Raw genomic sequence first — 50,942 nt, forward strand, 5'->3', positions numbered from 1 at the left:
GTAGAAACACAACTGAATTATTAGAATTGCAATCGAATAATTTTGTATTAAAACAAAAAGCCAGCTTGTAAACTAATAAAATTGAGAAAAGAAAAATCCCTTAAAAACAAATAGTTTTTAAGGGATTTTTTTAATTTCTAGGAATTATACAGATAAAACACTGTTTTCTGCACCAGCAAACTCATTATAAGCATAACTGTCAGCTTCTGGATCATTTAAATAGTTACCATCAACTAAATATTTGAACTCAAAAGAATTGTCTTTTGGCAAATCAAAAGTAGCTTTAAAAGTACCGCTTTTTAATTTTGATAATTCCCCTTCTGCCGGATTCCAATTATTGAAATCACCAACTACTGAAGCTGTATTTGCTTCTTTTGCTTCGATTGAAAAGGTAACTTTTACAACCGGTTTTGTTTTTATAACTTGTTTTTTAATAGCCATAACTAATTCATTTATAGATTACTGAGGCAAAGTAAAGCATTAGTTTAATATGTTTTACACGTATAATCATTTTTAAGAATTTGCTAAAAACTAAGCAAATTTAGAAGAAGATGTATAATTTAAAGTGCTTTTAATTTTGCATCTCTAATTAAGAAAACGTTTTCTTACTGCAATATCATAAAATCATATTTCGCCATTTTAAAAATAAATTTTACCTTTAAGCCACAATTTCGTCTTATGGAAGCAGTACAACACGAATTATATGAATATGCCAGAGATAGAATCAAGCAAAAAAAAGGCTTGTTTTATCATTTTATAATGCTTTGTCTCGGCAGTCTTTTTTTAATCATAGCCAATAAATGGTTAGGGTTATATTCTGATAAAACTTGGTGGACATGGGCTGTTACGGTTTGGGTTTTTGTATTTATCCTTCATGTCATCAAGGTTTTTGTGATTAATAACTTTATGAATAAGCATTGGGAAAGAGAGCAAATTGATAAATTAGTGCTAAGACAAGGCAATAAAATAGAAAAACTAAAAAACGATTTGGAGAATTCAAAATCAACAGCCGAATGATTACACTTATTGCTGCTGTTGCCGAAAACAATGCGCTTGGCAAAGACAACCAACTACTATGGCATTTGCCGGATGATTTCAAACGATTTAAAAATGTAACTTCAGGTCATTACATTATTATGGGACGAAAAACTTTTGAAAGTTTCCCAAAACCATTGCCCAACAGAACACATATTATTATTACACGTCAAAAAAAATATCCTTCTGAAAACTGCATTGTGGTGGATTCGTTGCAAAAAGCGATTGCCATTTGTCCGCCAACCGAAGAACTATTCATCATTGGAGGTGGCGAAATTTACAATCAATCCATTGAGATTGCTGATAAATTGGATATCACGAGAGTGCATAACACCTTTGATGCCGATACTTTTTTCCCTGAAATCGATTTGAATAAATGGAAATTAACATCCGCAGAATTTCATTCAAAAGACGAAAAACACCAATTTGACTTCACTTTTCAGTCATATCTAAAAAAGTAAATTCATTAAACATTTTTTTGATAAACCATTATTAACTCAACTTCTCAGGCACTTAGTTACTCAGGCACTCAGTTACTTTCAAAGATTACTTCTAATTAAAATATTGGCTTATATTTGCCAAAAAAATCAAGCATGTCAAAGATTATAACGCCCTATAAAGATTCGTCATTGGGCAAAAAAGAACAGGTTGCCCAAATGTTTGATAACATTTCGGGAAACTATGATGACTTAAACAGAGTAATATCGCTTGGTATTGATATGAAATGGCGTAAAAAAGTGGTCGCTTTAGTAGCCGAAAAAAAACCGGAAACCATTCTTGACATTGCCACCGGAACTGGCGATTTGGTGATTATGATGTCAAATACTTCTGCCAAAAAGATTATTGGTCTTGATATATCAGCCGGAATGCTTGAAGTTGGAAAGCAAAAAATTGAAGCCAAAAAACTTTCCGAAAAAATAGAAATGGTTTTGGGCGACAGCGAAAACATGCCTTATCCTGATAATTATTTTGACGCGATTACGGTTTCCTTTGGCATCAGAAATTTTGAAACTCTGGAAAAAGGATTAGGCGAAATCTATAGAGTTTTAAAGCCTAATGGAATTTTTGTAATATTAGAAACTTCGGTTCCGACTAAATTCCCTTTCAAACAAGGCTATACATTTTACACTAAATTTATTTTACCTATTATTGGAAAGATTTTCTCGAAAGACAATGATGCTTATGGCTATTTATCCGAATCGGCGGCAAATTTTCCTTTTGGAGAAACTTTAAACAATATATTGCGTAAAATTTCGTTTATAGAATGTAAAGCTATGCCGCAAACATTCGGTGTTGCCACAATTTATACCGCAACCAAAAAATGAAACTGACTTTTCAGTAACAATATGAAAAAAATAGTAGTTCTATTTCTTCTACTTACACTAAACGCCAACGCACAATTGGGCAAAAGTATGTTTACAAAAGATCCGATTATCAATTTGGAGAATTTTGACAAGCAACGTGTGTATTGGGGTTATTTTTTGGGGTTTAGTACTTTTGATTTTAAAACCGATTTTAAAACGAATCCAGCACCGGATCAACTTATAGATGTTAAAGGTCATTCCGGATTTAACGTCGGATTAGTTGGCGTGCTTCGTTTACATGAATATGTAGAGTTACGATTTGAACCGGGATTGTATTACGCCAGCAGAACGCTAACTTATTCGCAATTTACAAACGAAAGAGACGGTCTCAGAGAAATAAAAGCTACCTATATTGATTTTCCAATGATCCTAAAATTTTCTTCGTTGAGAACCGGAAATGTTAGACCGTATCTTCTTGGCGGATTATCATCAACCTTAAATCTTTCGAGCAATTCAAAATCTAAAGATGATAATTTAGAGCAAAAATTTAGAGTAAAACCTTGGACACAGAATTATACTGTGGGTTTTGGTGTTGATTTGTATTTTGAATATTTTAAATTCTCGCCTTCTATTCGTGGTGTTTTTGGATTAAAAGATGAATTAATTCGCGATACTGATCCAAATAGTCCTTGGACGGGAAATATCCAATCGATGAAAACCCGTGCGGTGCTTATCAACTTCACTTTTCATTAAGATTGTGCTTCGCAAATTCGCTAAAGCTCGTGTCTCCTGAACTCACTCAGGAAAATCGCAGTTGCGGTAGCTACATTTAGACTTTCCGTTTTTTGTATATCGCCAAACCTTGGAATGGCAATTCTGTTTTTTATATTTTTTTCTAATTCGACAGAAATTCCGTTGGCTTCGTTTCCGAGAATTAGAATTGCTTCTTTGGGCAGCGCATCTTTATAAAGGCTTTTGCCATCCATAAAAGTACCGAAAACAGGAAGTGAATTTTGCAAAAGATACGCATTCAAATCAACATAATTTATCTTTACCCGAGAAATAGAACCCATTGTTGCCTGAATTACTTTTGGATTATACATATCTACAGTTTCGTGAGAACACAGCAATTGTGTAACCCCAAACCAATCACAAAGTCGAATTATTGTACCTAAATTTCCCGGATCGCGAATGTCATCCAAAGCGACAATTAATCCTTTCGTATCTATTTTGGATGCTGGTGGAATTTTAAAAATTGCCAGACAAGAACTTGCCGAACTCAAAGCTGTAATTCGCTTCATGTCAGCTTCTTTTATTACTGTTTTTTGGGAAATAGATACGTGTTCAAAAATAGCTTCAGTTTCGAATAAATGTTCGAGTACAAAATTTGATGCTAACAATTCCTGTATTACCTTTACGCCTTCGGCAATAAACAATTGATGCTCGATTCTATATTTTTTATGTTGAAGACTTGTAATTAATTTTATTTGGTTTTTACTAACCATAAAATAATGTATTTTTGAATTAAATATTTCGCAGCACTTGAAAAAGAGTATCACAAAAATATCATTATTTATTCTAATTGGGCTAATTATCTTTGGCTGCAACACCACAAAAAGAGTTCCTGACGGTAAAAGTCTCCTAACCAAAAACAATATTGTTGTTGACGGTAAAAAAAACAATGTTGAAGATGTTTTCAATCAGTTGTATCAAAAACAAAATACTTCTATTCTTGGTTATCGTCTGCGATTGAATATTTACAATTTAGCCAAACAAAAAACCGACTCTATTTACAGAGCCAAGTTCGCCAATAATCCTAAAAAATATAACCGAAAAGTTAAATGGCTTTCCAAAAAGCAAGTTAAAAGATTGGGAGAATCTTTTTGGTATTCTGGTGTTCATAATTTCCTGAGAAAAACGGGTGAAGCACCAGTGATTTTAGATACTGTCAGTACTAAAAAATCGCTTAGACGTTTGAATTATTATTATTATACTCGCGGTTATTTTGATGTTGCCGGTAAATATAAAATTGACAGCATTGGTCCGAAAAAAGCAAAACTTCGCTACGACATTGTAAAAGGGAATCCGTATATGATTGATAGTATTAATAGCAATATCACGAGTAAACCACTAGATTCTATTTATCAATTAAGAAAAAGAAACTCCTATATAAAATCGGGGAAACGAGTTGAGTATTCCAATTTCGATGCCGAAAAAGCGAGAATCACAGAAGATTTTAGAAACAATGGAGCATTCCGTTTTCAGCAAAACTATGTGACTTATGTAATTGACACCTTAACCAGTAAACGTATTGCTAATGTAGATTTGAATATTGAAAACGAATCGATTCGAGTGGAAGATAGTTTGTACAGCGTTCCTTTTGAATTGTATAAAATCAGTAAGGTTAACATTTATACCGACCATAGTCCAGCCAATCAAAATCTTCCCATAAAAGACAGCACGGTTTATAAAGGCTTCACTTTATATAGCGTCAACAAATTGAAATACCGTCCAAAAGCAATTACAGATGGAATTTTTGTAACCAAAGGCAATTATTTTTCGGATAATAAAACAACCTTGACTTCAAAATATTTGAGTAATCTTAAAGTTTTCAATTATCCATTGATTCAATATATTGAAGATAAAAATCAAAAGAACGGCTTGATTGCTAATATTTATTTGTCGCCAAGAAAAAAATATACGTTTGGTTTTTCTGCTGATTTTATACATTCCAACATACAGGATTTTGGAATATCAGGAAATACATTTTTGAGTATTCGAAATGTGTTCAATGGTGCTGAAACATTTGAAATTGGAATTAGAGGAAGCATTGGTGCTTCAAAAGATTTTGCCAATCCCAACAATAATTTTTTCAACATTTCAGAAATTGGAGCTGATGCCAAATTAAATTTTCCGCGATTGTTTTTGCCTTTCAAAACAGACAAAATCATTCCTAAAACCATGATTCCTTACACTACAATTAGTGTGGGTTATTCGAAGCAAACCAACATCGGATTAGACAAACAAAACTTTACTAGTTCGCTGGTTTATAATTGGACACCTAGAAAAAATACAACTTTACGTTTCGATTTGTTAAATGTTCAATTTGTAAAAAACATAAATCCGGACAACTATTTTAATGTCTATCGTTCCTCTTATCAAGCTTTAAATCAATTCGCAACTTCTTATGGAGCTGATCCGAGTTATTTTGATACTAATGGCAATTTGATAATTAATGATGGTGTCAATAGCTTTTTGAGCGATGTTAACAATGGCGTAATTTTACCTTCCGCCAATGACACTAAAGCCATCAATAGCATCGTTGAACAAAAAGGAAGATTAACCGAAGACAATTTGATTGTTGCTTCGAGTATTGCCTTTTCAAAAACTTCACAAAAAGATTTAACAGACAACAGTTTTTATGCCATTAAGGCAAAGGTAGAATCGGCCGGAAACTTAATGTCTCTGATAGCCGGAGCTTCTAAACAAACGCAAAGCAATTCAAAAACTGCTTTTGGTGTAGAATTTTCACAATACATTAAAACCGAGTTTGAGTATATTAAGCATTGGGATTTACGACGCAAAAAAATATTGGCAGCCAAAGCATTTTGTGGCGTAGCTATTCCATATGGTAACTCGAATAGTGTTCCATTTTCTCGTAGTTACTTTGCCGGGGGAACAAACGATATTCGGGCATGGCAATCCTATGGTTTAGGTCCAGGGAAAACCGGTTCGATTAATGACTTTAACGAAGCGAACATGAAATTGCTTTTTAGTACAGAGTTTCGTTTTGGCATTTTTCAACAATTAAATGGAGCTTTCTTTATTGATGCCGGAAACATCTGGAATGTAAGTGATATTGCCACCAATAAAGACGCTATTTTTTCAGGTTTAAAATCTTTGGAAAGCATAGCAATTGGTTCGGGTTTCGGATTTAGATATGACTTTAATTTCTTTGTAATCCGTTTGGATTTGGGTTTCAAAACGTATAATCCTGCCAATCCGGAAGGTGAGAAATGGTTAAAAGAAATGCGTTTTGACAAATCCGTTTTAAATATTGGAATAAATTATCCTTTCTAAAATTAGAAATTATTATTTTTGTAGACTTAACTTTAAAACAACACAAACAATGGCTCATAATATAAAACCTGGAGTAGCAACAGGAGATGAAGTTCAGGCAATTTTTGCTTACGCGAAAGAAAAAGGATTTGCACTTCCTGCGGTAAACGTAATTGGTTCAAGTACAATTAACGGAGTAATTGAAACTGCAGCCAAGCTAAACGCTCCGGTCATTATTCAGTTTTCAAATGGTGGCGCACAATTTAATGCTGGAAAAGGACTTTCAAATGCTGGCGAAAAAGCAGCCATTGCAGGTGGAATTGCAGGAGCAAAACACATTCACACTTTAGCAGAAGCTTATGGAGCAACGGTAATTCTTCATACGGATCATTGCGCTAAAAAATTATTACCTTGGATTGATGGTTTATTAGATGCTTCTGAAAAGCATTTCGCTGAAACTGGAAAACCATTGTATTCTTCACACATGATTGATTTATCAGAAGAACCAATTCACGAAAATATCGAAATCTGTAAAACCTATTTGGCAAGAATGAGCAAAATGGGAATGACTTTAGAAATCGAACTTGGAATTACAGGTGGTGAAGAAGATGGCGTTGACAATTCAGATGTTGACAGCTCAAAATTATATACTCAACCTGAAGAAGTAGCTTATGCTTATGAAGAGTTGATGAAAGTTTCGCCAAGATTTACTATCGCAGCTGCTTTCGGAAATGTTCATGGTGTTTACAAACCTGGAAATGTAAAATTAACTCCAAAAATCCTGAAAAATTCTCAGGATTATGTTCAAAATAAATTCAATACAGGACACAATCCGGTTGATTTTGTTTTCCATGGTGGTTCAGGCTCTACGCTTGAAGAAATCAGAGAAGGAATTTCTTATGGTGTAATCAAAATGAATATTGATACCGATTTACAGTTTGCTTTTACCGAAGGAATTCGCGATTATATGGTTAACAATATTGACTATTTAAGAACACAAATCGGAAGTCCGGACGGAGCAGATTCTCCAAACAAAAAACACTACGATCCAAGAAAATGGATACGCGAAGGCGAACTGACTTTTAACAAAAGATTAGAAGAAGCTTTTGCTGACTTGAATAATGTAAACACATTATAAATTATGAGTTATGAATTATGAGTTATAAGTGAATGCTTTTAACTCATAACTTATAACTTTTAACTCATAACTATAAAAATATGGCTTGGTTTAAAAGAACAGAAAAAGGGATTACCACCGCAACCGAAGACAAAAAAGACGTTCCAAAAGGGCTTTGGTATAAATCGCCAACCGGAAAAATTATTGACCAAGACGAATTGGCCAGAAATCTTTGGGTAAGTCCGGAAGATGATTTTCACGTTAGAATTGGTAGTAAAGAATATTTCGAAATCTTATTTGACAACAACGAGTTCAAGGAATTGGATGCCAAGATGACATCAAAAGATCCTTTAGGTTTTGTGGATACCAAAAAATATTCAGACCGTTTGAAAGACGCTATTGAGAAAACAGGATTGAAAGATGCTGTTCGAACCGGTGTTGGAAAATCAAAAGGGAACGATTTAGTAGTTTGCTGTATGGATTTTGCTTTTATTGGTGGTTCGATGGGTGCTGTTGTAGGTGAGAAAATTGCCCGTGGTATTGATTATTCTATCAAAAACAGAGTGCCTTTTGTGATGATTTCAAAATCGGGTGGCGCGCGTATGATGGAAGCTGCGTACTCGTTAATGCAATTAGCAAAAACCTCTGCAAAATTAGCACAATTAGCCGAAGCTAAAATTCCATATATCTCTTTGTGCACCGACCCAACAACAGGTGGGACAACCGCTTCTTACGCAATGCTTGGCGATGTAAATATTTCTGAGCCTGGTGCTTTGATTGGTTTTGCCGGTCCGAGAGTTGTTCGTGACACAACCGGAAAAGATTTACCGGATGGTTTCCAGACTGCTGAGTTTGTTTTAGATCATGGTTTCCTTGATTTTATATCCCCAAGAAAAGAATTGAAAGACAAGATTAATTTATATCTCGATTTGATTTTAAATCAGAATATTAGATAGTTATAGTTTAGTTTCAAAATAAATGGGAAATTACGTAAACAACAATTTAATTAAAGATGAACACGTTGAACTAGAAACAACTTATCACTGGATAATTTTTTGCAATTTAAGAGCTATTCTAACTTTGTTTATAGCCCCAATGATTGACAAATATTCTGATGAGTTTGCAATTACCAATCGACGTTTAATCATAAAGACGGGATTGATAAGCAGAAAGACATTTGAAATGAATCTTTCAAAAATAGAGAGTGTCAATATAGATCAAACAATATTGGGAAGAATCCTTGGTTATGGCACAATCATAATTGTTGGTTCTGGCGGAACAAGAGAAATATTTCCTAGTATAAAAAATCCATTAGAATTCAGAAAAAAATTTCAAGAGTTATCCTAAACAAATCACAGTAAAACAGCCATAGCTATTTACCACAAAGACAAAAAGCGTAAAACTTTGTGTCTTTTATTTTTAGTAATGAAGAATCTCTTGTTTAGATAATCTATGAGAACTGAACACTAACTTCTGAACACTAAACACTTAATTCTAAAACCCACTTCTAATCGCTTCCACTGGGTCTAATCTTGAAGCAGAAATAGCAGGTAGAATTCCGGATAATAAGCCTACTACCATTGATAAACCAAAGCCTATCAAAATATTCCAGAAGCTTAATACAAATTCAAAATCCAATGAATTTGTAAGTAGCATTGCCAAAAGCCAGACTATCACCAAGCCTATAATTCCTCCAATAACACAAAGAATTATCGCTTCAAACAAAAACTGAAAAAGGATAAATTTATTTTTGGCTCCCAACGATTTTTGAATTCCGATTAAATTGGTTCTTTCTTTCACCGAAACAAACATAATATTGGCAATTCCAAAGCCACCAACCAAAAAGGCAAAGAGACTGATGATAATTCCACCGATACGAATTTGGCTTATCACTCCGTCTAACAAATCGGTAAAACCGGAAAGCACACTGATAAAAAAGTTGTCTATATCGCCTTGCTTTACCCCTCTAAAAGTGCGTAATTTTTGAGTGATTTCACCTTTTAATTCTTCAATATCAATGCTTTTTTCAGGTTTTATTATAATCATGGCTGATACTTTTGGGTTATTATCACCATAAATTCTTCTTAGAAAATTAGAAGGTAAAAAAGCAGAAACATCATCACCTCCTCCGAAACCCATCGTGGAATCACCTTTCTTTTTAGTAATGCCAATCACCTTAAACTGTTGTCCATAAATACGAATCGATTTCCCAATTGGGTCAAGCTCTCCAAAAAGCGATTGTGCAATATCATGTCCAATCACCACCACTTGCTTTCCTGAATTGGATTCTGATTCATTAAAAAAACGCCCTTCGGCAAACTCCATTCGTTGGATATATGTAAACTCAGAAGTTACCGGAACCATATTTACATTATCAACCGTATTTGCTTCAAATTTAAGGGTTTGGTTTAAAGTCATATACTGAAAACACACATCTTCAATGTTGTTCAACGAAGATTTTAAATATTGGTATTCTTCATAACTGACTTTTGGAAATTGGTCCCTCTTCCATCTTGGAATATCACTTGGGCCAAAAGACTTGTTAGTCAAATAAATGGTATTTTTATCTAAAGTACTCAAATCAGCCTTGATTTTTCTATCTAAAGAATCAACGGCTGCCAATACCGCAATGATAGAAAATATTCCAATCGTCACACCCAATAAAGAAAGCATGGTTCGCAGCTTGTTGTTGCGTAGCGCATTCATGGCAAAAGCCAAACTTTCTTTGAGCAGTCTTAAGTAAAGTAACATTTAGATTGGTTTATGATATTGTAAATTTCGATTAAAAAAATGAAAATTACCACTATTTTTCAGATTGCACTATTGGTGTCAAAAAATAAAATATTGTTACAAAAAAAGTAAAAATCAGATTGCTTCGTTCCTTGCAAAAACCTACTTTTGTGGCAACTCGAGGGCATATAGCCCGAACTGAGCGAAGCTAAACACACAACTACACAATGAGCACTACAAAAACAATTAAATCGGCGCTGATTTCAGTCTTTTCAAAAGACGGATTAGAGCCGATAGTTCGCAAACTACACGAACAGAACGTAACGATTTATTCCACCGGCGGAACAGAAGAATTCATCAACAATTTAGGAATTCCTGTTGTTCCTGTTGAAGAAGTTACGGCTTTCCCTGAAATTCTTGGCGGAAGAGTAAAAACATTGCACCCAAAAATCTTTGGTGGAATCTTAAACCGTCAAGACAATGAAACCGATATTGCACAAATGAGGGATTTTGAAATTCCACAAATTGATTTGGTGATAGTCGACTTATATCCGTTTGAAAGAACAGTTGCTTCAGGCGCCAGCGAAAGTGATATTATTGAAAAAATTGATATCGGTGGGATTTCTTTAATCCGTGCTGCGGCTAAGAATTTTAATGATACCGTTATTGTAGCTTCGGTAAATGAATATGCAGTTTTATTCGATTTGATTTCAACTCAAAACGGAGATACAACTTTGGAACAAAGAAAATTGTTGGCAACCAAAGCCTTTCATGTTTCTTCCAATTATGACACAGCCATTTTCAATTATTTCAACACAGATGAAACGATATTCAAAGCCAGTATTGATAACGGTCAGATTTTGAGATATGGTGAAAATCCACATCAAAAGGGTTTTTTCTTTGGCGATTTTGATAAAATGTTTACTAAAATTCATGGAAAGGAATTGTCATACAACAATCTGTTAGATGTTGATGCGGCAGTAAATCTGATTTTGGAATTCAAAAATAACGATCCGACATTTGCCATTTTAAAACACAATAACGCTTGCGGATTAGCAACAAGAAGCACTATGGCAGCTGCTTATCTGGCAGCTTTGGCTGGTGATCCAACTTCGGCTTTTGGTGGTGTTTTGATTGCTAATGGAAAAATTGATTTGGGTACAGCCAATGAAATAAACTCACTTTTTTGTGAAGTAGTAATCGCGCCAAGTTATGATGACGATGCGATTGCCGTTTTATTCGAAAAGAAAAATAGAATCATTTTGGTTCAGCATGATGTTGCGCTCCCAAATCGTCAGGTGCGAACTTGTCTAAACGGATTATTAGTTCAAGATAAAAACAATATTACTGATCAAAAAGACCACTTAAAAGTGGTCACAAATTCAGCTCCAACCGAGCAAGAAATTGACGATTTATTATTTGCATCAAAAATTTGTAAAAATACCAAATCAAACACGATTGTATTTGCAAAAAACAGTACATTAGTGGCATCAGGAACAGGTCAAACTTCGAGAGTAGATGCGTTGAAACAAGCGATTGAAAAAGCGACAACTTTTGGCTTTGATTTGAATGGTGCAGTGATGGCAAGTGATGCTTTTTTTCCTTTCCCGGATTGTGTTGAAATTGCTCACAACGCTGGAATTACTGCTGTTATTCAACCTGGTGGTTCGATAAAAGACGAGCTGAGTATTAATTTTTGTAACGAAAATAAAGTTGCAATGGTATTTACCGGAACTCGTCATTTTAAACATTAATTTGTTTAACTTTGTGCGTTAAATTTTTATAACCATTAACCCTACTAAAATCTATGGGATTTTTTGATTTCATGACCGAGGATATTGCAATTGACCTTGGTACCGCAAACACTCTGATAATACACAACGACAAAGTTGTAATTGACAGCCCTTCAATTGTTGCCAGAGACCGAATATCGGGGAAAATTATCGCTGTTGGAAAAGAAGCCAACATGATGCAGGGAAAAACCCATGAAAACATAAAAACCATACGTCCTTTGAAAGATGGGGTTATCGCCGATTTTGATGCGTCTGAAAAAATGATCAGTATGTTCATCAAAAGCATACCCGCGTTGAAGAAAAAAATGTTTACTCCGGCACTTAGAATGGTGGTTTGTATTCCATCCGGAATTACCGAAGTGGAAATGCGAGCGGTAAAAGAAAGTTGCGAACGTGTAAACGGAAAAGAAGTATACTTAATCCACGAACCCATGGCTGCAGCTATTGGTATTGGTATTGATATTATGCAACCAAAAGGAAACATGATTGTAGATATTGGTGGTGGAACAACTGAAATTGCTGTTATCGCTTTAGGCGGAATTGTTTGTGACAAATCAGTTAAGATTGCGGGTGACGTTTTTACGAATGATATCGTGTATTATATGAGAACGCAACACAATTTATTTGTGGGTGAAAGCACTGCTGAAAAAATCAAAATTACAATTGGTGCGGCAACTGATGATTTAGAAACGCCACCAGATGATATGTCAGTTCAAGGAAGAGATTTATTGACTGGGAAACCAAAACAGGTTGAAGTATCGTATAGAGAAATCTCCAAAGCATTAGACAAATCGATACAACGTATTGAAGATGCCATCATGGAAACCTTATCGCAAACACCGCCGGAATTAGCAGCTGATATTTACAACACAGGTATTTATCTTGCGGGTGGAGGCTCTATGTTGAGAGGATTGGACAAACGAATTTCCCAAAAAACAGATTTGCCGGTATATATTGCGGAAGATCCATTAAGAGCTGTTGTTCGCGGAACCGGAATGGCGCTTAAAAATATTCCGAAATTCAGAAGCATACTTATAAAATAGTACTTGTTGTGGAAACACTGAACACTTATTACTGAACACTGAACACTAGAAAAAAATGCAGCAAATATTTAATTTTGTACTTAAAAACAGTAATCGCTTACTGTTTTTGCTGCTTTTGGTATTATCACTTTTGCTCACTATTCAATCCCATTCTTATCACAAAAGCAAAGTCATAAGTTCTGCTAATTTCTTTACCGGCGGAATCTACGAAAAGATAAATAACGTTGATGAGTATTTTGGTTTAAGAGAGCAAAATGAAGAGCTGGCCAAAGAAAATGCCCGTTTAAAATCGCTTTTGTTCAATCAAAAAGACACCACAAAACTACCTCAGTTAGACTCCATTAAAGGGGTTAAGAAAATGGATATCGTCGTTTCCAAAGTCATTCATAACTCGTATAGTATTCTTGAAAATTATATCACGATTAACAATGGTGCAACTTCGGGAATTAAACCTAATATGGGCGTAATAAACAGTGCCGGAATTGTTGGGATTATAGATAAAACTTCAAAAAACTATTCTACTATCATCAGTGTTTTAAATGTGAAATCTCAAATCAATGCCAAAATTAAAAAATCAAATCACTTTGGTTCATTAGTTTGGAATGGTAAAAGTACTGGCTTTGTTCAGTTGATAGATGTGCCGCGATTGGCGGGAGTCCGCAAAGGCGATACTATTGTAACCGGAGGTCAGTCAATCATATTCCCTGAAAATATTGGAATCGGAACTATAGACAAAGTATACATTGACGACGAAACCAATTATTACACTTTGGATATTAGACTATTCAATGACATGACCAATTTGGGACATGTTTATATAATTAAAAATAAAGACACGGAAGAAATTACCACTTTAGAAAATCAAAGTAAGAAAGATGAATAGTGCCTTGTTAGGAAATATTGCGCGTTTTATTTTGTTGCTTGCAGCACAGATATTGATATTCAACAGAATTGATCTTTTTGGCTTTATCAATCCGTTTCCATATGTGCTTTTCATTGTTTTATATCCTGTAAACGGAAACAAAAGCGGTTTATTAGTTGCTAGCTTTTTCTTGGGATTACTGATGGATATGTTTTGGAATTCGGGTGGAGTTCATGCCGCAGCTTGTTTGGTTCTTGCCTATTTCAGACCCGCAATTTTTAAATTTTCATTTGGTTTAAGTTATGAATACCAAACCGTTAGACTAAATGATGTTTTAACTCCGGAACGATTTTCATTTTTACTAATTGCCGTTGTAATGCATCACTTTGTATTGTTTGTACTCGAAGTTTTCAAAGTAAGTTTCCTTTGGGATATTTTAGTCCGAACCGTATTAAGTACCATTTTTACAATTATTACTTGTATTATTATTATCTATATCATTAAGCCAAGTAAGCGATGAGAAAAGTTTTGTTGCCCACAATTATTTTTATCGCTACAATTTTACTTGTTTTACGCCTTTTTTATTTACAAGTAATCGATGATACACTTAAATTGGCATCGGATAACAACGCGATAAAAATCGCTTATGATTATCCGGAACGTGGTTATATTTATGATAGAACAGGTAACCTTTTAGTAGCCAATCAGCCTTCTTATGATATCATGGTTATCCCAAAAGATATCAAAGATTTAGACACAACCGAATTCTGTTCGTTACTAAAAATCACCAAAGAAGACTTTCTTAAAAAAGTAGCCAAAGCTAAAGTATATAGTCCCAGACTTCCTTCTGTTTTTCTATCGCAACTGAATAAAAAAGAGTACGCTGCTTTTCAGGAAATTCAGAGAAAGTTTGTTGGCTTTTATATTCAGAAACGTGCTTTAAGAGATTATCAGGTAGCATTTGGCGCTAATGTTTTTGGGTTTATCACTCAAGTGAATGATAAAATTATTCAAAAAAATAAGTATTACAATAGTGGCGATTTAATTGGGAGACAAGGTGTTGAAGAAAGTTACGAAGATTTTTTACGTGGTGTAAAAGGAGTAAAATACATTCAAAAAGATAAATATAACCGAGATATTGGTTCCTATAAAGAAGGGAAATTTGATACCATTGCCGTTCAAGGAAGTGATATTAATTTGAGTATTGATGCCGAACTCCAAAAATATGGAGAAGAATTAATGGTTAACAAACGTGGTGGAATTGTAGCAATCGAACCAAAAACCGGTGAAATTTTAGCTTTAGTAACTGCTCCCTCTTATGATCCTGCCATTTTGGTGGGAAGACAGCGATCTAAAAACTACACTACTTTATATAAAGACTCTATTGCAAAACCTTTGTACGATAGAGGATTGTTGGCAGAATACACGCCTGGTTCGCCATTTAAAATTCTAACCGGATTAGTTGCTTTACAAGAAGGCGCGATTAATGAAACTACCGCTTTTGTTTGTCGTCACGGTTTTAGTTACGCGCCAGGTCGTTTTATGAAATGTCACTGCCATGGTGGTTCTATTCAATTTCATAGAGGAATTTACGAATCTTGTAATACGTTCTTCTCAAGCTCTTATATGAAAACAATTGACAAGTATAACAATCCGCCAAAAGGGGTTGATGTGTGGAGCAATCACTTGAAAAGTTTTGGTTTAGGACAGTTTATGGGTTATGATTTGCCAACTGGAAAGAAGGGTAACCTGCCTACATCCAAAACATATAAAAAAATGTATCCTGGTTGGGGCTGGTCAAGCAAGACGATTGTTTCTAATGCTATTGGTCAAGGGGAAGTTTTAATGACTCCAATTCAATTAGCCAACATGATTGCTATCGTTGCTAATCGTGGTTATTATTATACGCCTCATATTATCAAAAAAATTAAAGGTCATGCTATTGATAAAAAATTCACAACAAAACATGTAACCACCGTTGACAAAAAATATTTCGAGCCTATGATTAGCGGATTATTTGACGTTTATAATTTAGGTACGGCACATGGTTTAAATGTTGAAGGTATTGATATTTGTGGGAAAACAGGAACAGCAGAAAATTTTGCAAAAATTAATGGTAAAAGAGTAAAACTTCAGGATCACTCTATATTTGTGGCTTTTGCGCCAAAGGATAATCCCAAAATTGCCATTGCTGTTTTTGTTGAAAATGGCTATTGGGGAGCTCGTTGGGCTGGACCAATTACAAGTTTGATGATTGAAAAATATATCAAAAGAAAAATTACAAGAACCGATTTAGAAAAACGAATGCTGGAAGGAAGTCTTCAAGGTGAATACAATAAATATTATGCAAATCCGATTGTAGATACTTTGACTAAATCAAAAATTGATGGTCCTGCAAAACCAATTGTATTAAAACCGGAAGTTAAAGTAGCTAAGCCGGAAGTTAAAATAAATGATGCTCCAGAAAATTAGTTTCTAAAAAAATGAAAAATCAAAGTGTAACCAATAATCTAGACTGGATAAGTATTGTTATCTATTTCACATTAGTGATATTAGGATGGCTGAATATCTATTCGTCTTCATTATCTTCGATAGAACAAGAAGCTTCGATTTTTGACTTCACCCAAATCTATGGTAAACAATTTATGTTTATCATCCTTACGATTCCGTTAATATTTGTTGTGCTATCTGTTGACGGAAAGTTTTACGAAAAATTTTCCAGTGTAATTTATGTCATTGGTTTATTGTCATTAGCCGGTTTATTTGTTTTTGGAAAAACCATAAAAGGCCAAGCCAATTGGTACTCTTTTGGATCGTTTGGTATACAACCTTCCGAGTTTGTAAAAGCTGCAACTGCTTTAGCTTTGGCAAAATATTTAAGTGATGTTCAAGTCAATTTAAAAGATTTAAACAGACAAATACAAGTGCTGGGAATCCTATTTTTACCCATATTATTAATTGTCCCTCATGACCCTGGAAGCGCCTTAATTTATAGTGTTTTCATATTGGTTTTATACAGAGAAGGATTGCCTTCATGGTATGTTTGGACAGGCTTTATAGCGTTGGTTTTATTTGTATTGGCCTTGGTAGTAAAACCTATAATATTAACCGGAATTGCTTTAGTCGTCATCCTTTTTATATACTACAGAAGCCGTATCATAAATAGAAACTGGATTTTGAGTTCCCTAATATTTGTGATGATTGGTGGCTTTGTCTATTCTGTCGATTATGTTTTTGTAAATGTATTTAAACAACATCACAGAGACCGATTTAATATTCTTTTGGGTAAAGAAGTCGATATGAAAGGTATTGGTTATAACACTAATCAATCTGAAATTGCTATCGGATCTGGTGGTTGGTTTGGCAAAGGTTATCTTGAAGGAACACAAACTAAAGGTGGTTTTGTGCCAGAACAGCATACCGATTATATCTTTACAACGGTTGGCGAAGAATGGGGATTTTTGGGTTGTCTTTTTGTAATAGGTCTTTTCCTTTGTTTAATCATGCGGATTATCTATTTGGCAGAAAGGCAAAAAACCAAGTTTAGCCGAGTCTATGGCTATTGTGTCGCTGGAATATTATTTATTCACTTTTTTGTAAATATTGCTATGGTAGCAGGTATATTCCCAACCATCGGTGTTCCACTTCCATTCTTTTCTTATGGTGGTTCCGGACTTTGGGGCTTTACAATTTTGCTTTTTATCTTCCTAAAAATGGATGCCAACAAAGTCAATGAGTGGTAGTTTTAATAACCATTTTAATAAAAAAGCCATCTCGTAAAAAATGAGATGGCTTTTCCTTTAGAACGATAAATCAATTTACGATTTTACTAGTTTGTCTTTCTTAACTTTAGTTGTTAATCCTTTATTATCCGCAGATTGCAAATCATTTAGAATATGAATCGCTTCTTCGATATAGATATCTTTTGTCAAACTTTCATGCCATCTGTCTCGTTTCTCTTTCAGGACAGAATCCTTATTCATTTCATCAATTTCATAAGGAAGTGAATTAAAATCAAACGAGTTTTTATAATCGACAATCGGTTTGTATTTTTTATTTTTTTCGTCCAATGATTTTTGTTCAGCCTTGAATTTATCAATATTTAAGCTATAAACATTTTCTTTATTTCTTTCATCCAACCATTTCGCATTATCATCAATAAGGTTCATTTGAGCATTGTTACTCATTCTTTCTCTGCTTTTTGCAATAGCTAAATCAAAGTTGTTTTGTTTGTCCCAAATTTTATAATCAGCCGGATCAATTTTATCCCATGGCATCGCATTATCAATATCTCTTTCTCCCATTTTTAGATAAGAATATCTGTCCGGAATAGCGATATCACTTTTCACTCCCTCTAATTGAGTAGAACCACCATTTATTCTGTAGAATTTTTGAGTTGTAGTTTTTAGTGCACCCAAATCTCCATAAGTGCTTCCACGAACAAACTGATTTAAATCAATTACATTTTGAACAGTTCCTTTTCCGTAAGACTGCTTGCTTCCAATGATTATACCTCGCTTGTAATCCTGAATAGCCGCTGCTAAAATCTCTGAAGCTGAAGCTGAAAATTCATTAATCATTACTACCAACGGACCATCCCATTGTACTTTCGCATCTCTATCATACAGCACTTCTTTTTTCCCTGCCGCTGATTTAATTTGAACTATTGGTCCTTGATCAATAAATAAACCTGCAATATCAACTACAGTTTTCAAAGAACCTCCTCCGTTATCTCTAACATCCATAACAATACCTTGAACACCTTCTCTTTTTAATCTCTCTACTTCTATTGCGACATCTTTCCCCGCATCACGACTATTTTGGTCTTCAAAATCGATATAAAATTTTGGCAAATAAATTATACCATATTTAAAGCCATCTTTCTCAACGACACTTGATTTTACATAGGTTTCTTCAATTTCAACTTGATCACGAACAATAGTAATCACTTTTATGGAACCGTCTGTTTTCTTAACCGTTAAACGAACTTCTGTTCCTTTTGGCCCCTTTATTTTTTTGACAACATCATCTAATCGCATGCCTACAACATCAACAGGATCGGCATCAGCTTGAGCAACTTTCAAAACAATATCTCCGGCTTCAAGCTCTTTTCCTCTCCAAGCTGGACCACCAGAAATTAATTCTGTAATCTCTGTGAAATCATTTTTCTTTTGCAAACGAGCACCAATTCCTTCCAGTTTGCCACTCATACTAACATCAAATTTCTCTTTTTCATTTGGAGCAAAATAAGAAGTGTGTGGGTCAAAACGTGACGCTATAGCATTTACATATATAGAAAACCAATCTTCTCTTTCCAAATCTTTTATAAAACTAAAGTTGTCATTCAAAGAGGTTAATGTGCTTTCTCTCGTTTCTTTTTCGAGCTGCTCATATGTTTTTGGCGTTTGATTTTTCCTTTTCTCAACATCAGCAATAAATTTCTTTTCTGATTCAGGTGTAAGTTTGTCTCCTTGATTAGCTCTAAACTCTTTTAACTTTTCTTCTAAAGTTTTACTTTTATCTTTTGTTAAATCTTCCTCCAATTTTTGTTTCTCAACTAACGATGATAAAGTGGATAATTTCACTTGTAAACGCCATCTCTCTTTCAGTTCCTGTATGTTTTTACAAAATGGTAATTTTTCGTAATCTGTATTTATAGATTCCAATTTTTTGTAATCAAATGGTTTTTCTAAAGCCAATTTATAATAGGTTTTACTTTCTTCCATTCTCTGCATTAGTCGAGTGTAAGTCAAATCAAAAAAGGTCAAATCTTTGCTTTTGATTTGGTCGTCAATTTGAGTTTCGTATTTCGCAAACTCATCAATATCCGATTGCATGAAGAACCTTTTTGATGGATCTAATGCATTCAAATAATCTTTATAGACGCCTTTTGAAAAAGTATCATCGATGGCTGTCGGATTATAATGCCCTTTTTCAATAACGAACGTCAATAATTCTATCAACATTTTATCTTTCTCAGGATCAGAAGATTTCTCTTTTGGCATAAAACTCCACAACGCAACTGATAACAACGTAATTACCAGAAGCACTTTATAGTTTCTTTTCATAAATTGAATTATTTTAATCATTAATTATTGGTCTAAAGTAAACAAAAAACTATGCTAAGAATTTCTTGTCGAGATAATTTTTTGTTAAAAAAATTGTTGTCCTTATTGATTTACATCGCATGCTGGTTCAAAGTTATGAAAATGCAGCTATACAAATCTTAAAAATAGTTTAATTTTGCTGAACACAAGTCTAACAAAAACTGTGCTAGTTAAATAATTTCAAAAATATGATTTCCAAACCTACGATTTTAATTACCAATGATGACGGCATAAATGCTCCGGGAATTCGAGCCTTAATTTCAGTTATGGCAGAAATCGGTGAAGTGATTGTCGTGGCTCCCGATAGTCCGCAAAGTGCTATGGGGCATGCCATTACCATCAACAGCACTATTTATTTGAATAAAATTTCTGCCGAAAATTCCGTCATAACAGAATACAGTTGTTCGGGAACGCCTGTTGACTGTGTAAAATTGGCAGTCAACGAAATCTTGAAAAAGAAACCCGATTTGTGCGTGTCAGGTGTTAATCATGGTTCAAATTCTTCGATTAATGTTATTTATTCCGGAACGATGAGCGCTGCTGTTGAAGCCGGAATTGAAGGAATTCCCGCTATTGGTTTCTCCTTATTGGATTATGATTGGAATGCCGATTTTGAACAAATAAAACCTTATATCAAAAAAATTGCTTTAGAAGTTTTAGAAAAAAAACTATCCGATGGAACTGTTTTGAATGTTAATTTTCCCAAACTAAAAATGGAAGAAATTAAGGGAATTAAAATTTGCCGTCAAGCGAAAGCCATTTGGATGGAAAAATTTGATAAGCGACAAACACCTTATGGCAAAGATTATTATTGGTTAACAGGAGAATTTGTCAATCAGGACAAAGGCGAAGATACTGATGAATGGGCTTTGGCAAATGGTTACATTTCTATAGTTCCGGTACAATTTGATTTAACGGCGCATCATGCTATTGCCCAGCTTAACACTTGGAATTTATGACACCAGCTAGAGCGACTGCATTTTATTCAAATAACAAATATGCAAATATAAAATGAAATATTACATCATTGCCGGCGAAGCTTCGGGCGATTTACACGGTTCTAATTTGATGAAAGCACTTTACAAAGAAGACACTTTCGCCGATATCAGATTTTGGGGTGGCGATTTGATGCGAAATGTTGGTGGTACTCTAGTAAAACATTATCGTGAACTAGCTTTTATGGGTTTTGCAGAAGTAGTGATGAACTTGAAAACCATTCTCAATAACATTAAAATTTGTAAAACCGACATTGAAAAATTCAATCCCGATGTAATTATTTTTATTGATTATCCGGGTTTCAATATGCGCATTGCTAAATGGGCAAAGCAGAAAGGAATAAAAACATACTATTATATTGCGCCACAAATTTGGGCATGGAAAGAGAACCGTATCAAAGCCGTAAAAAGAGACTTTGACAAACTGTTTGTCATTCTTCCTTTTGAAAAAGATTTCTTTGAAGTAAAACATCATTTTCCGGTTGAGTTTGTTGGGCATCCATTGATTGATGCCATTCATACTCGCGTTAAAACAGATGAAGTTACATTCCGAAAAGAAAATAATTTAGACGAAAAACCAATTATCGCAATTCTTCCCGGAAGCCGGAAACAAGAAATCACGAAAATGCTGAGCGTTATGTTGAGCATAGTCAATGATTTTCCGGATTATCAATTTGTAATTGCCGGTGCACCAAGTCAGGAATATCATTTTTACGCACCCTTTTTGACTACTAAAAACGTGAAATTTATTTCGAATAAAACCTATGATTTGTTGAGTATCGCAACAGCAGCTTTGGTTACATCGGGAACTGCAACTTTGGAAACTGCCTTATTTAAAGTGCCCGAAGTGGTTTGCTACAAAGGAAGTTGGGCATCATATCAAATCGCTAAAAGGATTATTACGTTAAAGTATATTTCGTTAGTCAATTTGATTATGGATGAACAAGTCGTGACGGAACTTATTCAAGATAAATTCAACTCAAAAAATTTAAAGCAAGAGCTTTCTAAATTATTGGAAGAAAATCACAGAAAAGTGCTATTGAAAAAATATGACGACTTAGAATCTAAACTTGGAGGCATTGGTGCCAGTGAAAAAACTGCTAAAATAATCGTTAAAGTGTTAAAAAGTTTGGTTTAAGTGTTTAATATACTATATTTGCTTACTAACCTAAGTGAATGAAAAACATATTTAAAATAGTTCTCGTTTCTATTGTATGCGGCAGTACTTTTGCCTCAAATACAATGGGTGATGCTATTTTAAACGAAGTTACTACTTTGAGCAATTCGACAAAAAGTTTTAATACCGATCCAAAGAAAAAAGACACTAAAAAATATCCCCTTAACAATAAAAATGCAACCGATATTTTTATTGAAAACAATACGGATAGTTATCTGGCATTACAGCTCATTAATGTTGCTTCAGATAATTTAGGAACTAGTTATCGCTCTGGCGGAACAACTCCAGCAGGTTTTGATTGTTCCGGTTTAATGTATTCCACTTTCAAAAAATTTGACATTACGCTTCCTCGTTCATCACATGAAATGGCAGAAGTTGGCACAGAAATTAACCCTGAGAAAGCCAAAAAAGGAGATCTTATTTTCTTTATTAATCGAGGTCAGCATCGAATAAATCATGTTGGTATGATTGTCGAAGTAAATGGTGATGAGATTAAATTTATTCATTCTTCAACAACTGGTGGCGTAATGATTTCATCGTTAAAAGAATCTTATTACGAAAGAACTTTTAAACAAATCAACAGAATTATAGAATAATTTTCTTGCAAGAATTGAATTTTTACGTACTTTTATTATGTGAAAATCTTACAATTCCCTTTGGCAAGAATATTTATCGGATTTCTATTTGGGATACTTTTGTGTCGGATAGTAAGTCTGAACTCGGTTTTTGTGTTTACTAGTTTGGCTTTAGGCATAGTTGGATTATGTATTTCTTCCCTTTACAGTCAAAAAAGACCTTTTTACAAAATCCTTTTTGGAAGTTTTGTTTTTCTCTTATCTACTCTTATCGGAATTTCAACAGCACTGATTCACAAAGAGAACGCAAACCCATTTCATTACACCAATCAAATTACCGATTATGAAAAAGTTCATAAGCTGGATTTGCTATTGGTGGAAAAGCTAAAGAGTACTCAAAAAAATAATCGCTATGTAAGCTTAGTTAAAGAACTTGACGGTAATAGAAGTTATGGAAAAATTATTCTCAATATTGCTAAAAGAGATACTGTTAAGAATCTGAAAATTGGCAATCATTTAATGGTCATTGGAATCGTTTTTAAAAACAAAACACCATTAAATCCAAACTTGTTCGATTATAGTAAATACCTTGAAAATCAGGAAATATATGTTCAGGTTTATACAAAACCGAATCAAATCAAAATTGGAAATTATGAGTCGGGTTTGTGGGCAAGTTTTTCGAATTTCAGGGAAACCATCATTTCAAATTTAGAACATTCCGCTATTTCAAAAGAAGAATTAAATGTCTTGAATGCATTAATCCTTGGGCAACAACAAGACATTTCCCCTGAAGTTTTGAAAGATTATCAATATGCCGGAGCGGTTCATGTTTTGTCTGTTTCCGGTTTGCATGTGGGTTTTATTTTGCTGTTTATTACCTTTTTGCTAAAACCAATTAGCAATTCGAGAAAAGGTTCATTGTTGAAATTGCTTATCGTCGTTTTGTCTCTTTGGTCATTTGCCATTTTGGCTGGTTTAGCGCCATCAATCGTGCGTTCTGTAACCATGTTTTCTTTTCTTGCAATTGGAATTCATCTAAGAAGAACGGTCAATATTTACCATACGTTGTTGGTTTCAATGTTGCTAATTTTACTATTCAAACCTTCCTTTTTGTTTGATGTCGGATTTCAACTGAGTTATCTTGCTTTATTTTTTATTATTTGGTTACAACCTGTTTTGTCAAGCATTTGGCAACCAAAAAACAAAATCATCAACTACTTTTGGGATATTATCACCGTTTCTTTTGCCGCACAAATTGGCGCCATGCCATTAAGTATTTACTATTTTCATCAATTTCCGGGATTGTTTTTTGTAACCAATTTGCTTATTCTGCCTTTACTCGGAATAATTATGGCGGTTGGTGTTTTGGCAGTTCTGATCGCTACATTTCATACTGTTCCTGAATTTATTGCAAAACCAATTGAGTTTCTGATTGCTTTTCTTAATAGGATAATTCATTGGGTTGCTTCTTTTGATTTTTTTGTTTTTAAAAACATTTCGTTTTCAACTGCAATGCTGTCGAGTTCCTATTTGGTAATTATTCTAATCATTCTATGGATTAAAACGCCAACTTTCAAGAGACTTACAGTAGCTTTTACAAGTATTCTTCTATTACAAATTATTTTTATTATTCAAAAAAAGCAAACTCAAAATAATGATGAGCTAATTATTTTTAACTGTAAAAAGAACACAATCATAACCAAAAGAATTGGTAATGCTGTGACATTATATAGCAATGATAGTATTCGGGAAAATCTGAGTTCTAATTTACTTATTCAATCCTATTTGGTTGGAAATTTTTGTGAAGCTAAAGCAAAAAAACCATTGCAAAACGTACTGTATTTCAAACATCAAAAAATGCTAATCATAGACAGTTCGTGTGTTTACACAAAAGGGATTCATCCTGATGTTTTAGTTATTATTCAATCACCAAAACTGAATATGCAACGTTTACTCAAAACCTATAAACCCAAAGAAATTGTTGTTGATGGTTCAAACTTTAAAAGTTATATCCGGCTTTGGGAAGCAACGTGTAGAAAAGAAAAAATCCCTTTTCATAATACTAATGAAAAAGGATTTTATAAGATTTAATTTTTTTAGTTTGTAGTGAAACCACTTTTTGTTGATTTATTAGCGAGTATTTGATCTGCATTAGCTAACCAAGTAGTTGGTCCACCGGCAAGGTAACCGGTACTTCCTAATTTTTCAAGATTGATTTTTCCGTCTTTTTTGCTTGCGTTTACAATCCAAACTGTTGGATATCCTTGAACCGCAAAAGTTTGTTGTAATTCGGAGTTTTGTTTTTGAATTGCCGGATCTTGTGCTGTTTTTCTTGGAAAGTCTAACTCAACAAGTACCACATTTTTTTTTGCCCATTTTTCAAATTCCGGAGTTTTGAAAACTTCTTTTTGCAAACGAATACACCATCCGCACCAATCGCTTCCTGTGAAAAACAAAAACAATGGCTTTTTAGATTTTTTAGAAATCTTCATTGCCTCGTTCATATCAGTTTGCCATTTAACCTCTTGCGCTTGTATTGTTAACGAACCCAAGATTAGAAATAAAGTGATTACTATTTTTTTCATTGTTTTAAATTTTTTCAAATATAACAAAAAGAATGCCAAATAAATGTCATCTATCTGACACCATGCATCAATTTTTTTATAATTGGAGACATTAATATTGATAGCAGCGCCATGGTTACAGAAATTATTGTCAATAACCAAAAGAAATAACTCAATCCATGTTCGTCAGCAATTTTATCTATGTTTTCACCAAAAATCCCAGCGCCTTTCATCCCAATGGCAACTGCCAAATACCATACGCCAAACATAAAAGCAATCATTCTGGCCGGCACCAATTTACTAACGTATGACAATCCAACAGGTGAAATACACAACTCGCCCATAGTGTGAAAAAGATACACTAAAATCAGCCAAATCATGCTAACAGATGCCGTTTTTGCTCCGGGTTCAATTCCGTTTGCGCCTATTGCGATACAAGCCATTCCCAATCCAAGAAATAGCATTCCGATTCCGTATTTTATATTAGCCGTTGGATTGTATTTACTTTCCCACCATTTTGAAAATAATGGTGCTAAGGAAATAATAAACAGTGAATTTAAAGTCGAAAACCAAGTTGCCGGAACTTCGGTAAGTGGTGTCGCAACCTTATCAATTTTCAATAAATCAAGTGTGCTGTCAGAAAGTGATAAAACTCCGGCGGTGTAATAATCTTTAACTAGCATCCAGATAGCAATACTCCAAATAATAACAAAGCTTACACTTAGAATAATATTCGCGACCGCATAATTTTTAAAAGTTTGCCTAAACATTTTCAACATTAACCAGGTAATAATAGCTAAAGGCAAAATCGTCATTAAGGAATTGACAATTAAGAAAATCATGCTCCAATTTCCTTCCAAAACTCTATCAGTATAATCTTTTGCAAAAATGGTTAAACTGTTTGGTGATTGCTCAAATATAGCCCAAAAGAAAATGGCCAGAAAAGCAAAAAAGGTAACTGCCATTAATTTCTCGCGTGTAATTTTAGAATACTGTGTAAAACGATAAATCAGTAAAATAATGAACAATCCTAAAGCGGTTGAAATAGCGGTTGAATTTCCGTTACTTCCCAAAAATCCGAAGACATCTATTTTACCTTCTGATATTTTTGAAACGGGAGCGTTTATTATCCAAAGTAATCCCAAAATAACTGAAATTGCAATAACCACCAACTGCCAAGACGTAAATGGATTTCTTTTGTCGTCATCCAAAGTTTCTTTTTTGGCTTTGCTTTCTTTATTTGGTTTCAATCCAATGTCGCCAAAAATATTTTGTGACAACCAAAACTGTATCATTCCAAAAAACATAAATATTCCGGCCAAACCAAAACCATAACCCCAACCTACTTTTTCACCTAAATAACCACACAATAATATTCCGAAAAAAGCTCCGGCGTTAACACCCATATAGAATAACGTATAGGCACCATCTTTTTTCTCCGGTCTGTCTTTATACATTTCAGAAATAATAGAAACCATATTTGGTTTGAAAAACCCATTTCCAAAAACCAATAATACCAAACCTAAATAAATGGAGAAATGGGTTTCAACTGCCATGGCAGCATGACCCAAAGTCATTAAGAAAGCACCGAGCATTACTGCCCATCGGAAGCCAATAACCTTGTCAGCAAAATAACCTCCCAGCATGGTTGACAAATAAACCAAACCTACATAAGACCCAAACAAAGCTGAAGCATTTTCTCTTGTCCAAGCCCAACCTCCATCTACTAATGAAGCCGTAAAAAACATAATAAGCAGAGAACGCATCCCATAGAATGAAAATCGTTCCCACATTTCTGTAAAAAATAAAACGAATAAGCCTGAAGGATGCCCTAAAACGGTGCTTTTAAAAAACTGATCTGTTGAATTTTGACTCATGGAGTAATTATTTTATTCCCTGCATTAATTTTTTTACCAATGGTGAAATGAGTATTAAGACTAATCCCGCTATCAGTGCATATATCGCTAATTGTTTATAGCCATCAGCATATACAGTAAGTTTTTCCAGATTTGTTGCGTTTTTTGAAGCTTTAGCAATATTAGCCCCTAATAATCCTGCGAAATATTGACCATACGCACTGGCCAGAAACCACATCCCCATCATTACGGCTTGCAATCTTGCGGGTGACAGCTTTGTCATGATTGACATTCCTATCGGTGACAGGCACAATTCGCCAAATGTAATAATGAACCACCCAAAAGTAAATAAATCCAGTGAAGTAATTCCATCGGCGTTTGCGAAAAATTTGGTGTAATAGAATATATAGAAACCGCCTGCGAGAAATAAGAATGCCAGTCCGAATTTAATCACGGTATTAGGCTCAATCTTTCTTTTGGCCATCCAGAGCCATACCAGTCCTACTAATGCTGCAAAAGCAATTACAAACAGGCCGTTTGCGGAATTGTTTACACCATTTGGATCAAGTGGAACCCCCAGAACTGTCTTATTTAAATTGCTTGCTGCGAAAAGACTCAATGAACCTCCGCTTTGTTCGAAAAAGGCCCAGAATACAATCGAGAATATGATTAATACCAAGGCTGCAAGTAGTTTTTTATTTTCTTTTAATGAGAAATGACGCATCTCATACAAAAGATAAATCAGCGAGCAGGGCCCAATGATATACATGAATATGTCGGTATAACCTGAATTGGATACCAATAGTATAACTACAGGAATGACAACAAGCGAACCTAGATAGGTAAGGAATTCGTAGGTTTTTCTTTTGCCGTCAGTTAATTCGAGCAAAGGAGATGTTCCGATTGAACCCAATGATTTCTGTGTCTGTACAAAAGTCAATAAACTTATTACCATTACTACTGCGGCAAATCCGAACGCGACGTTCCAGCGCAAATGTTCGGGAACAACGGAGGAAAGCATGCTTCCGTTTGCTACTGAGATGCAAAGATAACCGCCGATTATAGCACCTAGATTTATCCCCGCATAGAATAATGAAAAGCCGGCGTCTCTTCTGTTGTCATCGTCTTTGTATAGTTTCCCAACCATAGTTGATATATTAGGCTTAAAAAAACCCGTGCCAATTATCGTAAAGCTAATACCAAAAAAGAAGAATTGTTTTGGATCTATTGCAAGAATAGTACTTCCTACTATCATCAGGATTCCGCCCCAAAACAGGGACTTTCGGTAACCTAATATTTTGTCGGCAAACAAGCCGCCGATAAATGTGAAAGCATAAACAAAAGCCTGTGTGGCGCCATATTGCAGGTTGGCCACTTCATCATTCATCATCAGCTCATTGACCATGAAAATGACAAGCATTCCCCGCATTCCATAAAAGCAAAAACGTTCCCACATTTCAGAGAAAAATAAAGACCACAATTGTTTTGGGTATTTTCCCTTAAAATTTTGAATTTGATCTAGAGTCAGATTTTGTTCCATTTGTGTTTAAAATTAAAAAACCTCCAAGAGTTATTGGAGGTTTGAAAGATATAAAATATTTTTAAAGATTACTAACGAACGCCATGCATCATTTTTTTCAACTTAGGCGTTAATGCCATAAGAATTACAGCTGCAAATCCAGTAAGAATTACAAATACCATAAAGAATTCGAATAGATTGTGAATTTCAAATCCGACAAAAACAGGATTATGGTCAGTGATTTGATTGTCAGCAAGCAACTTCAATTGTTCTGCTGTTGGCGTTACTTTTTTATCCAAAACCGCTTGTAAATCGATACCCAATTCTTGTGCTTTTACAAACTTATCTCCAGTTGCTGGCAAGATAGAACCCAAAGTTCCAGCTAATGCATATCCTGAAGCATTTGATAAAAAGAATACTCCATATAATAAGGAAGAGAAACGTTTTGGCGATAGTTTACCAACTAATGATAATCCGATTGGGGACAAACACAATTCGGCTGCCGTTTGAATTAGATATAAAAGAATCAACCATTTGATGGCTAACAATCCGCTATTACCCAAATCTTTTACATTGTAAGCAATGATAAAATAACTTAAGGAAATCAAGGCTAAACCAACGGCTTGCTTTACAGGAGAAATTGGCTCTCTATCTTTACTTCTCAAATAATCCCACAACATACTAAACGGAACTGCAAAAGCCACAACGAACAATCCGTTAAAAATTTGCACCATCGATGGCGGCATATTATAGCCAAAGAAGTTTCTGTCAGTTTGATTATCGGCAATAAACGTTAAAGATGAACCGGCTTGTTCAAAGGCTGCCCAAAAGAAAATCACAAAGAAGGCTACAATATAAATAACCAAAATTCTATCTCTTTCTACTTTGGTTAAAGAGGAATCGGAAATAATTAATCCTGCTAAAGTAATACCACTTGAATAGATAACGGTGTATATCCAGTTTTGATCGACAACATAGTGAAAAATTGCGCCTAAAATGAAGAAAGAAGCAACAGCTCCAATTAAAGCTTTTTGAGAGAAAACAGCTTTTTGAGATTCACCTTCTTCATAATCATCCGATACGTTGTGTTTTGGCAAACCACCAAGAGGTCTTCCTTCTGGTGTAACTACATATTTATTTTTTAGGAAATAGAAAACAGCTGTTCCTATTAACATCGCCAATGACGCTGCTAAAAACCCCCATTTAAATGCGTGAATATCTCTAATTCCTGCATCATCTTTAACATCTCCCACAATCGGGCAAATTAATTGTCCTAAAAAAGCTCCCAAGTTGATACCCATATAGAAAATGGTAAATGCTGTATCTAGTTTTGATTTCTCTTGTTTTGGATACAAACTTCCGACCATTGAAGAAATATTTGGCTTAAAAAATCCATTTCCAAAAATGATAATTCCCAATGCTGACCACATTAAGGTATTTGCCAAACTAATGTTTGAACCAAAAACAGAAGCACTAAAAAACAATAAAAATTGTCCAGCTGCCATCATTAATCCACCAAGCAAGATGCAATTTCTATTTCCGAAGAAACGGTCAGAAATAAATCCACCTAACATTGGCGTTAAATAGCAAAGCCCTAAGAAACCTCCGTAAATCAAAGAAGCATCTTCTTCTTTCATCATCAAAGAATTTACAAGGAATAAAGTTAAGATCGCTCGCATTCCGTAGAAGTTGAACCTTTCCCACATTTCTGTTCCGAATAATACCCAAAGTCCTTTTGGATGTCCAGTTTTTACCGCTGTTTCACTCATTTTTTATTGTTTTAGTTTGGTTTTGAATAGTTTATTTTTCTTTATAAAAACTGTCAATTTTAGTGAAAAAATTACAATTACCAGCACTTTTTTGTGTTAAATGCAATTTTATGAAATTCATGTCTTGAGAAAAAGATTGGAAATTAGATTTTTAGAAGCGGGACTTTTGCTTTCTTTACACTTCTGCTCCCGCCATCCGCGCTACACGGTAGCCAGCTTCTGTCGGGGCTATAATCACAAATGTCTTATCTTTCCGTATTCAAAAATTCCAGGAAACAAAAAACCCGAACAGATTGTTCGGGTTTGTTTGTGGTACCTCCAGCCCCGAAGCATCGGGGGAACCAGAGACACATTTAAAGGTTGAAAACAAAAAACCCATCAACTTTTTAGTGATGGGTTTGTTTGTGGTACCTCCAGGAATCGAACCAGGGACACATGGATTTTCAGTCCATTGCTCTACCAACTGAGCTAAGGTACCTTTTTAATGCGGGTGCAAATATAGGACGATTTTTAATTTATCCAAAAAAAATTCTAAAAAAAAACTATTCGTAACTTTGGCAACCAAAAATAGTGTCATGCATTTAATCATTGATGTTGGAAATACCCGAATAAAAGCTGCTGTCTTTGAACAAAATACACTTGTTGAACTTTTTATTTTTACCAAAGAAGCATTTCTAACTGAGACAAATTTTATCCTAAATAAGTTTCCGAAAATCAAAAAATTAGTTGTGGCTTCAGTAGGAAGTGTAGAAAAGGAATCGTTTTTGTCTTTAAAAAACAAAGCTGAAATTCATTTTATAACGCACGAAAAAAAATTCCCGTTTACCAATTTGTATAGTACTCCAGCTACGCTTGGAATCGACCGAATGGTTTTGGCTTCTGGTGCGGTTATACAATATCCCAAACAAAATCGTTTGGTAATCGACATGGGAACTTGTATAACCTATGATTTTATTGATGAAAATGACAATTATCTTGGTGGTGCCATTTCTCCTGGAATTCGTTTGCGCTATGAATCATTGCATCAGCATACCGCTAAATTACCTTTGTTAACTAAAAACTATCCCAAAAGTTTTATTGGAAATTCTACTCAAGAATCTATTCATTCTGGTGTAATTAATGGCGCTGCATCCGAAATTGATGGGTTTATTGAACTTTACAAAACCCAATACGCTAAATTTATCATAATTTTAACGGGCGGTGATGCAGAATTTTTGGCTATACGATTAAAAAATACCATATTTGCCAATTCAAATTTCCTAATAGAAAGTTTGAACCAAACATTTCAATACAACCAAAATGATTAAAAAAATTATAGTAAGCATCTGTTTACTTTTTTCATTGGCACTATTTGCTCAAGAAGGAACATCTTCCCCTTATTCTTTTTACGGAATTGGCGATATAAAATTTAAAGGAACTGTTGAAAATCGTTCTATGGGAAGTCTTTCTGTTTTCCCAGATAGTATTCACATAAATATTCAAAATCCTGCACATTTAGCCAGTCTAAAGCTAACAGGACTTGCTATTGGCGGGACTTATGCCAATACAAAATCCAGAACAGAAGCTCAAGAAGCAAAAGCGCGAAGAACATCTTTAGATTATTTAGCTGTCGGAATTCCGGTTGGTAAACTTGGTATCGGATTTGGGCTTATTCCTTATTCTTCTGTCGGATATAAAATTGGAAAAACAACCCATGTTACCAATAGCAATAATGACACTATCAGAAGCATTTATTCAAAATATAATGGAATTGGCGGCGTAAACAAAGTTTTCCTAGGTTTTGGATATCGTCTTACTACTAAAATAAATGTTGGTGCTACTGTTCAATATAATTTTGGAACAATAGAGACTACTGATTTGCAATATCAAACTGATTTGCAATACGGATCAAGAGAAAACAATATTTCTGACTTGCGAGGTGTTAACGTTGATTTAGGAATAACCTATCAAACAAAAGTAAATGCTAAATATTCTTTCTTTAGTAGTTTAGCTTATACACCCGAAGCCGAATTAACATTGGGTAATACCCGTAATATTGATATTGTTCAACTTTTGAGCAGCAGTGCTGTAAGTGTAATTGAAAGGCAAAGCATACCCGTTGAAGACACCAAAATAAAACTTCCTGCAAAACTTACTTTTGGGTCAGGTTTTGGTGAGGTGAAAAAATGGTTATTGGGTGCCGAAATTACTTTACTAAATAACAGTGTAATGTCTAATCGTTTTAACGATATCGAAGGAGCTACTTTTGAAAACTCAATTCGCTATAGTTTAGGTGGTTTTTTTATACCAAACTACAATTCTTACTCTAATTATTACAAGAGAATTGTGTATCGTGGTGGATTGCGTTATGAAAATACTGGTTTAGTAATTCAGAATAAATCGATCAATGATTTTGCTGCCAATATCGGTTTGGGAATGCCATTAAGTGGTACCTTTACTAACATCAATATTGGACTTGAAATTGGTAAAAGAGGAACAAAATATTATAATTTAGTAGAAGAAAATTATATCAACTTAAGTGTTGGTTTATCATTAAGCGATAAATGGTTTGTGAAGCGTAAATTCGACTAAAACTAATAATTATGAAGGCAATTATTTTTATACTTAGCATTTTGTTTATTACAAATAGCAATGCTCAAAAATTTGATTGTACTTCAAAAACTACGGAATATCAAGCCTTTTTTAAAGCTAATAAAATTGCTGAATCGTATGATGTTTGGAACAATGTTATAAAAAATTGCCCAAAAGAAAATGAAGTAGTTTATACTGACGGAATTCAAATTCTTCAATATAAAATTGACAATGCTGCTTCAGCCGAAGAAAAAGAAAAGTTAGTTCGCGATGTTCTAAAATTGTACGACCAATACAATAAAAACTTTCCTCTTTCAACTCCGGATTTTGAAGTAAATAAAGCCATGACTTTGGTTTCCAATAAAATTGATGCCAAAGAAGAAATCTTCAATTTATTAGACAACGGTTTTGCCAAAGCTTCAAAAAATGTAACTGATGCTAACGCAATCTATACTTACTTCAGTATGTATTGTGAAAAATTCAAAAGCGGTGACAAAAAAATAACGGCCAATTCAGTTTTAGATAAATACACAATGGTGAATTCTTTACTGAATCAATTACAAGCTTCCAAACCGGAAAGCAAGGAATATAAAACCGCACAAAGAGCCATTGACAACTTGATAAAAGACGTGGAAACTTGTGAAAATCTAGAAGCTTTTTACACCAAAAACTATAGTGAAAATCAAGAAAATACAGATTGGATTACGTCTGCATTACTCAGTCTTTCTGGTAAATGTAGTAACAAACCTATCTTCAATACTTTGGCCGAAAAACTGTATTCCCTTAAAGTCACAGCGCAATCGGCTAACTTCATGGCATTAGGGAATTTGAAACAAAGAAAGTTTCCGGAAGCGATTAAATTTTATAACGAATCGGCCGAATTACAAACGAATCCAATAGAAAAAGCCAAAATATATTACACACTTGCTTCAGGTTTATTGGCAAACGATTTACCAAAATCAAAAGAATGCCTTAGTAAAGCTGTGACTGCTGATCCAAAAATGGGAAAAGCCTATTTGTTTTTAGCCCAACTTTACGCTAACAGTGCGAACGATTGTGGTAAAACCGATTTCGAAAAGAAAGCAGTCTATTATTTAGCGATACAAACTGCTAAAAAAGCTCCAATTGCTGAACCAAGATTAAAGCCAACTTCTGATAAAGTAGCCAAAGATTTTGAAGCCAAATCGGTAACAGCTGCTGAAATTTCCAAAGCAAAAATGAATGGAAAATCGCTAACCATTGGTTGTTGGATTAATGAAACCATTACTTTTCCCGCCAAACAATGATGTATTCTACTAGAAATAGTGTCCCGTTTATTATCGCAATCCTCTTTTGTTTTCTTATAATTGGTTGTGAAAGTAACTTTCGTGATGTTCAAAAAATGGGTTTTGCCGAATTTTCACCAAGTGGTGATGCTGATGGAATTAACCTAAAATACACCGACTCCGGAAGAATAACCGCCAATTTGATAAGTCCAAAAATGCTGGACTATGCCACGGTGGAATTCCCATTTACCGAATTCCCGAAAGGCATCCATTTAACGTTATTTGATAAAAATGGTAAGGAAACGTATATTGATGCGAAATATGCTGTCTCTCACGCAGCCACTAAAATAATAGATTTGCAGAACGACGTAAAAATCTCTAATCAAAATGGCGAGTTGCTCGAAACAGAGCAATTGTATTACGACCAGAAAAACGAATGGTTTTTTACCGAAAAAAAGTTTAAATTTACTTCTCCAAAGGGAGTTTCCTATGGCGAAGGAATTGATTTTAGTAAAGATTTCAAAAAAGTTAACTCACAAAAAATATCCGGAGAACTCCAATCATCAGAATAACCACTATGAATTATTTAAGATTTACCCAATACGCCTATTTACTTGCCGGAATCCTTTTTGCTATTGACGCTTTTGTAAAATGGCGATCACAAGAAAACTTTACCATTAGTGCAATATTTGCTGCTGTTTGTATTTTTCTATTTTTCTTTAGAAGAAAGTTTGCTAAAAAATTTGACGACCACAACAAAAAACCCTAATTCATGGAAATCGGAATAATCATTCTATGCTTGATACTTTCCGCTTTTTTCTCTGGAATGGAAATCGCTTTTGTTTCTTCCAACAAAATTTATCTTGAAATTGAAAAAAAACAAGACGATTTTATTTCCAAAATCCTAACCAAACTTACCCAAAAACCATCCAAATTTATTGCCGCCATGCTTGTGGGCAACAATATTTCTATGGTTGTTTACGGGTTTTTTATGGGCGATTTATTGATGCGCTGGTTTGTAACACTCGGATTTAACTTCACCGCTTTTTCGAATTTATTCTTACAAACAACACTTTCAACGCTCATCGTTTTAATGACATCCGAGTTTTTACCAAAAGTGTTTTTTCAAATCTATGCCAATACCTTTATCAAATTCTTTGCCTTGCCGGCCTATTTTTTCTACAAACTCTTTTATTATATTTCGTCATTTCTGATTTGGATTTCAGATTATGTTTTGCGAAAATTTTTCAAAACCGAAGGAGACCAAATTAATTTGTCTTTTAGTAAAGTAGAACTGGGAAATTATATTTCGGAACAAATGAATGCCGTGCAAGATCACGAAACCGTAGATTCTGAAATTCAGATTTTTCAAAATGCTTTAGAATTTTCCGGCGTGAAAGCACGAGAAATCATGACGCCAAGAACAGAACTCGTTGCGGTTGATTTGCACAGTTCTATAGCAGATTTAAGAGAACTTTTTATAGAAACCGGTTATTCTAAAATACTAGTTTATATAAATACACTTGACGATATTGTGGGTTATGTTCATTCGTTTGAACTCTTCAAAAAACCACGAAGTGTCAAATCGATTATGATTCCCGTAGAATTTGTTCCCGAAACAATTTTGATAAAAGACGCCATGAATGTGTTGACCAAAAAACGAAGAAGTGTGGCAGTAATTCTAGACGAATATGGTGGAACTTCCGGAATTGTGACTTTAGAAGATATTGTGGAAGAACTGTTTGGAGAAATTGAAGACGAACACGATTCTAATGAAGAATTAATAGAAAATAAAGTAGATGATTCGAATTATTTTTTTTCAACTCGTTTGGATGTTCAGTATTTAAACGAAACTTATAAATTGAACATTCCTGAGAGTGATTCGTATGAAACTTTGGGTGGATTTATCGTTGATTTTTCGAAAGAAATTCCATTAAAAGGCACTCAAATTACCATCGAAAACTTTTTATTTGTTATTGAAGAAGCGACGAATAAGAAAATCGAATTAGTAAAAATGACGGTATTGGATTAATTTCCAAAAAAAAAATCGAAAATTAGATGAAATTATAACTCTGTGAGTATTATTATTTCACATATAATTGTATTTTCGCAAACTGAATTAAAAATTAACAAAAATAGAAATGGCAGTTTTATCAAAAATTAGAAATCGTTCGGGCTTACTTTTATTAGCGATAGGTTTTGCTTTATTGGCTTTTGTTGTACAGGATGTATTTACAAAAGGTTTTAAAAGTGTGTCTACAGACGTAGGAAGTGTAAATGGAAAAGATATTTCTTTTGACGAGTTCAAAATAAAGGTAGCAAACACTGAAAAAAATTCTCAAAATCAAGGTCAAAATATGACTTCGATGCAAGCTTCAAACCAAGTTTGGAATCAAGAAGTTCAAGTGGCGCTGCTTAACGCTGAATTCGAAAAATTAGGAATTCGCGTTGGCGAAAAACATATTATTGAAGCGTTCAAATCTGACCCAAATATTGGTCAGAACCAAATGTTTTTAAATGCAGCCGGTAAATTTGACTTAAACAAGTTTAAGGATTATTTCAAACAAGTTCCAAACGGAATTCAAATGTTGAAAGATCAGGAAAAAAATGCTGAGTTAAGAGCCAAGTATGACATCTATAATTCTTTGATAAAAGGTGGAATGTATGCTACTCAAACAGAAGGAAAATTCAAATATGAAGCAGAATCAAACAAAGTGAGCTTTGATTTTGTGATGGTTCCATTTTCTTCAATAAAAGACAGTGATGTAAAAGTGACTGATGAGGAAATCACTACATACATGAAAACGAAAGAGAAAAAATTCAAATCGGAAGAATCTCGTGAGTTGGATTATGTTTTAATTTCAGAAAAACCATCTGCTGCCGACGAAGCTGAAATCAAGAAAAATGTTGACGCCTTATTATTACCAAATGTTCGTTACAATAAAGAAACAGGTAAAAATGATACTATTCAAGGATTTAGATCAGTAACGGATAACGCTGACTTTGTAAACGCAAATTCTGATATTCCGTTTGACTCAAGTTATGTGTCAAAACAAGATTTACCAGCTGAAGTTGCAGAACAATTATTTAACTTACCTACAGGCGAAATTTATGGTCCATACATGCGTAATAACTACTATTGTTTATCAAAAGGATTAGGCAGAAAAGCCGGAGCGAAAGCAAAAGCAAGTCACATCTTAATCAGCTGGGAAGGAACAAAAGTTCCAAACAAAAAAGAAAAAAGAACTAAAGAACAAGCCAAAGCTAAAGCTGATGGTTTATTAGCGCAGGCGCAAGCAAACCCAGGAATGTTTATGATGTTGGCCATGTCTAACTCTGATGATTCATCTGCGCAGCAAGGTGGCGATTTAGGTTTTTTTGGTCCAGGTCAAATGGTTAAACCGTTTAATGATTTTGCTTTCAATAATCCTATCGGAAAAATTGGTTTAGTTGAAACTGAATTTGGTTACCATATTATCCAAGTAACTGATAAGCAAGATGCCGTGAAATTGGCAACTATTGCTCAAAAAATTGAGCCGTCGGAAGCTACGAATGATAAGATTTACACACAAGCAACCAAATTTGAAATGGATGCGGCGAATAAAGATTTTGCTGCCTTAGTTAAAGCAGCAAAACTAACTGCAAGTCCAGCGGTAAGAGTAAAAGCAATAGATGAGAACTTTGGTTCAATGAGTAACCAAAGACAAATTGTGAAATGGGCTTTTGAAGATGATACCAAGATTGGTAGTGTAAAACGATTTGAAATCGTAAATGTTGGTCATGTTATTGCTAAATTAAAAAGCATGGCTCCAAAAGGATTAATGTCAGTTGAAGAAGCAAGACCACAAGTTGAGCCAATATTGAAAAACAAAAAGAAAGCAGCTAAGATTGAAGCTAAAATGAAAGGTGCTTCTTTAGCAGCTATCGCGGCTACTAATAAAGTTCCTGTTATGAACGCTGTTGATTTAACCGTTGAAAGTCCAAATGTTCCTGGTGCTGGTTTTGAACCAAAAGTAGTTGGAAAGGCATTTACATCTAAAGCAAGTCAAGTTTCAAAACCAATTGAAGGAAATTCGGGAGTATATGTTATTGCTACTAAAGTGGTTACCAAAGCACCAGCAATTCAGAAATATGATGATTATACTGCTAAAGTAAAACAACAGGCTGTTGGAAATTCAGGAAGATTTATGCAAGCGTTGAAAGACGATGCTGACATAGAAGATAACAGAGCTAATTTTTACTAGTTTGTAATCTCAAGGTATAAAAAAACCCGAAGCTATTGCTTTGGGTTTTTTGTTTAGATTTGTTTTGAACATTACAAATAACTATCGTACTAATAAAAATTAGAATTATGGAATTCAGTATTGGTCCACAATTTTCAAGAGAATTTACATTTTTTGAATCTAGAATTGTTCTGGACCTTAATGTTATCTTGAATGATTTTTTTCTTGAAAAGGAATATGACCCCAAGATTAAAAAAATATATGTAGTCATCATTTGTGTTTCTAAAGGATTTGAACCTTTCTTCACGGTAAGAACATTAAAAATTTTCAGAAAAGAACCCGCAATTGAATACGAAATAAAACTTGATTTCGAACAGTTTTTAAATGCTGACAAAGAGGAAAGAATGATTATTTTAAAGGAAGAATTTCTAAATAAATCAAAAGAGATTCTCAATAATGAAAAGCTGAAAAAATTTAATATTGAATTGTTCTCAAATGATTTAAGAAACTGCTTAGATATGTAGAAGATACAAAAGCTTATACTTGTATTAATCCTATCACAATATCATTTCATTATACGAAATCACAATCTCAAAACCTTTTTCTTTGAAATACTCGGTTGGATTTTCTTTAGAGATGCTCATTACAAAATCGCCACCCCAAGCACCAAGGCTTTTTATCACACCGTCAAAATCGGGAAATAATGCTTCTTTAGCGGTTGGTAATTCTAAAATAGTACTCAATTCAATTTCGTGATTTTGTAAGGCGACGCCAAATTCTTTTAGAGTATTAGCTTCGATTACAGCTTTTGTGATCGAATTAATTTTTGTTATTGCATTCTCTATATTTCCATGTTTGCCATAATAAGACTCAATCGCCGCTTTACTGTTTTGTTTTTTATTGAGATAAACAAAATAGATTTTGGTTTGAAAATCAGGTTTGAAATTTACTTTTTCTACCACTGGTTTTTCATTGACCAACTGATATAAAATAGGGCTGTTATTTTGAGCGCAGGCAATATCGTAACCACTACCTCCAAAACTTCTTTTAAGCAGCTCAAACGCATCTATTTCGAGCCATTGAGCAATATTGTTGATTACCGTAGAAGATGTGCCTAAACCCCATGATTTTGGAAATGTCAATTCGGTTCTGATTGTATATCCTTTTGACTTTGTAATTAAATCAGGATTCATTGTAAAAGCCTCGTGTAAAATCTCGATTAAAGTGTTCGTGATGTTTTTGGCATCATCAAAACGCTCTTTTCTAATAATGGAAGAAAACTGAATATAATCCTCAAACCAGATACTTCCATCGCTGTCAAAACTTTTCCAATGAATGATATGGCCTTCCGACTCTTCAATGATTAAATTTTGGCCGAACTTTGTAGGTAACGCAAAAGCTTTGGCACCATCAAGTACCAAATATTCTCCTGTGATGAGTAGTTTCCCGTTACTGTAAAAAGTCTTTTTCATTGTCATTGAGATGTTACGAAGCACCCGAGGCTTTAGCCGAACGGAGCGAAGCTAATCTTAAACTACTTTCTTAATTTCTCAATAAAATCAACCACCGAAGCATGTGAAATGGAATTATTTTCAAAATGAGTTTTGATTATTTTTCGTTCCTCCGCTGTGGTTTGAAACTGATTGAGAATATTATTGATATGCATTTTCATATGTCCTTCCTGAATTCCGGTTGTTGTTAATGAACGTAAGGCGGCAAAGTTTTGTGCCAAACCTGTTACTGCAACAATCTGCATTAATTCCGTAGCCGATGGTTTTCCCAGAATTTCCAAAGCTATTTTCACTAATGGATGCAATGAAGTCAAACCACCAACGGTTCCTAATGCTAGCGGAATTTCCATCCAAAAAGTAAATATTCCGTTTTCAATTTTAGCATGAGACAAACTCGAGTATTTACCGTTACGGGAAGCATAGGCATGAACTCCGGCTTCCACAGCACGGAAATCATTTCCCGTTGCCAAAACAACTGCATCAACGCCATTCATAATTCCTTTGTTATGCGTAACCGCACGAAAAGGTTCAATCTCGGCAATGCGAACAGCTTGAACTAATTTCTCTGCAAACTCCTGTGGGTTTTCTATTTTCCTTTCTGCTAATGCTGAAACTTTACAAGAAACTTCGGCGCGAACAATACAATTCGGAACATAGTTCGAAAGTATGCTCATCACGACTGTAATCTCTTTTTCTGTTTCATTAAAATCGGAATAATTTTGTGCTTCTCCTTTTAATGTTTTTGCCAATTGTTCCAAACACGAATTGATGAAATTTGCACCCATACTGTCTTTGGTTTCAAAAGTGGCATGCAACTGAAAGTAATTTTCTAATTCAGTAGTTTTATTTCGAAGTCCCAAAGAGGTTATTCCGCCGCCACGCTTTTGCATGTTTTTGGTAATGCTTTCTGTGGAGGCTATCAAATTATCTTTTTGACTATCAAAAAACTTCTCAAGTTTAGCTGAATCTCCTTTGAACAGAAAATGAACCTGCCCTATTTTTTCGGTGTTTAAAACCGTTGCTTTAAATCCGCCACGCGTACTCCAAAACTTTGCCGATTTGGCAGCAGCAGCTACAACCGAACTTTCTTCAATAACCAATGGCACCGAATAATACTTGCCGTTAATTAGGAAGTTAGGAGCAATTCCTATTGGTAAATAGAAATTGGAAATCGTGTTTTCTATAAACTCATCGTGTAATTGTTGCAGCTTGGCATCGCTGTTCCAATATTGCTTTATGGTCGCAACAGCTTCTGCCGGATTGGCAAAATATTCCTTTGTAATCCAATTTATTTTTTCTTCTTTGGTTAGTTTTGAAAACCCAGAAATTGCATTATTCATGATTGGGTGCTGATTTAGAGTTTGTGATTTGAGCATAGCATGGTAAAAAAATCTCAAATGAAATTCCGGTAATTTTTAAAATTCTGACAATCACTTTTTTCATGTTACAAAACTACCATTCTAAAGTTTTTACAGCAAATGATTTTGTTTTATTTTACATAAAAAAAGCCACACAAATAGGTGTGGCTTGTAAACAAACTAAATATTACTAACTATACCTTATTGTTTAATTAATTTCATTGTTTTAGAACTATTGTTACTGTCAATTGCTTTGACTAAATAAACTCCGTTACTCAAATCATTTACATCAAACTGATGCTCTTCTGAAATAATATTGCCAAATGATTTTACCAATTGTCCTGTAATAGAATATACTTCTACTTTAGTAACTTGTCCTTTTATATTAAAACTTCCCGACGTAGGATTTGGATATAAGCTTACTGTATTAATAAGATTAAAATCATTGTTCGCTAAAGTCGCAGCTTTATTACCATAAACTCTAAATCCACCTGGTTCTAATGAAATATTCTGAGTTGTTGATGTTATTTCAATTGTCGTATTATCCATCAAATTATACCAAGTTCCAATAAAAGGGAAACCTCCTGAAGTGTTCAAGGTATTGTCAGAGAAATTTGTTCTAACAAAAACATAACTTAAAGAAGCTGTTTGTGAAAGACTCGTGTAAATATCAATCCTTGGACTGCCAAGCACATTTAGGTTCCAAGCATATTGACCATTTTCAAAAACATTTTCTGTTTTCTTTAAATCAATCATCTTAGCCCAGTTAGCATAAATGGCACCTCTATTAGTGTCGGCTAACCAGTTTTCTGTCCACTGAGGTTGCGGTTTTGTATCTAACTTACAATCTGGTGCGGAATAAGAAACGTTGCCAGTACTACATGTCCATAATGATCTATCCCAACCTAATTCTCCAAAATGCCATATCATTTTTGGCCCTGGAACTAATAAATGAACTGCACCCATCGCCGAGAGTCTTTGGTGCACTTTAAACAAATTACCATAAGTTTGGTTACTTCCAGAATCGTTTAAAGCTTTATAAACTACTCTTTCCTCATCATGACTTTCAGCATAACCAACAAAACGATTTGTTGTATCAGTAACAGAAGTAATATCGGCAAAATTTCCTTTCAAAAGATTGGCATATGGATCAGTCATTTTTCTCCATTGCATAATACCCTTGACGTCACCTGAACGCAAATAGTTAGCCCATTCCACTTCCTCATCATAAGAACCTCCATTCCCCAAATGTTCAAAAATAACTAAGAAATTTGAGTCAAACTCCCATTGTCTATCTGCATACCATTTTAGTTTAGCAACTCTATCAGAGCGGTATCCATTGGTACATGTTTCTTGAACCCCAGCAGTAGTACTTGGAGGACATTGCTGAGTAAATCCTTTTGTCAAATCCCATCTAAAACCGTCAATTTTATAATCTTGAATCCATGTCTGAATAGTTCTAACAGAATAAGTATTGGTGAAATTATCTGGTTCTCTAAAGTGATTTAAATCGGTACCAACACTATACGAGTGCATTGCATCCTGATTACAATATGGATTTTCTGATGAAACTCTGAAACCAGTTGAATTTGGCCAACCGTCATTATCGGTATCCAACATCCACATTCTTTCAAGTGGTGAACGACCAAAAACATGGTTTAATGCAATATCAAGAATTACTGCAATTCCGTTTTGATGGCATAAATCAATAAACTCTTTTAACTTGGCCGGAGGACCATATCTTTTGTCTGGTGCCAAATGAAAAACGGAATTATAACCCCAACTCTCATTTCCTTCAAACTCCATTACGGGCATCAATTGAATGGCATTTATTTTAAGATTTTTAAAATAATCAATTTTATTGATTAAATCCTGGTAGCTTCTATTGGCATCAAAATCCCTAACCAAAACTTCATAAATTACTAAATCTTTTTTCTTAGGCTTGACAAAATTTGTTGTTGCTGCGCTCCAAGTATAATTCCACCATGCTGTTGGGCCAGTTTGTAAAACTGTAACTTCTCTATCTTGTCCTGGTGCTATTGTAGCATAAACTGGTAATCCGGGATATACTCCTAAGCTTATGATTTGTGGATCATCAAAAGGAGATAATACTAGAGTAGAAAATGGATCAGCAGTTTTAACCACTGCAGGAGAATTGGTCGGACGACTCGTCACATCGCAAACCCAATATTGGTAAGCATATACTTGTCCGGGAGTTAAGCCTGTAATATTTAACCAAAATTTTCCGGTTGTTGGATCCTTTTTCATGGCATATGATGCTGTTGGCTGCCAATTGTTGAAGCTGCCTGCTACATATATAAAGTCTTTATAAGGAGCATTTAATACCAATGTTGCTTTTGTAGCATCGGCAGGATCATAGTTTATTCCATCAACCTTTCCTACTGGTATTGTCTGTGAAGTTGTTCCAGGATTGAATATATAGCTAAATCTTTTTAAAATTGTTGTTGCTCCTTGCGTACACTCTAATGTAAATACTGTGTTTTGTGTTACTAATGGACCCGCAGTAAAGAAAGTTGTCGATGTTGGACCATTAACTATCACTCCGTTTGCTTTTAAGGTGTAAGTTGCTGCTCCACCTGTATTACTGGCTACAACACTAGCATTAGTACTAGTAGAAATTATAGTATTGCTATTTTCTGCTGGTGATGATAATGTCATTTGAAATGCACCTACATTAAAAATATTATCATTTGTTTTTTTATCTCCGGAACCGTCTTTAGCTTTTACCAAAAAACACATTTTCCCAAAAACAGTATTACCATAAAAATCTTGAGGAACAAAAGTCTTGGTGTAGGTATCGTTACCGGAGTTGTAAGTTAGCCTATTAGTTTCTGATGAAACAGTCCAAGCGCCATTTGAAGGACAATCAGCTATATAATTTCCATTGGCATCTTGCATCCATGCCCAAAGATAAAGCGCATTTCCAGTAACACCCCAGGTTGCTTCATTAATCTGGCTTCCCTGAACAGTGATGGTAATACTCTGATTTCTCTCAAAGGGGTTTGGAGTAACAGTAGGTGTAATTGTTTGTACTTGAGCGTGAGCAGCTAAAGTAGAAAACAGTACGATTAACAGTAATTTTTTCATAGTGTGTTTTTTAAAAAAAAACATTCCCCGCCAAATAATAATGACGGGAAATATTTTAAAATTTATTTCTGAACTATATTAATTTGGTATTAGACGCAAATTATAATTTGCAGCATTTCTTACATCTAATACAATTTTATAGTTACCTGCTGAAGGAACTTTCATATTACCACCGCCAATTTTAATTCCGTTAGCAGAAGTAGCAGCAAGCGTTTCCATATTTCCAGATAATGTACCCATTTTTTCAGACCAGTCATCTCTCAAACGAATCAAAAATTCATCTTGAGCAAGGGCTAAATCTAATGTGAACATTCTGTAATAAGGTGAAGCTGGGTCAGTGTCAAATATCATATAGGTTGGTGTTCCCCAACCATTCGGTGTTGCTGCACCTATCATAGCTACTTGTCTTTTTGCCATAGTATACGTTTGTGCTGGCCAGTTAACCGTAAAGAAATATGTTCCTGCACCATCTGCAGGTTTGATATTTGAAGCTGTTCCTAACACACCTGAAAAAGCTCCAGAAGGATTATTTTCTCCTTTATCACCTACCCAGTCAGGAACTGGTGTAAACTTAAATTCGGGAGAAGCATTATTCATCCATACAAACCCTTCGTATTTTCCATCATTTGCTTTAGAGAATAATTTAGGTGCATTACTTGGTGTCCAATCTGCAAATCCACTGGCACCGCCATAATTACCAGGAACATAAATTCTATCAAACTCATCAAAAGCATCATAAGCCGTAACAGTAACGGTTGCTTCTTGCGAAACGACGTCTGGTAAATTATTTTCAGAAGTATCTAATTGACCTACTATAGAACCAACTATTCTTATTTTATAACTTTCTGTAGCCCCAATTCCTGAAGGATTGGCAGCCAATACTAAAGCATTAAACTGTCTAACTGTTACTGATTTTTCAAAGCTAGTACCTGCAACTGAGCTGTAATTACCTAAATCAAGTGAAGCAATATTACCACCTGTGAAAGTCTCGGTTCCTTTTACCATTTGAAGTTTGTAGTTGGTGGCAGCTTGGTAACCAAAATCTGCTGATGTCCAGGAGGCAACAAACAACTCTTCGCTGGCACTTGACGCAAGCAATGAAAATGAACCATCTGTTGGAGCAGATAGCGTAATGTCTTCACTTGCTTTCCCAGAAGGATCTTTACTGTCCTCAGAACAAGAATAAGCTCCGAAGGCTATAAAGGCGAGTAAAAATGTTTTTCTAAATAAATTTTTCATAATTATATTTTTATTTTAAATTAATTATATCCTGGATTTTGTGTCAAATTCGGATTAGCATCTAAAGCAGTTAATGGTAAAGGGAATAAATTATAGGTATCTGGAATTGAAGTTCCATTTTCAGCATTTCCTTTCCATGGCCATAAATAACTTCCTCCTGTGAATTTTCCGAAACGGATTAAATCGGTTCTTCTATGACCTTCAAAGTTCAATTCTCTTCCTCTTTCATCAATAATAAAATCTAAGATTAAATCTGATTGAGTGATTGCACTAGCTCCTGATCTTGCTCTTACATCATTTACATAAGTAAGCGCTTGAGAAGTTGAACCTCCGGTTGCTCCTCTTAAGACACATTCAGCATACATTAAATAAGCATCTGCTAAACGGAACATTGGAAAATCTGTACTTGAGAATTTCGTTGGACTTGATGAACCAGAGAAATTAGTATTTCTGAACTTAATTGATGGATACCCATTAGTCCAACTTTTATAATCCCCCATTTCAAAAGTATGCCCTGCTGTCCAGAATAATTGCGCTCTTGCGTCTGTTGAAGTAAGTAAATTACCAAACAATCCATACCAAGCTTTCGTAGCTCTATGGCCTCCCCAACCTTCAGTAGCACCAAATACACTTATTGGCATCGTGTCTGAATTCATATTACCATTAACAAGGTAAGTTGTATTTCCATAACTTTGACTTGTTAACGCATCAGCAATTAAAGGGAAGATGATTTCTGGCGACGTATTGTTGTCTGCAGAAAAATTCTGTAAAAAATTAGGAGCTAAAGTATAACCGCCTTCTGTAATCACTTTATTTACATACGTTAAGGCATCATTATATCTTTCTGTTCCGGTATATACACCTGCATTCATATATAATTTTGCTAATAACATTCTACAAGCTGATTTATTTGCTCTACCATATTCATTAGTCATAGGCAAATCATTTTCAATTGCTAATAATTCAGACTCAACATAATTGAAAAGTTCTCTTCTAGTAGCTTCTGGAAGTGGTGAAGTGGTACCATAATTTTCAGTAGTTACTAATACACCTTTACCAAAACAATCAATCATGTAATAATATGCTAACGAACGTAAAAAACGCAATTCGCTAATATACTGTTCTTTATCTGGAACACTAGTACTATTTAAAGCAATGATAAGATTGGTAGTTTGTGGTACTGTATAATACACTCTATCAAAAAGATATCTGAAGAATTTATTATTTTGAGTCCAGTTTGATGTGGTTGTTAATTGGTCTAAACCATCATCTCCCCAACGATTTTTCATATCGTCAGCACTAAAATCTTGAAGGTTAATGATTCCTCTAAGGAAACCACTTTCTCCAGGATCTGTAGTTACAATGTCAGAACTACCAGGTCCATTTGGACCAGTTAATGCAAAAGTCGCATACATTCTTGACAACAACCCTTTTGCAGCATTTGGGTCTTGTTGCAACAAATTTTCAAAAGACTGTTCAATCACTGGTTTAGTATCTAACTCGCTTGAGCAAGAACTAAAAGCAAATAAAACAAATGCCGTTGCTAAATTTCTAATTATTATTTTCATAGTTTATTTTTTAAAAATCAATATTTACACCCATGTTAAACACTCTTGGTCTTGGATAAAAATTAGTATCTATACCATTAAAGTTTTCTGGATCTTGTCCTGAGTATTTCGTTATCAAGAACAAGTTGTTGGCTCCAACATACAAACGCATTGAAGCTGATTTGTATAGTTTGTCGAATTTATATCCAATAGACAGACTCTCACAACGTAAAAAGGTTGCGTTCTCTAAGAAATAATCTGAAACAACTGAATTCTCTGCTATGGTTACAAATGGCAAATCTCCATTTAAATTGTTATTTAAATTTTGAGAAACATTAGGAACTACTTTTTGTTCCCATCCATATTGATACTTAACAGAGTTATAAACTTTACCTCCTAATTGGCCTCTAAAACTTGCATTAAAGTCGAAGTTTTTATAGTTAAAAGTGGTTCCAAATCCGAAAGTCCAATTTGGCACTAAGGCAACATAATACTTATCCTTATCTGAAATTTGTCCGTCACCATTTCTGTCTACAAATACATCCGGAATTGGTTGCCCAGCATTATCGTAAACTTGTTCAAATACCCAAGCAGATTGTGGTTGCTCACCAACTGCATGATAAGAAAGCGTTCTTCCAATTCCAGGAAGTCCTCCACCGGCTGCTGCTATTCTTGAAGATCCATTAATTTCATCAACATTCCCTTTATTATAAGAAATGTTTCCGTTAATTGACCAATTCATATTATCAGATGTAATTATTTTAGCTAATAAATTTACCTCAACCCCTTTGTTAGACATTGTAGCTGCATTATTAACAAACTGATTGGTCAAAAATTGTCCCGGAGGGAAAGAAACGGTGGCTAACAAATCAGTTGTTTTTCTAGTATAGAAATCAACACTTCCTGATAAAAACCCATTTTTAAATAAATCAAAATCAAGGCCAACATTTGTTGTCGCTGTTTTCTCCCATGTTAAGTTAGGATTAAAAGCATTTGCCGAATAAACATTTACTCCTGGCAGGTATTGACCATTTTGATTTCCTGGAGAAAATAATGGGGTGTAAGGATAATACCCTTGACTTCTGATATCACTATTACCAGTAACTCCATAACCAATTCTTAATTTAAGGTCGTTAAACACTTTCGAGTTTTTTAAGAAACTTTCTTGTTTTAACTTCCAAGCTACACCTGCAGCAGGGAAATAACCCCATCTTCTGTCTGAAGGGAATAATGAAGAGGCATCTGCTCTTAATGTAAATGTAAATAAATATTTATCTAGCAAATCAACATTAGCTCTTCCAAAATAAGACTCTAAAGTCATTTTGCCATAGTATCTGTTGGTTGGGTTTTGTGGATTAACATTTGGCTCTCTAATACCCGTAGTCAAATTATATTGAAATCTTGAAGAAAAACCTTGATTTACAAAACTTTGGAAGTTATGACCTCCTTGCATTTCAACTCTACTTACAAATCCACTTAATTTTTTGGTATATACCAAATAAGCATCAATAGTTTTATTGTCTATTGTTTGTCTTTCACTATAGTTTAATCCAGGATTAAACAAATAGTTGTCAGTTGGATCGGTTGATTGGTTAAATTGATACGTTTCAAGAGCACCGTCTACAAAGTTTTCTCTAATACTAGATTGAGAAGTCTCAATACCTAAATTTACAACTGCTCTTAATTCTGGTAAGAAGTGCATTTTATAATCAAACTCGATATTACCCAAAAACTTATCAATGCTTTCAGGACGATCGCGTTGTTCCAATCTTGCCAATGGATTTAAAGATCCTTGTATTTGATGTCTTCCAGAAGTTGGATCTAAAAATGTTTCTTGATAGTATCCGCCAAAACGGTTGTCTGGACTATCTCCAAAAACAGGTTTGGTAGGATCCATATTTAAAGCAGCTCCAATAGCACCACCTGAATCAACAGCATTTTTCTTTGAACTAAATCCTTTAGCATTCACATCAACTTTTAAATGCTTATTAAAGAAACTTGGTGTTACTTTAAATCCTGCAGAAATTCTTGAATAATCATTATTCTTTACAAGTCCTTGAGTATTGTTATAACCAATAGAAGCTCTAAATGGCACATCACCAAATATTGCAGATCTAGCGCTAAAATTATGATCTTGACTTATAGTACTTCTAAAAACCTGATCTTGCCAATCGGTATTATAAATAATTCTTTGTCCAGGATTATTTGGATCAGGAATACCTAATTTATCAACTAATAAAGGATATTTATCTGTAATAAATTGCGCAAAAGAAACACCATCTCTAACATCAATTAATTCTCCAACTTTTCCAAATGAGAAATTTGAAGAGTAATTAAATTGAGGTGTCCCTGAAGAACCCTTTTTAGTAGTAATGATGATAACACCATTAGAAGCTCTTGATCCATAAATAGCAGTTGCCGAAGCATCTTTTAAAATGGTAAAAGACTCAATATCATTAGGATTAATTAAAGATAATGGGTTTCCTTGACCAGCAGCCAAACGGTTGTCAATTGGCACGTTGTCAATTACAATTAACGGACTTGCTTCAGCATTAAGAGAAGAAATACCTCTAATTCTAATGTTTGGAGCAGAATCTGGTTCTCCACCATTGTTGGTGATTCTAACACCCGTAGCTTTACCCACTAACAACTGATCAGCAGTCAAAATAGCTCCTCTGTTAAAATCTTTAGAAGAAATAACAGATACTGAACCAGTAGCGTCTTTTTTCTTCACAGAACCGTACCCCACTTGAACTACAACTTCCTGTAGTTCGTTGGCACTTTCATTTAAATTAATAACTACAGATTTTTGCCCTGTAAATGAAAGAGTCTCATTGGTATAACCAATAAATGAAAACACAACTCTGTCTCCATTTTTAAGTCCTCCCAATTGAAATTTTCCGTCGAAATCTGTTGTAGTACCACTGTTGGCACCTTGAATGTTTACGTTTACTCCTGGAAGTGGCTGATTTGATTTTTTGTCAACTACAACTCCAGTTAAACTGCTTTGTGCCATAACACTAATAGGCAATAACAGGAATAAAAATAACAACTTTTTGTAAATTGTTTTCATACATTTTGTTTAGGTTAGAAATTTGTTTTTTGTGCTCATACTTTACTTCGAAAGTTAAATTTATGTAAAAAAATCAATTTTGAAGATAATCTTTTGTAAAACAGCCACCGAAAACGTTTTCGTGTTGAAAACTTTTTTAATATTGGAGGTTTTTATGAGTAAAATTGCCATTAATAAAAATATCTAGTATCTTTATTCAGAAAACTATATTTATCAGATTCGTATTATGAAAAAAAAAATAACCTTAAAGCATATTGCAAAAGAACTTGACGTCTCTATTTCTACTGTTTCAAAATCACTTAAAAACAGTTTGGAAATAAGTGAAGACACCCGACAAAAAGTACAAGCCTTTGCCAAATTATACAACTATAAACCCAACTTGATTGCCCTAAGTTTAAAGAACCGAAAAACAAAAACTATTGGCATAATAATTCCTGAAATTATTCATCATTTTTTTGCTACTGTTATCAGTGGCATTGAAAATGTTGCCAATGAAAGAGGTTACAATGTAATTGTTTGTTTATCCGACGAATCCTTTGACA

41 protein-coding genes and 1 tRNA gene are annotated in these 50,942 nt (G+C 34.3%); 27 read left to right on the forward strand and 15 right to left on the reverse strand.

Going from position 1 to position 50,942, the window contains the following annotated elements; translation table 11 throughout:
- Positions 1–144: 144 nt before the first annotated feature.
- On the reverse strand, positions 145–441 hold the full coding sequence (locus RMN97_RS04815) for an isoamylase early set domain-containing protein (RefSeq protein ID WP_309613394.1): 297 nt from the start codon (positions 439–441) through the stop codon (positions 145–147).
- A gap of 237 nt (positions 442–678) precedes the next feature.
- Between RMN97_RS04815 and RMN97_RS04820 the strand changes: the two genes are divergently transcribed.
- From RMN97_RS04820 to RMN97_RS04835, 4 genes are all read left to right on the forward strand, one after another.
- Positions 679–1,017, forward strand: coding sequence for a 2TM domain-containing protein (locus tag RMN97_RS04820; protein WP_309613395.1), 339 nt, complete (start codon positions 679–681; stop codon positions 1,015–1,017).
- Entirely contained in the window at positions 1,014–1,496 is a 483-nt protein-coding gene (locus tag RMN97_RS04825; protein ID WP_309613396.1) for a dihydrofolate reductase, read from the forward strand. The genes RMN97_RS04820 and RMN97_RS04825 overlap by 4 nt, the downstream gene beginning before the upstream one ends.
- A gap of 132 nt (positions 1,497–1,628) precedes the next feature.
- Positions 1,629–2,360, forward strand: a complete 732-nt coding sequence (gene ubiE / locus RMN97_RS04830; RefSeq protein WP_309613397.1) for a bifunctional demethylmenaquinone methyltransferase/2-methoxy-6-polyprenyl-1,4-benzoquinol methylase UbiE — start codon at positions 1,629–1,631, stop codon at positions 2,358–2,360.
- Positions 2,361–2,381: 21 nt separating this feature from the next.
- Positions 2,382–3,092, forward strand: coding sequence for a porin family protein (locus tag RMN97_RS04835; protein WP_309613398.1), 711 nt, complete (start codon positions 2,382–2,384; stop codon positions 3,090–3,092).
- Positions 3,093–3,112: 20 nt separating this feature from the next.
- Here RMN97_RS04835 and RMN97_RS04840 read toward each other — a convergent pair whose 3' ends face one another.
- Positions 3,113–3,844 carry an RNA methyltransferase gene (locus RMN97_RS04840; protein WP_309613399.1) on the reverse strand — a complete coding sequence of 244 codons (732 nt, stop codon included), beginning with the start codon at positions 3,842–3,844 and terminating at the stop codon, positions 3,113–3,115.
- A gap of 37 nt (positions 3,845–3,881) precedes the next feature.
- On the opposite strand from RMN97_RS04840, the gene RMN97_RS04845 reads away from it, so the two are divergent.
- The 4 genes from RMN97_RS04845 (at position 3,882) to RMN97_RS04860 (ending at position 8,862) form a co-directional block, all read left to right on the forward strand.
- Positions 3,882–6,419, forward strand: coding sequence for a BamA/TamA family outer membrane protein (locus tag RMN97_RS04845; protein ID WP_309613400.1), 2,538 nt, complete (start codon positions 3,882–3,884; stop codon positions 6,417–6,419).
- Positions 6,420–6,468: 49 nt separating this feature from the next.
- Positions 6,469–7,536 carry a class II fructose-bisphosphate aldolase gene (gene fbaA, locus RMN97_RS04850; RefSeq protein WP_309613401.1) on the forward strand — a complete coding sequence of 356 codons (1,068 nt, stop codon included), beginning with the start codon at positions 6,469–6,471 and terminating at the stop codon, positions 7,534–7,536.
- An 80-nt stretch (positions 7,537–7,616) separates the two neighbouring features.
- The gene (gene accD / locus RMN97_RS04855; RefSeq protein WP_309613402.1) at positions 7,617–8,471 is read left to right on the forward strand and encodes an acetyl-CoA carboxylase, carboxyltransferase subunit beta; all 855 of its coding nucleotides are present in this window, start codon (positions 7,617–7,619) and stop codon (positions 8,469–8,471) included.
- 22 nt (positions 8,472–8,493) lie between these two features.
- Positions 8,494–8,862, forward strand: a complete 369-nt coding sequence (locus RMN97_RS04860; protein WP_309613403.1) for a PH domain-containing protein — start codon at positions 8,494–8,496, stop codon at positions 8,860–8,862.
- 147 nt (positions 8,863–9,009) lie between these two features.
- On the opposite strand, the gene RMN97_RS04865 is transcribed toward RMN97_RS04860, so the two are convergent.
- Positions 9,010–10,266: an ABC transporter permease gene (locus RMN97_RS04865; RefSeq protein ID WP_309613404.1), complete on the reverse strand. Its 1,257-nt coding sequence runs from the start codon at positions 10,264–10,266 to the stop codon at positions 9,010–9,012.
- A 206-nt stretch (positions 10,267–10,472) separates the two neighbouring features.
- On the opposite strand from RMN97_RS04865, the gene purH reads away from it, so the two are divergent.
- Genes purH through rodA form a run of 6 tightly spaced genes read left to right on the forward strand, consistent with a single transcriptional unit; the run spans position 10,473 to position 17,686 of the window.
- On the forward strand, positions 10,473–11,999 hold the full coding sequence (gene purH, locus RMN97_RS04870) for a bifunctional phosphoribosylaminoimidazolecarboxamide formyltransferase/IMP cyclohydrolase (protein ID WP_309613405.1): 1,527 nt from the start codon (positions 10,473–10,475) through the stop codon (positions 11,997–11,999).
- Between the two features lie 53 nt (positions 12,000–12,052).
- A complete protein-coding gene (locus RMN97_RS04875; protein WP_236397682.1) occupies positions 12,053–13,081 on the forward strand; it encodes a rod shape-determining protein in 1,029 nt (342 codons plus the stop codon).
- A gap of 55 nt (positions 13,082–13,136) precedes the next feature.
- Positions 13,137–13,964 carry a rod shape-determining protein MreC gene (gene mreC, locus RMN97_RS04880; RefSeq protein ID WP_309613406.1) on the forward strand — a complete coding sequence of 276 codons (828 nt, stop codon included), beginning with the start codon at positions 13,137–13,139 and terminating at the stop codon, positions 13,962–13,964.
- Positions 13,957–14,463 (forward strand): rod shape-determining protein MreD, encoded by a 507-nt coding sequence (locus RMN97_RS04885; protein WP_309613407.1) that lies wholly within the window; start codon positions 13,957–13,959, stop codon positions 14,461–14,463. The genes mreC and RMN97_RS04885 overlap by 8 nt, the downstream gene beginning before the upstream one ends.
- A complete protein-coding gene (mrdA, locus tag RMN97_RS04890; RefSeq protein ID WP_309613408.1) occupies positions 14,460–16,415 on the forward strand; it encodes a penicillin-binding protein 2 in 1,956 nt (651 codons plus the stop codon). Before RMN97_RS04885 ends, mrdA begins: the two co-directional genes overlap by 4 nt.
- An 11-nt stretch (positions 16,416–16,426) precedes the next feature.
- The gene (gene rodA / locus RMN97_RS04895; protein WP_309613409.1) at positions 16,427–17,686 is read left to right on the forward strand and encodes a rod shape-determining protein RodA; all 1,260 of its coding nucleotides are present in this window, start codon (positions 16,427–16,429) and stop codon (positions 17,684–17,686) included.
- A 75-nt stretch (positions 17,687–17,761) separates the two neighbouring features.
- Here rodA and RMN97_RS04900 read toward each other — a convergent pair whose 3' ends face one another.
- Positions 17,762–20,032 (reverse strand): carboxy terminal-processing peptidase, encoded by a 2,271-nt coding sequence (locus RMN97_RS04900; protein ID WP_309613410.1) that lies wholly within the window; start codon positions 20,030–20,032, stop codon positions 17,762–17,764.
- A gap of 206 nt (positions 20,033–20,238) precedes the next feature.
- On the opposite strand from RMN97_RS04900, the gene surE reads away from it, so the two are divergent.
- The 4 genes from surE to RMN97_RS04920 are packed head-to-tail and all read left to right on the forward strand — an operon-like array spanning position 20,239 to position 24,888.
- Entirely contained in the window at positions 20,239–21,009 is a 771-nt protein-coding gene (surE, locus tag RMN97_RS04905; protein WP_309613411.1) for a 5'/3'-nucleotidase SurE, read from the forward strand.
- Between the two features lie 52 nt (positions 21,010–21,061).
- The gene (gene lpxB, locus RMN97_RS04910) at positions 21,062–22,183 is read left to right on the forward strand and encodes a lipid-A-disaccharide synthase (RefSeq protein WP_309613412.1); all 1,122 of its coding nucleotides are present in this window, start codon (positions 21,062–21,064) and stop codon (positions 22,181–22,183) included.
- A 38-nt stretch (positions 22,184–22,221) separates the two neighbouring features.
- Positions 22,222–22,818, forward strand: coding sequence for a C40 family peptidase (locus RMN97_RS04915; protein ID WP_309613413.1), 597 nt, complete (start codon positions 22,222–22,224; stop codon positions 22,816–22,818).
- Between the two features lie 60 nt (positions 22,819–22,878).
- Positions 22,879–24,888 (forward strand): ComEC/Rec2 family competence protein, encoded by a 2,010-nt coding sequence (locus RMN97_RS04920; RefSeq protein WP_309613414.1) that lies wholly within the window; start codon positions 22,879–22,881, stop codon positions 24,886–24,888.
- A 5-nt stretch (positions 24,889–24,893) separates the two neighbouring features.
- On the opposite strand, the gene RMN97_RS04925 is transcribed toward RMN97_RS04920, so the two are convergent.
- From RMN97_RS04925 to RMN97_RS04945, 5 genes are all read right to left on the reverse strand, one after another.
- Positions 24,894–25,382 (reverse strand): thioredoxin family protein, encoded by a 489-nt coding sequence (locus RMN97_RS04925; RefSeq protein WP_309613415.1) that lies wholly within the window; start codon positions 25,380–25,382, stop codon positions 24,894–24,896.
- Positions 25,383–25,432: 50 nt separating this feature from the next.
- Positions 25,433–27,238 carry an oligopeptide:H+ symporter gene (locus tag RMN97_RS04930; protein WP_309613416.1) on the reverse strand — a complete coding sequence of 602 codons (1,806 nt, stop codon included), beginning with the start codon at positions 27,236–27,238 and terminating at the stop codon, positions 25,433–25,435.
- Positions 27,239–27,245: 7 nt separating this feature from the next.
- A complete protein-coding gene (locus tag RMN97_RS04935) occupies positions 27,246–28,757 on the reverse strand; it encodes a peptide MFS transporter (RefSeq protein ID WP_309613417.1) in 1,512 nt (503 codons plus the stop codon).
- A 71-nt stretch (positions 28,758–28,828) separates the two neighbouring features.
- Positions 28,829–30,505, reverse strand: coding sequence for a peptide MFS transporter (locus RMN97_RS04940; RefSeq protein ID WP_309613418.1), 1,677 nt, complete (start codon positions 30,503–30,505; stop codon positions 28,829–28,831).
- 405 nt (positions 30,506–30,910) lie between these two features.
- Positions 30,911–30,983: transfer RNA gene (locus RMN97_RS04945), tRNA-Phe, on the reverse strand.
- Between the two features lie 97 nt (positions 30,984–31,080).
- Here RMN97_RS04945 and RMN97_RS04950 point away from each other — a divergent pair.
- The 8 genes from RMN97_RS04950 to RMN97_RS04985 all read left to right on the forward strand — a co-directional run bounded on the left by RMN97_RS04950 (position 31,081) and on the right by RMN97_RS04985 (position 39,088).
- A complete protein-coding gene (locus RMN97_RS04950; RefSeq protein ID WP_309613419.1) occupies positions 31,081–31,812 on the forward strand; it encodes a type III pantothenate kinase in 732 nt (243 codons plus the stop codon).
- Complete coding sequence (locus RMN97_RS04955; RefSeq protein WP_309613420.1) at positions 31,805–33,076, forward strand: hypothetical protein; 1,272 nt, start codon at positions 31,805–31,807, stop codon at positions 33,074–33,076. Before RMN97_RS04950 ends, RMN97_RS04955 begins: the two co-directional genes overlap by 8 nt.
- 11 nt (positions 33,077–33,087) lie before the next feature.
- Positions 33,088–34,362, forward strand: a complete 1,275-nt coding sequence (locus RMN97_RS04960) for a hypothetical protein (RefSeq protein ID WP_309613421.1) — start codon at positions 33,088–33,090, stop codon at positions 34,360–34,362.
- Positions 34,362–34,913: an LPS export ABC transporter periplasmic protein LptC gene (lptC, locus tag RMN97_RS04965; RefSeq protein WP_309613433.1), complete on the forward strand. Its 552-nt coding sequence runs from the start codon at positions 34,362–34,364 to the stop codon at positions 34,911–34,913. The genes RMN97_RS04960 and lptC overlap by 1 nt, the downstream gene beginning before the upstream one ends.
- Positions 34,914–34,918: 5 nt before the next feature.
- Positions 34,919–35,110, forward strand: coding sequence for a hypothetical protein (locus tag RMN97_RS04970; protein WP_309613422.1), 192 nt, complete (start codon positions 34,919–34,921; stop codon positions 35,108–35,110).
- Positions 35,111–35,113: 3 nt separating this feature from the next.
- Positions 35,114–36,373 carry a hemolysin family protein gene (locus tag RMN97_RS04975; RefSeq protein ID WP_309613423.1) on the forward strand — a complete coding sequence of 420 codons (1,260 nt, stop codon included), beginning with the start codon at positions 35,114–35,116 and terminating at the stop codon, positions 36,371–36,373.
- 109 nt (positions 36,374–36,482) lie between these two features.
- The gene (locus tag RMN97_RS04980; protein ID WP_309613424.1) at positions 36,483–38,585 is read left to right on the forward strand and encodes a peptidylprolyl isomerase; all 2,103 of its coding nucleotides are present in this window, start codon (positions 36,483–36,485) and stop codon (positions 38,583–38,585) included.
- A 107-nt stretch (positions 38,586–38,692) separates the two neighbouring features.
- Positions 38,693–39,088, forward strand: coding sequence for an Imm44 family immunity protein (locus RMN97_RS04985; protein WP_309613425.1), 396 nt, complete (start codon positions 38,693–38,695; stop codon positions 39,086–39,088).
- Between the two features lie 33 nt (positions 39,089–39,121).
- Here the strand turns inward: RMN97_RS04985 and RMN97_RS04990 are convergent, their stop codons facing one another.
- From RMN97_RS04990 to RMN97_RS05015, 6 genes are all read right to left on the reverse strand, one after another.
- Positions 39,122–40,036: a GYDIA family GHMP kinase gene (locus RMN97_RS04990; RefSeq protein WP_309613426.1), complete on the reverse strand. Its 915-nt coding sequence runs from the start codon at positions 40,034–40,036 to the stop codon at positions 39,122–39,124.
- Between the two features lie 62 nt (positions 40,037–40,098).
- Positions 40,099–41,415: a hydroxymethylglutaryl-CoA reductase, degradative gene (locus RMN97_RS04995; RefSeq protein WP_309613427.1), complete on the reverse strand. Its 1,317-nt coding sequence runs from the start codon at positions 41,413–41,415 to the stop codon at positions 40,099–40,101.
- A 219-nt stretch (positions 41,416–41,634) separates the two neighbouring features.
- Complete coding sequence (locus tag RMN97_RS05000; protein WP_309613428.1) at positions 41,635–44,541, reverse strand: alpha-amylase family glycosyl hydrolase; 2,907 nt, start codon at positions 44,539–44,541, stop codon at positions 41,635–41,637.
- Between the two features lie 78 nt (positions 44,542–44,619).
- Positions 44,620–45,780 carry a SusE domain-containing protein gene (locus RMN97_RS05005; RefSeq protein WP_309613429.1) on the reverse strand — a complete coding sequence of 387 codons (1,161 nt, stop codon included), beginning with the start codon at positions 45,778–45,780 and terminating at the stop codon, positions 44,620–44,622.
- Positions 45,781–45,800: 20 nt separating this feature from the next.
- Complete coding sequence (locus tag RMN97_RS05010; RefSeq protein ID WP_309613430.1) at positions 45,801–47,348, reverse strand: RagB/SusD family nutrient uptake outer membrane protein; 1,548 nt, start codon at positions 47,346–47,348, stop codon at positions 45,801–45,803.
- Positions 47,349–47,358: 10 nt separating this feature from the next.
- On the reverse strand, positions 47,359–50,400 hold the full coding sequence (locus RMN97_RS05015) for a SusC/RagA family TonB-linked outer membrane protein (RefSeq protein WP_309613431.1): 3,042 nt from the start codon (positions 50,398–50,400) through the stop codon (positions 47,359–47,361).
- A 226-nt stretch (positions 50,401–50,626) separates the two neighbouring features.
- Between RMN97_RS05015 and RMN97_RS05020 the strand changes: the two genes are divergently transcribed.
- Positions 50,627–50,942: LacI family DNA-binding transcriptional regulator (locus RMN97_RS05020; RefSeq protein WP_309613432.1), on the forward strand; the 316-nt coding region annotated here is incomplete at its 3' end.

Source organism: Flavobacterium sp., from assembly GCF_031381455.1.
Classification (GTDB): Bacteria; Bacteroidota; Bacteroidia; order Flavobacteriales; family Flavobacteriaceae; genus Flavobacterium.

Bases quoted from the DNA above. Each gene is read 5' to 3' on its own strand.
- RMN97_RS04815 (WP_309613394.1), bottom strand. From the start codon at position 441: ATGGCTATTAAAAAACAAGTTATAAAAACAAAACCGGTTGTAAAAGTT.
- RMN97_RS04820 (WP_309613395.1), top strand. From the start codon at position 679: ATGGAAGCAGTACAACACGAATTATATGAATATGCCAGAGATAGAATC.
- RMN97_RS04825 (WP_309613396.1), top strand. From the start codon at position 1,014: ATGATTACACTTATTGCTGCTGTTGCCGAAAACAATGCGCTTGGCAAA.
- ubiE (WP_309613397.1), top strand. From the start codon at position 1,629: ATGTCAAAGATTATAACGCCCTATAAAGATTCGTCATTGGGCAAAAAA.
- RMN97_RS04835 (WP_309613398.1), top strand. From the start codon at position 2,382: ATGAAAAAAATAGTAGTTCTATTTCTTCTACTTACACTAAACGCCAAC.
- RMN97_RS04840 (WP_309613399.1), bottom strand. From the start codon at position 3,844: ATGGTTAGTAAAAACCAAATAAAATTAATTACAAGTCTTCAACATAAA.
- fbaA (WP_309613401.1), top strand. From the start codon at position 6,469: ATGGCTCATAATATAAAACCTGGAGTAGCAACAGGAGATGAAGTTCAG.
- accD (WP_309613402.1), top strand. From the start codon at position 7,617: ATGGCTTGGTTTAAAAGAACAGAAAAAGGGATTACCACCGCAACCGAA.
- RMN97_RS04860 (WP_309613403.1), top strand. From the start codon at position 8,494: ATGGGAAATTACGTAAACAACAATTTAATTAAAGATGAACACGTTGAA.
- RMN97_RS04865 (WP_309613404.1), bottom strand. From the start codon at position 10,266: ATGTTACTTTACTTAAGACTGCTCAAAGAAAGTTTGGCTTTTGCCATG.
- purH (WP_309613405.1), top strand. From the start codon at position 10,473: ATGAGCACTACAAAAACAATTAAATCGGCGCTGATTTCAGTCTTTTCA.
- RMN97_RS04875 (WP_236397682.1), top strand. From the start codon at position 12,053: ATGGGATTTTTTGATTTCATGACCGAGGATATTGCAATTGACCTTGGT.
- mreC (WP_309613406.1), top strand. From the start codon at position 13,137: ATGCAGCAAATATTTAATTTTGTACTTAAAAACAGTAATCGCTTACTG.
- RMN97_RS04885 (WP_309613407.1), top strand. From the start codon at position 13,957: ATGAATAGTGCCTTGTTAGGAAATATTGCGCGTTTTATTTTGTTGCTT.
- mrdA (WP_309613408.1), top strand. From the start codon at position 14,460: ATGAGAAAAGTTTTGTTGCCCACAATTATTTTTATCGCTACAATTTTA.
- rodA (WP_309613409.1), top strand. From the start codon at position 16,427: ATGAAAAATCAAAGTGTAACCAATAATCTAGACTGGATAAGTATTGTT.
- RMN97_RS04900 (WP_309613410.1), bottom strand. From the start codon at position 20,032: ATGATTAAAATAATTCAATTTATGAAAAGAAACTATAAAGTGCTTCTG.
- surE (WP_309613411.1), top strand. From the start codon at position 20,239: ATGATTTCCAAACCTACGATTTTAATTACCAATGATGACGGCATAAAT.
- lpxB (WP_309613412.1), top strand. From the start codon at position 21,062: ATGAAATATTACATCATTGCCGGCGAAGCTTCGGGCGATTTACACGGT.
- RMN97_RS04915 (WP_309613413.1), top strand. From the start codon at position 22,222: ATGAAAAACATATTTAAAATAGTTCTCGTTTCTATTGTATGCGGCAGT.
- RMN97_RS04925 (WP_309613415.1), bottom strand. From the start codon at position 25,382: ATGAAAAAAATAGTAATCACTTTATTTCTAATCTTGGGTTCGTTAACA.
- RMN97_RS04930 (WP_309613416.1), bottom strand. From the start codon at position 27,238: ATGAGTCAAAATTCAACAGATCAGTTTTTTAAAAGCACCGTTTTAGGG.
- RMN97_RS04935 (WP_309613417.1), bottom strand. From the start codon at position 28,757: ATGGAACAAAATCTGACTCTAGATCAAATTCAAAATTTTAAGGGAAAA.
- RMN97_RS04940 (WP_309613418.1), bottom strand. From the start codon at position 30,505: ATGAGTGAAACAGCGGTAAAAACTGGACATCCAAAAGGACTTTGGGTA.
- RMN97_RS04950 (WP_309613419.1), top strand. From the start codon at position 31,081: ATGCATTTAATCATTGATGTTGGAAATACCCGAATAAAAGCTGCTGTC.
- RMN97_RS04955 (WP_309613420.1), top strand. From the start codon at position 31,805: ATGATTAAAAAAATTATAGTAAGCATCTGTTTACTTTTTTCATTGGCA.
- RMN97_RS04960 (WP_309613421.1), top strand. From the start codon at position 33,088: ATGAAGGCAATTATTTTTATACTTAGCATTTTGTTTATTACAAATAGC.
- lptC (WP_309613433.1), top strand. From the start codon at position 34,362: ATGTATTCTACTAGAAATAGTGTCCCGTTTATTATCGCAATCCTCTTT.
- RMN97_RS04970 (WP_309613422.1), top strand. From the start codon at position 34,919: ATGAATTATTTAAGATTTACCCAATACGCCTATTTACTTGCCGGAATC.
- RMN97_RS04975 (WP_309613423.1), top strand. From the start codon at position 35,114: ATGGAAATCGGAATAATCATTCTATGCTTGATACTTTCCGCTTTTTTC.
- RMN97_RS04980 (WP_309613424.1), top strand. From the start codon at position 36,483: ATGGCAGTTTTATCAAAAATTAGAAATCGTTCGGGCTTACTTTTATTA.
- RMN97_RS04985 (WP_309613425.1), top strand. From the start codon at position 38,693: ATGGAATTCAGTATTGGTCCACAATTTTCAAGAGAATTTACATTTTTT.
- RMN97_RS04990 (WP_309613426.1), bottom strand. From the start codon at position 40,036: ATGAAAAAGACTTTTTACAGTAACGGGAAACTACTCATCACAGGAGAA.
- RMN97_RS04995 (WP_309613427.1), bottom strand. From the start codon at position 41,415: ATGAATAATGCAATTTCTGGGTTTTCAAAACTAACCAAAGAAGAAAAA.
- RMN97_RS05000 (WP_309613428.1), bottom strand. From the start codon at position 44,541: ATGAAAAAATTACTGTTAATCGTACTGTTTTCTACTTTAGCTGCTCAC.
- RMN97_RS05005 (WP_309613429.1), bottom strand. From the start codon at position 45,780: ATGAAAAATTTATTTAGAAAAACATTTTTACTCGCCTTTATAGCCTTC.
- RMN97_RS05010 (WP_309613430.1), bottom strand. From the start codon at position 47,348: ATGAAAATAATAATTAGAAATTTAGCAACGGCATTTGTTTTATTTGCT.
- RMN97_RS05015 (WP_309613431.1), bottom strand. From the start codon at position 50,400: ATGAAAACAATTTACAAAAAGTTGTTATTTTTATTCCTGTTATTGCCT.